At 41.4% G+C, this 57671-nt stretch carries 53 protein-coding genes and 1 pseudogene; 19 read left to right on the forward strand and 35 right to left on the reverse strand.

Annotated elements, in window-relative coordinates; genetic code table 11:
• Positions 1-218: pseudogene (istB, locus tag A9260_RS06905) on the forward strand (IS21-like element ISVch3 family helper ATPase IstB); the annotation flags it as partial.
• Between the two features lie 193 nt (positions 219-411).
• Entirely contained in the window at positions 412-702 is a 291-nt protein-coding gene (locus A9260_RS06910; protein ID WP_068697494.1) for a hypothetical protein, read from the forward strand.
• Between the two features lie 111 nt (positions 703-813).
• Here the strand turns inward: A9260_RS06910 and A9260_RS06915 are convergent, their stop codons facing one another.
• From A9260_RS06915 to A9260_RS06925, 3 genes are all read right to left on the reverse strand, one after another.
• Complete coding sequence (locus tag A9260_RS06915; RefSeq protein WP_082957093.1) at positions 814-3060, reverse strand: EAL domain-containing protein; 2247 nt, start codon at positions 3058-3060, stop codon at positions 814-816.
• A 74-nt stretch (positions 3061-3134) separates the two neighbouring features.
• The gene (locus A9260_RS06920) at positions 3135-4076 is read right to left on the reverse strand and encodes a transporter substrate-binding domain-containing protein (protein ID WP_068697496.1); all 942 of its coding nucleotides are present in this window, start codon (positions 4074-4076) and stop codon (positions 3135-3137) included.
• An 87-nt stretch (positions 4077-4163) separates the two neighbouring features.
• Positions 4164-5573, reverse strand: coding sequence for an aminotransferase class V-fold PLP-dependent enzyme (locus A9260_RS06925; RefSeq protein WP_068697498.1), 1410 nt, complete (start codon positions 5571-5573; stop codon positions 4164-4166).
• Between the two features lie 1211 nt (positions 5574-6784).
• Between A9260_RS06925 and A9260_RS06930 the strand changes: the two genes are divergently transcribed.
• Both A9260_RS06930 and A9260_RS06935 read left to right on the forward strand, forming a co-directional pair.
• Complete coding sequence (locus A9260_RS06930) at positions 6785-9493, forward strand: polysaccharide lyase 6 family protein (protein ID WP_068697500.1); 2709 nt, start codon at positions 6785-6787, stop codon at positions 9491-9493.
• Positions 9494-9766: 273 nt separating this feature from the next.
• Positions 9767-10204: a DUF3859 domain-containing protein gene (locus tag A9260_RS06935; protein ID WP_068697571.1), complete on the forward strand. Its 438-nt coding sequence runs from the start codon at positions 9767-9769 to the stop codon at positions 10202-10204.
• Positions 10205-10409: 205 nt separating this feature from the next.
• Here the strand turns inward: A9260_RS06935 and A9260_RS06940 are convergent, their stop codons facing one another.
• The 3 genes from A9260_RS06940 to A9260_RS06950 all read right to left on the reverse strand — a co-directional run bounded on the left by A9260_RS06940 (position 10410) and on the right by A9260_RS06950 (position 12897).
• Complete coding sequence (locus A9260_RS06940) at positions 10410-11291, reverse strand: NAD(P)-dependent oxidoreductase (RefSeq protein ID WP_068697502.1); 882 nt, start codon at positions 11289-11291, stop codon at positions 10410-10412.
• Positions 11292-11554: 263 nt separating this feature from the next.
• A complete protein-coding gene (locus A9260_RS06945) occupies positions 11555-12493 on the reverse strand; it encodes a LysR family transcriptional regulator (protein WP_068697504.1) in 939 nt (312 codons plus the stop codon).
• Between the two features lie 77 nt (positions 12494-12570).
• Positions 12571-12897 carry a hypothetical protein gene (locus A9260_RS06950; RefSeq protein ID WP_068697574.1) on the reverse strand — a complete coding sequence of 109 codons (327 nt, stop codon included), beginning with the start codon at positions 12895-12897 and terminating at the stop codon, positions 12571-12573.
• Between the two features lie 387 nt (positions 12898-13284).
• Between A9260_RS06950 and A9260_RS06955 the strand changes: the two genes are divergently transcribed.
• On the forward strand, positions 13285-14442 hold the full coding sequence (locus tag A9260_RS06955) for a D-alanyl-D-alanine carboxypeptidase family protein (RefSeq protein ID WP_068697506.1): 1158 nt from the start codon (positions 13285-13287) through the stop codon (positions 14440-14442).
• A gap of 57 nt (positions 14443-14499) precedes the next feature.
• Here the strand turns inward: A9260_RS06955 and A9260_RS06960 are convergent, their stop codons facing one another.
• The 19 genes from A9260_RS06960 to A9260_RS07050 form a co-directional block, all read right to left on the reverse strand.
• On the reverse strand, positions 14500-15024 hold the full coding sequence (locus A9260_RS06960) for a DUF4823 domain-containing protein (protein ID WP_068697508.1): 525 nt from the start codon (positions 15022-15024) through the stop codon (positions 14500-14502).
• 66 nt (positions 15025-15090) lie between these two features.
• On the reverse strand, positions 15091-15636 hold the full coding sequence (locus tag A9260_RS06965) for a porin family protein (protein WP_068697510.1): 546 nt from the start codon (positions 15634-15636) through the stop codon (positions 15091-15093).
• Positions 15637-15699: 63 nt separating this feature from the next.
• Positions 15700-16929: a beta-ketoacyl-ACP synthase gene (locus tag A9260_RS06970; RefSeq protein ID WP_068697512.1), complete on the reverse strand. Its 1230-nt coding sequence runs from the start codon at positions 16927-16929 to the stop codon at positions 15700-15702.
• On the reverse strand, positions 16926-17651 hold the full coding sequence (locus tag A9260_RS06975; protein WP_068697514.1) for a 3-ketoacyl-ACP reductase FabG2: 726 nt from the start codon (positions 17649-17651) through the stop codon (positions 16926-16928). Before A9260_RS06975 ends, A9260_RS06970 begins: the two co-directional genes overlap by 4 nt.
• Positions 17648-18112 carry a hotdog family protein gene (locus tag A9260_RS06980; protein WP_068697516.1) on the reverse strand — a complete coding sequence of 155 codons (465 nt, stop codon included), beginning with the start codon at positions 18110-18112 and terminating at the stop codon, positions 17648-17650. Before A9260_RS06980 ends, A9260_RS06975 begins: the two co-directional genes overlap by 4 nt.
• Complete coding sequence (locus A9260_RS06985) at positions 18105-19286, reverse strand: beta-ketoacyl-[acyl-carrier-protein] synthase family protein (RefSeq protein ID WP_068697518.1); 1182 nt, start codon at positions 19284-19286, stop codon at positions 18105-18107. Before A9260_RS06985 ends, A9260_RS06980 begins: the two co-directional genes overlap by 8 nt.
• Before the next feature lie 43 nt (positions 19287-19329).
• Positions 19330-19980: a DUF3261 domain-containing protein gene (locus A9260_RS06990; protein WP_373604469.1), complete on the reverse strand. Its 651-nt coding sequence runs from the start codon at positions 19978-19980 to the stop codon at positions 19330-19332.
• Positions 19977-22346 carry an MMPL family transporter gene (locus tag A9260_RS06995; protein ID WP_068697578.1) on the reverse strand — a complete coding sequence of 790 codons (2370 nt, stop codon included), beginning with the start codon at positions 22344-22346 and terminating at the stop codon, positions 19977-19979. The genes A9260_RS06990 and A9260_RS06995 overlap by 4 nt, the downstream gene beginning before the upstream one ends.
• A complete protein-coding gene (locus A9260_RS07000; RefSeq protein WP_068697520.1) occupies positions 22312-22941 on the reverse strand; it encodes an outer membrane lipoprotein carrier protein LolA in 630 nt (209 codons plus the stop codon). The genes A9260_RS06995 and A9260_RS07000 overlap by 35 nt, the downstream gene beginning before the upstream one ends.
• A 1-nt stretch (position 22942) precedes the next feature.
• Positions 22943-23386 carry an acyl-CoA thioesterase gene (locus A9260_RS07005; RefSeq protein ID WP_068697521.1) on the reverse strand — a complete coding sequence of 148 codons (444 nt, stop codon included), beginning with the start codon at positions 23384-23386 and terminating at the stop codon, positions 22943-22945.
• Entirely contained in the window at positions 23386-24939 is a 1554-nt protein-coding gene (locus A9260_RS07010) for an HAL/PAL/TAL family ammonia-lyase (RefSeq protein ID WP_068697522.1), read from the reverse strand. Before A9260_RS07010 ends, A9260_RS07005 begins: the two co-directional genes overlap by 1 nt.
• On the reverse strand, positions 24920-26632 hold the full coding sequence (locus A9260_RS07015) for a glycosyltransferase family 2 protein (RefSeq protein ID WP_068697523.1): 1713 nt from the start codon (positions 26630-26632) through the stop codon (positions 24920-24922). The genes A9260_RS07010 and A9260_RS07015 overlap by 20 nt, the downstream gene beginning before the upstream one ends.
• Before the next feature lies 1 nt (position 26633).
• Positions 26634-26993, reverse strand: a complete 360-nt coding sequence (locus tag A9260_RS07020) for an ApeI family dehydratase (protein WP_068697580.1) — start codon at positions 26991-26993, stop codon at positions 26634-26636.
• Positions 26994-27006: 13 nt separating this feature from the next.
• Positions 27007-28419, reverse strand: coding sequence for an AMP-binding protein (locus A9260_RS07025; protein WP_068697524.1), 1413 nt, complete (start codon positions 28417-28419; stop codon positions 27007-27009).
• 4 nt (positions 28420-28423) lie between these two features.
• Positions 28424-28984 carry a hypothetical protein gene (locus tag A9260_RS07030; protein ID WP_068697525.1) on the reverse strand — a complete coding sequence of 187 codons (561 nt, stop codon included), beginning with the start codon at positions 28982-28984 and terminating at the stop codon, positions 28424-28426.
• Positions 28984-29241 (reverse strand): acyl carrier protein, encoded by a 258-nt coding sequence (locus A9260_RS07035; RefSeq protein WP_068697527.1) that lies wholly within the window; start codon positions 29239-29241, stop codon positions 28984-28986. The genes A9260_RS07030 and A9260_RS07035 overlap by 1 nt, the downstream gene beginning before the upstream one ends.
• 19 nt (positions 29242-29260) lie before the next feature.
• Positions 29261-29521, reverse strand: a complete 261-nt coding sequence (locus A9260_RS07040) for a phosphopantetheine-binding protein (protein ID WP_068697528.1) — start codon at positions 29519-29521, stop codon at positions 29261-29263.
• 17 nt (positions 29522-29538) lie between these two features.
• Positions 29539-30303 (reverse strand): lysophospholipid acyltransferase family protein, encoded by a 765-nt coding sequence (locus A9260_RS07045; RefSeq protein WP_068697529.1) that lies wholly within the window; start codon positions 30301-30303, stop codon positions 29539-29541.
• Positions 30300-31031 (reverse strand): beta-ketoacyl synthase chain length factor, encoded by a 732-nt coding sequence (locus A9260_RS07050; protein WP_068697582.1) that lies wholly within the window; start codon positions 31029-31031, stop codon positions 30300-30302. Before A9260_RS07050 ends, A9260_RS07045 begins: the two co-directional genes overlap by 4 nt.
• A 289-nt stretch (positions 31032-31320) precedes the next feature.
• On the opposite strand from A9260_RS07050, the gene A9260_RS07055 reads away from it, so the two are divergent.
• Complete coding sequence (locus A9260_RS07055; protein WP_068697530.1) at positions 31321-32388, forward strand: methyltransferase; 1068 nt, start codon at positions 31321-31323, stop codon at positions 32386-32388.
• A gap of 135 nt (positions 32389-32523) precedes the next feature.
• On the opposite strand, the gene A9260_RS07060 is transcribed toward A9260_RS07055, so the two are convergent.
• From A9260_RS07060 to ugpB, 5 genes are all read right to left on the reverse strand, one after another.
• On the reverse strand, positions 32524-33354 hold the full coding sequence (locus tag A9260_RS07060; protein ID WP_068697531.1) for an HAD-IIB family hydrolase: 831 nt from the start codon (positions 33352-33354) through the stop codon (positions 32524-32526).
• Positions 33347-34543, reverse strand: coding sequence for a sn-glycerol-3-phosphate import ATP-binding protein UgpC (locus A9260_RS07065; RefSeq protein ID WP_082957090.1), 1197 nt, complete (start codon positions 34541-34543; stop codon positions 33347-33349). The genes A9260_RS07060 and A9260_RS07065 overlap by 8 nt, the downstream gene beginning before the upstream one ends.
• A gap of 3 nt (positions 34544-34546) precedes the next feature.
• Positions 34547-35395, reverse strand: a complete 849-nt coding sequence (gene ugpE / locus A9260_RS07070) for a sn-glycerol-3-phosphate ABC transporter permease UgpE (protein ID WP_068697533.1) — start codon at positions 35393-35395, stop codon at positions 34547-34549.
• Positions 35395-36276: a sn-glycerol-3-phosphate ABC transporter permease UgpA gene (gene ugpA / locus A9260_RS07075; protein ID WP_068697534.1), complete on the reverse strand. Its 882-nt coding sequence runs from the start codon at positions 36274-36276 to the stop codon at positions 35395-35397. The genes ugpE and ugpA overlap by 1 nt, the downstream gene beginning before the upstream one ends.
• Positions 36277-36359: 83 nt before the next feature.
• Entirely contained in the window at positions 36360-37667 is a 1308-nt protein-coding gene (gene ugpB, locus A9260_RS07080) for a sn-glycerol-3-phosphate ABC transporter substrate-binding protein UgpB (protein ID WP_068697536.1), read from the reverse strand.
• Between the two features lie 250 nt (positions 37668-37917).
• On the opposite strand from ugpB, the gene A9260_RS07085 reads away from it, so the two are divergent.
• From A9260_RS07085 to A9260_RS07125, 9 genes are all read left to right on the forward strand, one after another.
• A complete protein-coding gene (locus A9260_RS07085; RefSeq protein WP_156684012.1) occupies positions 37918-38646 on the forward strand; it encodes a glycerophosphoryl diester phosphodiesterase in 729 nt (242 codons plus the stop codon).
• Between the two features lie 2 nt (positions 38647-38648).
• Complete coding sequence (locus tag A9260_RS07090) at positions 38649-39410, forward strand: DeoR/GlpR family DNA-binding transcription regulator (protein WP_068697538.1); 762 nt, start codon at positions 38649-38651, stop codon at positions 39408-39410.
• A gap of 273 nt (positions 39411-39683) precedes the next feature.
• Positions 39684-40940 carry an imelysin family protein gene (locus A9260_RS07095; protein WP_156684013.1) on the forward strand — a complete coding sequence of 419 codons (1257 nt, stop codon included), beginning with the start codon at positions 39684-39686 and terminating at the stop codon, positions 40938-40940.
• 143 nt (positions 40941-41083) lie between these two features.
• Positions 41084-42430, forward strand: a complete 1347-nt coding sequence (locus A9260_RS07100) for a di-heme oxidoreductase family protein (protein WP_231892585.1) — start codon at positions 41084-41086, stop codon at positions 42428-42430.
• A gap of 43 nt (positions 42431-42473) precedes the next feature.
• The gene (locus tag A9260_RS07105; protein ID WP_068697542.1) at positions 42474-43580 is read left to right on the forward strand and encodes an imelysin family protein; all 1107 of its coding nucleotides are present in this window, start codon (positions 42474-42476) and stop codon (positions 43578-43580) included.
• Entirely contained in the window at positions 43561-44670 is a 1110-nt protein-coding gene (locus tag A9260_RS07110) for a DUF1513 domain-containing protein (protein ID WP_068697543.1), read from the forward strand. Before A9260_RS07105 ends, A9260_RS07110 begins: the two co-directional genes overlap by 20 nt.
• 231 nt (positions 44671-44901) lie before the next feature.
• A complete protein-coding gene (locus A9260_RS07115; RefSeq protein WP_068697544.1) occupies positions 44902-45468 on the forward strand; it encodes a hypothetical protein in 567 nt (188 codons plus the stop codon).
• Positions 45469-45612: 144 nt separating this feature from the next.
• Positions 45613-46551 carry a glycosyltransferase family 2 protein gene (locus A9260_RS07120; protein ID WP_068697545.1) on the forward strand — a complete coding sequence of 313 codons (939 nt, stop codon included), beginning with the start codon at positions 45613-45615 and terminating at the stop codon, positions 46549-46551.
• On the forward strand, positions 46541-48331 hold the full coding sequence (locus A9260_RS07125; RefSeq protein WP_068697547.1) for a GtrA family protein: 1791 nt from the start codon (positions 46541-46543) through the stop codon (positions 48329-48331). The genes A9260_RS07120 and A9260_RS07125 overlap by 11 nt, the downstream gene beginning before the upstream one ends.
• A gap of 97 nt (positions 48332-48428) precedes the next feature.
• Here the strand turns inward: A9260_RS07125 and traF are convergent, their stop codons facing one another.
• The 3 genes from traF to A9260_RS07140 all read right to left on the reverse strand — a co-directional run bounded on the left by traF (position 48429) and on the right by A9260_RS07140 (position 51294).
• On the reverse strand, positions 48429-49592 hold the full coding sequence (traF, locus tag A9260_RS07130; protein ID WP_068697549.1) for a conjugal transfer protein TraF: 1164 nt from the start codon (positions 49590-49592) through the stop codon (positions 48429-48431).
• A 286-nt stretch (positions 49593-49878) separates the two neighbouring features.
• The gene (locus A9260_RS07135) at positions 49879-50457 is read right to left on the reverse strand and encodes a hypothetical protein (RefSeq protein ID WP_068697550.1); all 579 of its coding nucleotides are present in this window, start codon (positions 50455-50457) and stop codon (positions 49879-49881) included.
• 375 nt (positions 50458-50832) lie between these two features.
• Complete coding sequence (locus A9260_RS07140) at positions 50833-51294, reverse strand: hypothetical protein (RefSeq protein WP_068697551.1); 462 nt, start codon at positions 51292-51294, stop codon at positions 50833-50835.
• Between the two features lie 458 nt (positions 51295-51752).
• Here A9260_RS07140 and A9260_RS07145 point away from each other — a divergent pair, with 458 nt between their 5' ends.
• Together A9260_RS07145 and A9260_RS17255 are read left to right on the forward strand one after the other, a co-directional pair.
• Positions 51753-52415, forward strand: coding sequence for an outer membrane protein (locus tag A9260_RS07145; RefSeq protein WP_068697552.1), 663 nt, complete (start codon positions 51753-51755; stop codon positions 52413-52415).
• 150 nt (positions 52416-52565) lie between these two features.
• Positions 52566-52790 carry a cysteine-rich CWC family protein gene (locus A9260_RS17255; RefSeq protein WP_082957091.1) on the forward strand — a complete coding sequence of 75 codons (225 nt, stop codon included), beginning with the start codon at positions 52566-52568 and terminating at the stop codon, positions 52788-52790.
• A gap of 10 nt (positions 52791-52800) precedes the next feature.
• Here the strand turns inward: A9260_RS17255 and A9260_RS07150 are convergent, their stop codons facing one another.
• Positions 52801-53226 carry a GNAT family N-acetyltransferase gene (locus A9260_RS07150; RefSeq protein ID WP_068697553.1) on the reverse strand — a complete coding sequence of 142 codons (426 nt, stop codon included), beginning with the start codon at positions 53224-53226 and terminating at the stop codon, positions 52801-52803.
• 181 nt (positions 53227-53407) lie between these two features.
• Between A9260_RS07150 and A9260_RS07155 the strand changes: the two genes are divergently transcribed.
• Both A9260_RS07155 and A9260_RS07160 read left to right on the forward strand, forming a co-directional pair.
• Complete coding sequence (locus A9260_RS07155; RefSeq protein ID WP_068697554.1) at positions 53408-54424, forward strand: lipoate--protein ligase; 1017 nt, start codon at positions 53408-53410, stop codon at positions 54422-54424.
• A 196-nt stretch (positions 54425-54620) separates the two neighbouring features.
• The gene (locus A9260_RS07160; RefSeq protein WP_068697555.1) at positions 54621-55025 is read left to right on the forward strand and encodes a hypothetical protein; all 405 of its coding nucleotides are present in this window, start codon (positions 54621-54623) and stop codon (positions 55023-55025) included.
• Positions 55026-55180: 155 nt separating this feature from the next.
• On the opposite strand, the gene A9260_RS07165 is transcribed toward A9260_RS07160, so the two are convergent.
• Positions 55181-57391 carry an alpha/beta fold hydrolase gene (locus A9260_RS07165; protein WP_068697556.1) on the reverse strand — a complete coding sequence of 737 codons (2211 nt, stop codon included), beginning with the start codon at positions 57389-57391 and terminating at the stop codon, positions 55181-55183.
• Positions 57392-57671 lie beyond the last annotated feature (280 nt).

Genomic DNA, 57671 nt, shown 5'->3' on the forward strand with positions numbered 1-57671 from the left:
AAGAGCATGCGGGTCACTTACTAGAAGTGCTTGAAGATCGTTATCAAAACAGCAGCACAATCGTCATCAGCCAATTACCCGTAAAGGAGTGGTACAACATGATCGGTAACGCTACCGTTGCAGACGCGCTAATGGATCGGCTCGTACACAATAGTCATCGAATAGAACTGGGAGGTGAATCAATGAGAAAACTGGCGCAATCCGATCACTTAGAGTAAAAATAAGAAGAGAGAAAAACGGCAGGATCTGGTGATCGGAATAAACCGAAACAGCTGATCGCAATCACCGGAATACGCACCGAATGAAAAGTGGCAATCAAAATTGATTATTTGAGGCTATGTTCATATATGAATAACGAAGGGAATCATTTTTTAAATCAAAGTGTTAACTCTATTTACTGAGGACGTTAAAATGAACTATACAACAGGTTTTATGACCGCGTGTATCGTGGTTTTATCTTCTACAGCTATTGCACAACAAGACCTATCAACGCTTTCTAATGCAACTGCTGAAACTCATGCCATTATTATTGCAGAGAATCGTGCAGGGACAAGTAATGATGAGAGAGACATGAAGAGGCACTCTCATATGAGTGAAGATAAAGGCATGGTTGGCGCTACTACCGATAGCAATGCTAATCAGAAAACGCATAAGATGTTTGATAGTAACGCAGGCGTGAGAATTAATCATAAGCGCGTTTAATCTTATCCCAACGCTATTTATGCCAACGTCTTACAGTGATGGCATATACGTGTTGTGAGGTGAATCTAGATATCGATGACTCATTAATACAGGGCTCTTTCTAGAGCCCTTTTAGATGATAAAATTAACGTATCGAGTATCGTTATACTCATGCAATAAAGCTTCAAACTCTGCTTTAGGCAGTGCTTTACTGTAATAATAACCCTGAGCAAATTCACATTGTTGTGATTGTAAATGGACTTTATCCCATTGTGTTTCAACACCTTCGGCAACAACTTTTAAACCAAGGGCTTTTGCCATAGCAATAATGGCATTCACCAGCTCTTGCGAAGACGGATTTGTTTCCATATCTTGCAGAAATGAACGGTCGATTTTGAGTTTACTAAATGGAAATTTTTGTAGATAACTGAGCGCTGAGTAACCTGTACCAAAATCATCAATAGACAGGTGTACTCCAATTCTTTTGATCTCTTCTAACAGGCGGACAGTTTCAATGTTGTTATTGAACAGTAAGCTCTCAGTAATTTCTATATCCAATAAGTTTGCACTTAATCCAGAATGGTCGAGTGCGGTTAAAATACTGTCAATCAGGGTGTCTTGTTGCCTAAATTGAGCAGCAGAAAAGTTCACCGCAATAGAGAGTGGCTGGATGCTTTGCCATTGTTGAATTTGATGACAAGCTGTATTTAAAGCAATCTCTCCAATCTTATGGATGAGACCATTCTTCTCTGCAATTGGAATAAACTCATCAGGGGAGACAAAACCTAGTTTGTCATCATGCCAGCGCATTAGTGCTTCTGCACCTGCGATTTTATTGGTATAGAGGTCAATAATTGGCTGGTAATACACTTCTAATTTATTATGAGCGATAGCTTGACGTAACCTAGCATCGATATCTAAGTTCCGTTGAACATCAGTATTCATACTAGCTTCATAGAAGCTAAAGCCATTACGACCTTCTTTTTTTACTCGGTACATTGCAATATCTGCATGGGCCATTAGATCTTCGGCTGTCTCTCCATCTCTAGGGTAAATAGACATCCCTATGCTAGTAGAAACGAAAAACTCACTATCATCTAAGTCAAAAGGCATTTCAAATGTACCGAGAAGCTTAGATGCTAATTGTTGAGCTTCTTTTTCTGATTTTAAATTAGGGATAACCAATAAAAACTCATCACCCCCAATACGTGCTACTACGTCAGTTTTACGTACTGAATCACGCAGGCGTTGAGCTGTTTGAGTTAAGATTTTATCTCCAGCTAAATGCCCAAGAGTGTCATTAATTTGCTTGAAGTTATCGAGATCAATAAACATCACAAGGACGCTCATTTCATCCCGTTTAGCTTGTAGTAGAGCGTGTCTGAGTTTTTCATCGCCAGATTTTCGATTAGATAATCGAGTTAAAATATCGTGGCTAGCTTGATAGGCGAGCTCTTTTTCATACATTTTTCGACGGTCAATTTCTGTTTTTAAACGTTCATTTTGTCGTGTTAATGCAGTTTGCTGATTGTTTGTTTCTTTGATTTTAGTCGAAAGTATTAAATTAGTATTATTAATGCGTAAAGAATAATACAGGCCAAGTATTACTGGCACCGCAAGAAAAGAGAGCGCAAAAGTAAACCAAGTCGAGGTGATTATTTGGCTTTCAGATAAAGGCTCAAACCAAGCTTTTAATCTAAATGGCGATTTTTCTACTTTTAGATCAAAGTATAAGGTGTCTAATTGATTACTCTTATGTCCATATTTTATGCTTCTAAACGTATCCCAGATAGGCAGTGAACCTTGGGCGGTTGAGAGTTCAAGTCGACTGTTATTATGTTCATATTCTTGTGAAGTCAGTAGATTAATGATCGTATCTTTTTTGATATAGCCGACAACAACACCAACCAATTCCTCATTTAAGTAGACGTTTTGTAGGGCTCGAATAATGATCGTATTATTTTTAGATATAATATCCATTTTATGGTCGACCTTACGCATTTCATCAAAAGGAATACTATCGACATCAAAGGATTCTGTAGCGTTAGAATCGGCAATAACCTTTGAGTTAAAGCCAACTAATAACATACGGTCAAACTTAGCTTTTTCGTTGATTGAGCTATCGGGCATTGTATGCTGAGCTAAATGTCTACGTAACTGAAGAAGGCTTGAGCCGAGTCCGTAGCGCATAGACATACCAGAGGCTAAGTTAGCAAAAAAGGTATAAGTAGTTTTATGTTGAGCTACATCTCTCATATCTTTATGGATGGTTTCAAAGAGGTAACTAACTGATTCAGAGTAGATTTTTACTTTAAGATTGAGTTCATTAAGTTGCGATTCTTTAAGACGATTTTGCCCAGAGTTGGTCACAATAATCATCAGTAATAGGTAGGCTCCCAAAAGGAACCCTCCCATTAAAATTGCATTTCGGCTATTAACTTTAAGCCTCATTATTATATCTCTTCGGCCTCATGACCTTTGAAGTAGTCACTGTAAAAGTAGAAAACAGAAGGGTAGTATTTTTCAATTAATTGGTTATACGTGCCATCATTTCTTATGTCTTGTAAGTAATGATTAAATGCTTTGCGTAGCTCTGGAGAGTCTTTTCTAAATCCAGCAGCCATGAACTGTTCTTCTGAAACTGGACCAATGACTTTAATTTCACCTGGCCACTTCTCTAGAGCGATTAATGTGTCTGGTACATCAAGCAATGTGTTATCTGCATCATTATTTAATATCGCGGGTACCATTTCATTAAGCTTTCGCTCTTCTTTAGGAAGGATGATATTAGCGCCTGTTTCGTATAGGTTGTACAAATTAGGGTCAAGGCAGGTTTGTTCCATTGCTAATACATTGTGACCTTTTATTAACTGTTTAACCAGATTGATGTCTTTATTGACAGATCCACTTGGTGTGATTGGCTTTAATTTAGAATCTGTACGGGAGATTAACCAAACAGCCGAAGGGAAGTAATCATCTGAAAAATCAACTAGTTGCTCTCTCCAAGGAAGAATGGTTGCACCATTTGAGATTACATCACCAGTAATAGGCACTTCGTTACCATATTGAATTTTATTATCAGTAAAAATAGCTTCTTTACCAGTTAACTGTCCAAAAGCTGTATTCCAGTTACTCGGTACAAATTCATAGTCTACGCCTATGTACTTAGCAAATCCTTGAATCAGTTCAACATCTAGGCCTTGTGCTGAGTACAAACCATCCTTGTTGATATAATTAATGAAATTAGCGTATGGAATACCGATATGCCGAATGACTCCAGCCTCTTTAACTTCTTTTAAATCATATGCATAGCTTGATTTTACGCTAAAGAGAAAGGCGATACACAAGCCGGTCAGAATAGTTGATAGTGTTTTCATATTGGTTATCTTATTCATTAATCTTCATCCTTGAAAATAAATTAGGGCTCGCTCTTATCAAGCGAGCCCTATGTTGCTTATGGCATTGCTTTTAAGAGGAGATGATTAAGCCATCTGCTTGTACAGGTGCGCCATCGCTTCAACAAGTCCGGTTACTTCATCTTCATCGTGGAAAAGGTGAGTAGAGATTCTTAAAGCATAAGTATCAGATGTATCTGTTAACTTCACAGGGAAGTTAGTCGTACGGATAATATAGCCGTACTCTTCACGAAGGCGATCGCGGAACTCTGTAAGTCGAGTGCCATTTAGCAGATCATCTGCAAATGGGTTAAATGAGGTTAATCCGCTTGATAGCTCTCTGTTTGGTGAACAGAATAATACACCTTTAGGCAGTCTTTGCCCTAGCTCTTCTTTACATAGTGCGCTTAGATCTAAGATACGCTCTTCGATTTTATCACGACCAATCTCATCCCAAAGTTTACAGCTATCTGTAAATGCTTGTTTTGCAGGGTAGTTATCATTACCTACGTATTGCATACGTGTTGCAACACTCATTGTTTGATAGCTGTCTTCACCCATAGAAGAATTCACAAGATAGAATGGGCGACGATCGGCTGGCCAAAACTCAGTTAGACGCTCGGCTTCTTGGCGAATGTATAAAATACCAGTAGCACCTGGTCCACATTGCCATTTATGTCCTGAACCTGCATAGAAGTCACAATCTAAATCATGTAGATCAAGGTTCATCATACCGATGGTATGCGCGGCATCAACTAAGGTTGGGATACGGTTATTGCGTGCTAATGCACAGATTTCTTTAGCAGGTAAAAGAGTACCTGTACGGTAAGTAATGTGTGAGAACATGACTAAACGAACTTTACCTTCAGTATTATGTTCATTAATGGCATCAGCAAATACCTTCACATAATCTTTTTTAGTTAAATGACCTTTGCCCGTATAGACAGGGATTTCAACTTTAACTACGTGTGCGCCTACACGCTCTGTTGCAGTAAAAAGAGGAGAAGTACCACCCATATGTTCATGGTGTGTGGTAAGGATGATATCGCCTTTTTTAAGATCGAGTCCACTGATAACAGAAACCATACCGTCAGTGGTGTTTCGGTTTATCACTATCTCATTTTCATCAGCACCAAACCCCGGAGCAATATCCGCTACCATGTTACTCACGTATGGCCAGCTACCGAACTTGTTTTGCATATCCCAAGGGTATTGAGCAACAAGCTCGTTGTTTTCAGTTAACGTTTGTAGAACGCTGGTTGGTATAGAGCCGGTAGTGCCTATATTCATGTAGACGCTATCTTTAGCTAGAGAGAATTGCTTCTTAACCTGTTTCCAGAAGTTTTTGTCTGAAGAGTTGGAATTTCCAGGGTGAAAGCCAGGGTGTTTAGCCGCTGCGCCTGTCGAAAACATAGATGTGCCTAGTCCAGCTACAGCAACACCGGCACTGCCTTTTAAGAAGTCCCTACGGTTAAACTTAGACGTGGTTTTACTCATTTTCCATTTCCTTTAGTTAGTGAGGTATAACATCAAATTAATGTTTATGAAAATAATATTAGCTATGTCTGATATTTCTTTTGATAAGCACTATTAAGTGTCTTTCTTTTTATTACGCCGGTATCAATCGTCATCAGCCTAATATTTGCCCTGATTTATATTATGCTTTTATTACACACGAAATGATTTCAAGCTCAGTCCTGTGCGCTGCTCGACCAGAGTAATTAAGGTTAAATAAACAATTGGCACTGTATTGTCGTAACTTAACTTACATCGAGATACAGCTGTTATAAATAAGAGTATAAATAGTTAATAATTGTGATCTCTATAGCATAACACTGAAAAGGCAATCAATATCAATAACTTGCTTGTAATGCGTGACTCGTTAAGGGTTTTTTCTAGAGGTTTCTTTTGAAGTTTTTATGACTTGGTTAATAAGATTAACTTATGTGAGTTGATGCTTATATTGGATCTTACTATTTACGGTGTAAATAAAGTTAAAATGTTAATTAATGGTGGGCTTCTATGACCTAGGATTTGCTTATACTAATAATTAATAAAAATGTTAATTTTAATAGTTATAATTGTTTTTATCTGAGCGTGGTTAATTAGTGCTATAGCGGGATGATGTCATTAAATAGAACTTTATTTTAACCTGATCTGTTGTTTTGTCATTTATAGGCAGCACCTTATTACCCACTAGAATATCAATGTATGAATACCCTCTTAAATAGCCATAAGCCTATATGTCTTCTTTTATTAATAGGTTCTAAAGCAATCTAGTGAAACAAAGTGTACTAATAGTTACCACTCTAAAACCCTCTTAGTTATAAATATGAAATCTCACCTGAATTATCTGGCAAATAATATCCCTAATAAGTGACTAATATTTCAGGGGTTTAAATTGATAATCTTAAAAATATGACGAAATGTTACTGAGATCACATAGGCTAATTTGTATTACTTGATTATTTAATGTCAAGAATAGTGAGGCTTGTCATGCTTTGAATTATTCATTAAATCAATGTAAATATACATAAATACTTATAAAAGCCATTTAAATCAATGGGTTGCGTGTGGTTTATATATGTAAGAATTGGTTTCATATAATGATAATGTATGACAAGTGAGATCTCGATCTCTTGGCGTTTCTGAAATATCCAATAAAATATACACACAAAATAAAAACCACTTGAAGTGTAAGAGGACAGATGAATAAGAATATTTTAGCCATATTAATAGGCTTTGCGTTGGTAGGTTGTAATGATACTAGTGAAAGTACTACTCCTGCTGATCCAGGTAATTCAGATTCAACGCCAGTAATCCCTATTGATCCATCTAATCCGGTTACTCCTGCAGACCCAGATGATTCAACGCCTGCAGATCCAGATGACTCAACACCTGCAGATCCGGATGATTCAAATCCACAAGAACCAACTGATCCTGAAGTAGTCGAATCAGATGTTCCTGCTGTATCGGATATGCCAGAAGGCGTTAAGACTCTACTTACTACTGATACTTCTGAGTGTGATGAAACTGTTTCAGAAATCGATATCAGCGAAACTGCTCTAGCGGCTGGTACAGTAATTTGTATCGAAGATGGTACGTACTCAGAAGCTAACCTTAAGTTTGGTGGTATTGGTACTGAAGAAGAACCAATCAAAGTGCGCGCTATGACTCCTGGTAGCGTAATCATTACTGGCGAAGCTAAAGTTGTGATGGGCGGTGAGCACGTTCAACTGCACGGCCTTGTTTTTGATGGCCCAGAAAGCTCAAGCAGCAAACTACTAGAAACACGCTTTGGTTCTGACGAAATGTGTAACCATTGTCGTATTACAGAAAACGTATTCCTTAACGTTGATGGTGACAAAAACATCACTAGCGACAGCTCAGACAATGGTGTTTGGATTGCGCTATACGGCCAACATAACTGGCTTGATCACAATATTTTCAGTGGTAAAACAACCGGTAACCCAATGGTTTCCTTACTACGTGAAACTGGTTTGATGGATGAAGGCAACGGCGGCCTTGCTGAGTACACCACAGTTTACGCTAACTACTTTGCAAACCGTCCACCAACAAACGGTAAGCTGTACGCTAGCAGCAGCGACAATGATTACGAAGCGATTCGTACTGGTCTAAGTGAAACGCATCACTATGCAGGTAACTCATTTATCGTTGGTAACTTATTTGAGCGTATTCAGGGTGAAGCTGAAGTTATTTCAAACAAAGCATCAAACAACGTAATCGCACAAAATACAGTACGTAACAGCTACGGTTCAATTACTAACCGTCATGGTAATCACAACCTTATCGCCAACAACTTTGTATTTGGTGATGGTCACCCGTACGCTGGTGGTCTAAGACTGGTTGATGATGGTCACATTGTGACAAACAACTACATTGAAGGTGCTCGTTACGAGTCTTCATCACACCACGGTGGTATCGTTCTACTAGGTAGTGATGGTTCTGGTGATGGTGGTAACGGTTACCAACAACTAGAAAACGTTCACATTGCGTTTAACACAGTTGTTGATAGCGTAAACAGTATCAATATTGATGGTGGTGGCAAGTCTAAGCAACCAGAGCAAATCTATTTTGCTAACAACGTAGTTGATAAAGCGATTGGTTCAGTATTTGTTGATACTGACCGCGGTTGGTCAAGTGATTCTGTTGTTGTTGGTAACATCGTACACGGTGATTCATATTCAGAAACTGATGATATTGCAGAAGATGGTTTCTATAGCGCAGAGCTAGTACAAGATGTTAATGGTCTATACCGTCCAACAGCTGAATCTAATATTGATGCAACTGAATACGACATGGGTGAATTTGCAGCAGTGACTATCGATATGGATGGTTTAACTCGAAACGAAGACACACTTGCTGGTGCTGATGATCTGACTGACGGCGAAGCGGTACTTAGCCCTCTAACTTATGCAGATGTTGGTCCTTCTTACGACTACGAGAAACCTGCGGCAATCATCCAAGAAACAGTCATTGCAAACTACGCATTTGCTGATGGAGCTAAAGATTGGTCTGGTGAGGCTGGCGTTACTAATGAAGATACCTTTAGCTACGGCTCAAGTGCTGTTGCAGGTGTTGATGAGAGTCTATACCAAACAGTTGAACTGACTCCAGGTGCAAACTATGCAGTATCTGCATTTGTTAAAGGTCAATACAACATCAGTGTCGGTACAAATACTTTTGATGGTGAAGTATCTGATACTGATTATGAGCTTGTAATTCATGAGTTCACAGCAGCTGAAGAAACATCAGGCGTACTGTCTCTTGCTCTTGCTAGCGAAGTGACAATCGATACTGTTGAAGATGGTAACTTTGCTGACGGCATTTCAGATGTTTGGACTACTGTAGAAAATGATTCTGAAGGACTTGGTGATGTAGGTTCTTCAAGTGACTCAGCATTCTCTAACAAGTCTGCACGTGTACGCTTTAAAGACAATGTATCAAATGACTACACTGCAACTCCAGGTATCAGTCAAGAAATCGCATCTATTCCAGCGAATACTGCCATGACATTTGGTCTTTACTACAGTGACCAGAAAGGTGATGACTCTGTAACAACACTGCACTATGGTCTGGAAGACAGCGATGGTGTTGTTTTTGCTGAGACACGTGTACATGTAAGTGAGCTTGATGATGCTGCGCAAGGCACCAACAAATCACACTTTAAGCAAGTATCTTTCGACTTCAATACGGGCGATCATACTTCTGCAACCATCTTTGCTTATATCGAAATTGATACAACAGACATGGACGCAGTTGATGCTCAACAATCAGAAGATGAGCTTGAAGTTCGCTTAGATTACTTCACTTTGACTTACAAAGGTGAGCCTGATGCGGAAGGCGCAGCTTACTTCGATGAAGTTCGCCTAGTTAAGCGTGTTGATGCTAAGTAATACGATTAAATAAACAAACTGTTTATCTTAAATTAAGCCCCTCCTATTTATAGGAGGGGCTTTTACTGTGTTAGAACATAGCAAATTTGATGAACTTCTAAATTACTGTTATTGCGATTAGAGACAGTGTTTTTCCTGCGCTATTTCTGAAAGTTTAATTACTGTGATTGGTATAAGTCGTTATCTTCTGTGAATGAGTTAAATAAGGTGATGATATTGCTCAGTTATATAGAGACGGCTATGTATAATATCGTTTTTATTGGAGCGAAGATCTTGGCAAAACGTACCCCCATTATCAAAATAACCTCTTATGGCATCTATTCTCATTGGGATGCAGACTCCAAAGATCTTCCTAAGATTACTCAGTTCACTAATACTGTCGTAGCAGAAGAGGGAGTTGAGTTTGGCTTTATTGTTAATATCAAAAAGGCTAAAGGAACGCTACTTAACTATTGTATCCATCATCCAGGAATCATTAATAAGAAAGGCAAAGTACTGGCGCCTTTTGATGGAGAGATTTATGTGCGAAGCAATGACTGGGATTTCTATCTAGGGGATACCATACAGTTATTACATCCTGTTGATGGCCTTGAGAGCAATCTAGGTGAGTGGAGCATGACGTTAGAGGCGAACGATAAAGTTATTGCGCAGAAGAGCTTTAAGGTTGTGGCTCGTGACGAGGGACAGTTTTGGAAGCAAAGAGGTTATTAGTCAAATTATGGCTGTTAGCGAGTAAAGTTGCGCCAGATAAGGCTGTGAGTCGCAAAGGTGAGAGCTAAAGAAAAGCGGATACCCTTGGCAAAATGGAGTTAAAGGCTGGCATTGGTAGAGATAAAAAGAGACAGACATAAAAAAACCTGACGGTTTCAGAGAAACAGTCAGGTTATATTTTTAAACCGTTAGGTTTATCTTCTAATTACTTCTTCAGGTTAGTGAAGTAGTCGAAGATTACTGGTACGTCGTTGTTACCCATGCCTGCATCAACAGCAGCTTGTAGGCTAGTAGAAGTACCTTGAGCGATTAGAGACTCAGTACCAAGCTCTTCACAAAGAGCAAGGAAGTAACCAAGGTCTTTGTTTGCGTTAGCAACAGAGAAGCCTAGTTTTTCTTCGCCGTCTACAGCGTAGAATTTACAGAACTGCATGAACGGAGAGTTAGAAGGACCAGCTGACATGATGTCAAACAATTGTTGGCCGTCAACACCTGCAAGTTTCGCTACAGCGAACGCTTGAGACATAGTAGCAACAGTAGTCATACCCATGAAGTTGTTAACTAGTTTAGTAACGTGACCTGAACCTAGAGTACCTAGGTGGAATACGTTTTCGCCTTGCTCTTCAAGAAGAGGCTTAACTTTGTTGAACGTATCCATGTCGCCAGCAGCCATGATGTTTAGTAGACCATCTTTAGCGTGTGCAGGAGTACGACCTAGAGGTGCGTCGATCATGCCCGCGCCTTTAGTTGCTAGTTCAGCACCGATTTTCTTAGTAGAAGCAGGGATAGAAGTACCGAAGTCGATAAGAGTCGCGCCTTCTTTAATACCCGCTAGGATACCTTCTTCGCCGTAAACGATTTTTTCAACAACTGCTGAAGTTGTTAGGCAAAGCTCAACAACGTCACTTGCTGCTGCAAGTTCTTTAGCTGAAGTAAATTGTGTAGCGTTACCACGAGCAAGAACAGCATCAACTGCGTCTTGGTTAAGGTCCATTACGTTTACTTGGTAGCCGCGTGTTTGTAGGTTTTCAACCATGTTGCCGCCCATAAGGCCCAGGCCGATGAAACCAATAACAGGTTTAGTCATGTCTAACTCCGAAATATACTATTGTATGATTATATCGACAGAGAGGATATACGCCCAATGGGATTTAATCAATCGTAGATTTGCAAGAAAGGGTGACAAATTTTCATTTTTTTGATCAAGCGCTAAAAATGCCCCTAGAAAGCCTTGATTCTCAATGTAGACGCTAAGTTTATTACTTGATATGCCACTCAAATAACAGTCAGTGCATAGTGACTGCAACTCATTTTATAGCCTTACGGTATTAAGAAAGAGAAGGAGAATGGTTATCCATTGAGTACGTCATGTTTGAGAGTCTTCGTATCGATCATTTGCTGAAGTACAAGTTGCGTTTGTTGCCTAAAGTAGTCACGTAGCAAGCGCACCGTTGGCGTAATTGATTGTCGACTAGGGCAGACTAACCAAAGCTCAGTCGGCGTTGGGTGATAGTCAGGAAGCACATTAATAACTCGTCCGTTCAATAAATCATCAGCCATATCAAGACAAGATTTAATCGCAAAACCGTAACCTGATACGCACCAACGACGCACTAAGTCGCCATCATTTGAAATTCGATTACCAGAGAGCTTAATTTTAACACTCTCTTCTTTATGATTAAAACGCCACTCATTTTGCACAACATTGCCAAGCTGATAAAACAGTCCGTTGTGATCTTTTAAATCGTTAGGGTGCTTAGGCGTTGGGTATTGATCAAGGTAAAGGGGAGAGGCACATAACAGACGTGGCACATTACAGATTTTGAAACCATACATGCTGGCATCTGTCGGACGACCATAACGAAGTGCCATATCAACAGAGTCACGATAAAAATCAATATTACTGTCGCTAATATTACTGCGTAAATTGACTTGCGGATGCTCAACTAGAAAAGCATCAATCCAAGGGGTAATAACGTTACGTCCAAGATCGGATGACAGGGCAATTCTTATCTCACCGCTTAATCTTTCAAGGTCGTCTTGAACATTTAACTTAGCTTGCTCTAATAGTTGTAAAGCCTGCTCACACTGGGGCATATATCGCTCACCCGCAGTCGATAATCTTAACTGGCGAGTAGTGCGAATAAAAAGCTCAATACCTACCGATTTCTCGACACGCTTAATCGCCGCACTCGCGGTGGCAACTTGCATATCCAAACTATGGGCAGCAGCTGTGATACTGCGAAATTCAGCTACTTTTAATACCACTTTTAGATCGTTTAATAACATGCGTTCAACTCAAGTTTGACAATATACTTACTACGATTGGTCTTTATATATTACTTGTAATTGATGCAATAAGCGGACTAATTGTAGCTAATCTCTTTTGTTATGGTGGTTTTCTTACCCTTACCAGTGTGCACGACCCATTTGATAGAACGAGTTAGATAGAACTCATCTTCATGTCTTTGACACCATGTTTTATATAACTTGCGACGATTAAACTCACTACCAATCGCAGCGTGAGTTTGATTGGTGTGACGTCCATAATACAAGGTATCGCAGAGCTGAAGGTTGGTCATTTTCTGCGGGTACACATTGACCGAAGACGTATTCATATCCAGATTCTTAGCTTGGTTATGAGTACAGCCCACTAAAGTGCTCAAAAAGAGAAGAGCCAAGCATCTTTTTATCATTTTAAACGTCATTCGGTCGTCAATAGAGAGAGCGCATTATAGACCTGATTTTCTAGTGTGTTGATCAAATTTTTAATCGTGGAGGTACAGGTAAGTGCTTAACTTTTAACGGATATCTAAAATGCTGTTTTTAGCAAATGAATCAACCTGGTTAAAGTTCGGGAGTCAATTTAGAGACTGAGTTGTAAGTGATTGTTTCTATAGAGCAAGTATGGTTGCGTTAATAGGTATACAACAAGGTATTATTCAATGAGTGCATTTAGTCGATACTTGAGTTTCATATGATATGTGGAACCTATGATTGTGCTAGTGAATAACAATAATTACCTATAAACATCTCAACACAAGGTGTGCCTCTTGAACCCAACTTTTACTTTTGGAACTATGAATAAAAGACTGAATAGTTTAACTCTGACACTTCTTAGCTGTTTGTCATTTTCAACGGTTGCTGCGCCTATGGCAGTGCCAAATCCACCTTCATTGTCTGCTAAGGGCTACGTGCTTTTAGATTATCATTCAGGAGAAGTGATCGCAGAGAATCATTCTCACACACCATTAAAGCCTGCAAGCTTGACCAAATTGATGACCAGTTATACCGCTGGGCAAGAGCTTAATCGGGGCAATATATCGAAAACTGATCAGGTCACAATCAGCCGTGAAGCATGGGCTAAAAACTTCCCGGACTCTTCTAAAATGTTCATCGAAGTTGGCACTAGTGTGCAATTTAGTGATTTATTGCGAGGTTTGATTGTTCAATCTGGTAATGATGCCTCAGTTGCGATTGCAGAGCATGTAGCCGGCTCTCAAGATGCTTTTGTCAACCTAATGAACAGTTGGGCAACACGTTTAAATTTAACCGATACTTATTTTGCTAACGCCCATGGTCTAGACGATCCTAATCAGGTGACGACACCCTACGATATGGCAAGGCTAGGGCAGGCGCTAATTCGAGATGTGCCTACTTTATTCCCTCTATATAGTGAAACATCGTTTAAATACAACAACATCACTCAATACAATCGTAATGCTTTGCTAAGAGATCGAAGCATGAATGTCGATGGTATGAAAACAGGTTATACCAAGGGCGCTGGATACAGCTTAGTGAGTACGGCAACCCAAGGCGATATGCGACTTATCTCTGTCGTAATGGGAACCTCAAGTGCTAATACTCGTACTTCTGAAAGTAAGAGCTTACTTAACTATGGTTTCCGATTTTTTGAAACGATTAAACCGCACGCTGGTAATGCCGAGTTAACAGAGACTAGAATCTGGATGGGTAAACAAAACCAACTGAGTGTCGGGGTACCTGAAGATATTTATATGTCAGTACGTCGCGGCAGTGGCGATCATATTAAAGCGGTCGTAGATTTGCCTAGTAAGTTGCAAGCGCCGATAGCTCAAGGTGATGAAATTGGTCAAGTAAATTACGTCGATTCAGACAATCAAGTACTAAGAAGTTCACCGTTGATCGCATTGCATGATGTCGAATCAGGTAGTTTCTTTAAGCGTTTATTTGACCGCGTTCGTTTGATGTTTGTGTAGTTTTTCAATGAGTGATGATTATTTGCTTAGTGCGAATAATCATCACTCTCTTATTTTCTACTCAATGACGCTATCAAGATAAGTATTTAGTGGCTCACCTAATAGATCTTGAGGTTTATCGCCGCCAAAGGTAAACAATCCACTTTTACCGTTGATAATTCCTGACTTGATAACAGTTTTATTATTCACTTCTACAACTGAAACTTTCACTTCAACAACATCAGGTTTACCGGACCACTCAGTTGCTCTATCTTCCCAGTGCATTATTGTTGGGTAGATTAGATAATTGAATTTATGCTTTTCTGCATACTGCAGTGCATCTGAATAGGGTTGGTACTGTTCTGCAACGACAATATTATCCATCTTGCGTATTAGTGAAGATTGAATCGCTTGGCTTAAAGTTGCGCCTGAGCCAGTATATTGTTTTGTACCATATTGACCGTCTTTTGAGCGAGCCACGTAAACAGCATCACTACTGCTCAATTTCATATTGGACTCAGCGGTAGAAACGTTAATACCATGGGTATCGGCACATCCAAGCATACCAAGAGCAATAAAAGGAACTAAGCGAATTAATTTCATTGGGTATCTATCTCATCAAAGTGGAATTATATGAGGCTATGAATTGTTATATCCCATTATATAGCTCTAAAATTGGTAGCCAAAGGTCAGGGAAGTTTGTCCCATGCTGACATCTTCGGTGCGGTCTTTTAAGAGCATAAAATCTTGTTTGAAATTGGCATAAAACCCGCCTTCAAGTGTGAACCTTACGCCAGCGCCGAGGAGTATTGAGGTATCGTCATTACTCAAATTACGATTATTGATAGTATAGTCTTCTTTATAGGATGCAATTCCGACTGCGGCATAAGGTTTGAGTTGCCACTGGCTAAAATCGAAGGCGTAGCCAATATCGGTATCTAGCTTCCAAGTGGAGCCTGATAGGTTATTGCTGCCGTTGTTTTCTTGGTAGGCTAAGTTAATGCCGACAATATGGTTAAAATCGTATCCAGCTTCAACTTTAAATCCGTCACCGTAATGGCCCGTTTCAATGTGGTCGTCTTGAGCGGTTAGCAGGTGAGTCGTGGAATAACCCCCTCCAATGCGGAAACCGCTAAAATCTGTGTTGTCATGTGCAAACGAAGATGCAGAAAAGGACATGACGCCCACAGTAAGTAGTGCAATGGCTTGTTTCATAAGCTCTCTTTTATCTTGATTATATCGTTGATTAATAGAGAGCTTATGCGTCAGATTATGAATCTACATAGGCTCTTTTTTAAAAATCAAAGACGTATTAATGCCACCAAAGGCAAAATTGTTACTCATCATATATTCTACATTGAGAGTACGACCTTTTTCTGTGATGTAATCTAGATCGCCGCACTGCTCATCAAGATTCTCTAAATTAAGCGTTGGGTTAAACCAATTACAATGCATCATTTCAATGCCTAGCCATGCTTCTATTGCGCCGCACGCGCCAAGAGTATGACCAAAGTAACTCTTGAGTGAGCTAATCGGCACTTTACCCAGTGCATTAGCCGTTGCATTACTTTCGGCAATATCACCACGTTCGGTTGCTGTGCCGTGGGCTGAAACATAATCGATTTTTTCAGGAGCAAGTTTGGCATCACGTAGTGCCATTTCCATACAGATTTGCATGGTTTCTCGTTGCGGCTGAGTCACATGAGTGGCGTCGCAGTTGCTAGCAAAACCAATCACTTCTGCGTAAATTTTTGCGCCGCGAGCTTTAGCGTGCTCATACTCTTCAAGAATAAGTGATCCTGCACCTTCACCAATCACCAGACCATCACGATCTGCATCATAAGGGCTAGGCGTGCTCTTTGGTTCGTCATTTTTTAAACTGGTTGCAAATAAGGTATCAAAGACGGCGGATTCTGTTGGACAAAGCTCTTCAGCACCGCCAGCAACCATCACCGTTTGATAGCCATGTTTAATCGCTTCATAAGCATAACCAATCGCTTGGCTACCAGAAGTACAAGCGCTGCTGGTGGGGATCACGCGTCCTTTCAGTCCAAAGAACAATCCTACGTTAACTGCTGCGGTATGTGGCATCATTTGCACGTAAGTAGTGGCAGTGATGGCTTTAGTTGATTTGTCGTTAAGCATAACGCCAAAAGCGCCAATCGCATCGGTACTACCTGTAGATGAACCATAAGCGATACCCGTTTGACCATTGCTCAGTATATCTGCGCCAATTAAGCCGGCTTGAGTAAGGGCATTTTCTGTTGCCACGGTCGCCAGTTTTGAAACTCGGCCCATGCCGCGAACTTGTTTACGCTTATAATGCTTTGGCAGTTCAAAGTCATTGATAGGCGCGGCAAGCTTGGTATTTAAACCTTCGTATTGCTCAAAAGAGGGCATGTATTGCGTTGCGTTTTCACAAGCGCGTAATTTAGGTTCGATGGTTTGCCAGTCATTACCGAAGGCGGTAACACCAGACATACCAGTAACAACAACTCTGTGTGTCATATTAGACCTCCGTTGACAGAAATAACTTGGCGGGTGACATAGCTTGCAATGTCAGACATAAGGTAACTCACTAACCCTGCAACCTCTTCCGGTTCTCCCATACGGCGCAGAGGCACTTGTGGTAGGGCATGTTCTTTAACATGTTCGTCAATCATGCCGGTATCGATTAAGCCTGGTGCAACGCAGTTGGCAGTGATTTTTCTTTTGGCCAATTCTAGAGCCAGTGATTTTGTCGCGCCGATGATGCCAGCTTTTGCTGCGCTGTAATTCGTTTGTCCTCTGTTGCCCATTAGGCCTGACACAGAGGTAAGGCAGACAATACGACCGCCTTTACGTTTTTGTACCATTGGCATAATGCAAGGGTGCAAAACGTTATAGAAACTATCAAGGTTGGTATGAATTACGCCATCCCACTCTTCTTCGGTCATTGCTGGAAACGCAGTATCACGAGTAATACCGGCGTTATTGACCACCCCATAATAGGCGCCATGAGTGGCAATATCGGCTTCAAGTTCAGTTCGGCATTGTTCGCGATTACTGATATCAAATTGAATGAGACGTCCTGTACCACCATTTTGTTCGATGGTCGCAAGAGTATCTTTCGCGCCATTCATGTCACCCATATAGTGAACTGCAACGGTAAATCCATCATTGGCTAATTGGATGGCGATCGCTTTGCCGATGCCTTTACTAGCACCAGTGACTAAAACTTGACGGGTCATTGTTGACTCCTGATTTTCATTTCTTTTAATTTCTCTTCAGAGGGTACGTACACATTGAGCTGGCAAGTAGCGACTACTTGCGTGTCTAATTCAATGCGCGCGGTAAAGACTGCCATGCCATTATCTTCCATTAACTTCTCTGCATGTATATCTAAAACTTGATTTTGTTGAAATGCATCGTAGTGAGAAACATAACGTCGACTTCCTAGCAGAAAACCAATCGCAGGCGCTTGCCCTTGTTGTATGGCATGATATCCAGACCACGCTGCAATGGACTGCGCCATAAACTCAATCCCTACATAAGCAGGGATACTGTTGGTTTCGGCATTGAAGAAAGGGTTCTTCTGACCAATTTGTACCTGACAGTGAATCGAGTCTTGTTGGATGTCTACTGCTCTATCGATGAGAATCATTGGCTCATCATGAGGTAATAGTTGTTGAATTAAAGGGTAATCACTCATTTACGTAACCAAAAATTAAGCTGATATTATTCCCACCAAAGGCAAAGGAATTGCTTAAAATCGCTTTTCCTTGCAGTTTTATCGGCGCTTCTACAAGAGAAACTTCGATATCGTCAGCCTTATCGTTGCAGTGCTGTTGGGGGAGTTCTAAATTGTATTTTAATATGTGCCAAGCAATGGCCGCTTCCGTAGCGCTGGCCGCGCCAAGGGTGTGCCCGGTTAAGGGTTTTGTTGAGCTCACCGGAACTGATCCAAACAAACGATAGATAGCTTTACTTTCCATACTGTCGTTAAGTGGGGTTGCGGTGCCGTGAGCATTAACATAACCAATATCACTGGCTGCCAGTCCTGCGTCATGTAACGCTTTTTGCATGGCTTGTTCAGCGCCCAAACCTTCAGGTTGCGGCGCTGAAATATGATAGGCATCAGAGCTGTCACCTGCGCCGAGCAAAGCAATCTCTGAGCGCTGGTAACTCAATAGCATGAGCGCGGCAGACTCACCAATATTGATCCCGTTTCGCGAGGCTGAAAACGGCTGGCAAAGCGTTGCAGATAAAGCTTCAAGACTGTTAAATCCGTTCAAAGTGAGCTGACAAACACTGTCCACACCGCCAACAATGACCGCATCGACCATTTTGCTGTGTAGCAGTCTTTGCGCGCTAATAAACACGCGCCCGCTAGAAGAGCAAGCGGTTGAGATTGAATAGCATGGACCGCTAATGCCAAAGTAGGCAGCAATAAAGTCGCTAGTATTGCCTAGCTCTTGTTTTTGATAGTGAAAATCATCGAAAAAATCACCACTATCGAGCTTACTTTTATAGGCCAGTTCACCATCAGCAATACCAGAGGTGCTGGTACCTATAATGACCGCGATACGATCAGAGCCAAATTGCGCAATAGCAGCATTAACCGAGTCTTGTATTTGTAGCATTGCCGATAGCGCGAGACGATTATTACGAGAATTAAACGCCATAAGACGCTCTGGTAATGATGGCAGGCTTTGTTTTACTCGCCCGATAATCGTTGCGGATTGGCTGTTGAGTATATGATTATCCTGCACCATGTTAGACGCTTGCTGGCCTGATAAACATGAGTGTATTTGTTCGTTGTGCATTCCCATTGCTGAGTGAAATGCACAATCTTGGATAAAAATAGGTTGCGATGTGTGTGTCATATTAATGCTTATCTATGGTGCGAGTTGCGTGCCAATTAGGATGTTAGTTATTTTTCTCAAATTGAAGCGTAGTAATGGTAATAGTATAGTCATCAACTAATTGATGAAAAACGATTTTTCCATTGAGTCTATCTTTATCACTGTACTGGATATGGATAATTTCAGTCCCTTGATCGTCGTAGATACTTCTGGAATTATCCTTCTCAACTATTTTCCACTTTACCCCATTTAATGGGTCTTCCCAAGCCGATGCAGGCCACAAAGTAATCATCAGGTTGAATAATACCTGCTGTGGTTTGGGCAGTACGCCATCTAAACCTGTTAATACATCCGTTGTGATCTGATCGCCCTGATATTCCACCGAAAGAATGCGAGTACCCCACGAGGAAAACCCTGCCAATACGAGCTTGTCTTGAGTGACTTGCAGTTGCACCGGCAGTTGCTGGGTTTGATCGGATTTTCCATTATGCCATGTTGCTTCAATAAGCTGACTGGCGTTAAGAGCGTAGCCCAAAGACTGTGGAGTAGGTAAGTGCACTGTATTTTTCGCGGTGATATTCACCGCTGGAGTGTGATGCTGCGGCGTAGAGCTACAAGCGCCTAGCAAAGCACTAAATACTAAAACGCTGAATACTTTGCGGTATCGATTAAAACGGCTCATCAAGCTCATGATTAAGTTAATGACTAATTTCATTGCTTATCCTTTGCATTATAGTTCTTTGCGCTGATGGCGAGAGGAGAGAGCAGCCAAGCCACAAAAATGCCGCATAAAACGGTAATACCAAAGCTATGGATTGCATGAGTTTGGCTTAAAGACAGCAAACCAAAAGAGAGCAAAGTGGTCAGTGCGGATAATGTGATGGCCAGTAAGGTACTTTGACTGCGCGATTTTTCGGCAAAAAACAGCGTGTAGTCAATGCCAATACCAATAATCAGTATCAGTGCTAAGAGATTAAATAGGTTCAATGATGCGCCCGTTGCCGCTGCTGCGCCAAGTCCTGCAAGGCAGGCAATCAGTGACGGTAGTAAAATTTTCATTGAGTGCTTAAAGCCATAGCGTTTTACCAATATCAGAGTAATAACTGCAAGAGCTGCCAATAATAACTCAAGTACTTTTACTCTATATTTGGCAAACAGGGCTGAGATTTCTTGCGCTTTATCAAGGTAGCTAATATCTGAATGAGAGTGAGCGTAGGCTTTTATCTGCTCATCATCCGTCAGGTTTTGCAATACCACGACACTAGCCACTTGCTGCCCAACGGCACCCACATATAAAAATTGCGTGGGATCAGAGACCGAAGAAGCCAGATAATCCTTGAGCGTAGTCGGAGCAAAATCTTGCGACAGTTTAGGCGCATTAGTCAGGGTAAGAGCGCGCTGTAATGCTGGCCCTTGAGTTTGATAAAGCTGACTGATGAGCTGATAACTGTCATGTTGACGCGTCGTTGAACTGATGTATTGCGATAGGGATTGATGACCGCTAATCGCCCCTTGGTTTTGCCAAGTATCCAATTCTAATTCTAGTGACTCAAGGCGTTGCAATAACGCTTCATTATTTGCCGCTGTCACCACTAACATTTGTTGAGACGACTGCAATCCCGTGAGCTTAGCAATAAACTGCTCTTGCTGTTTTAGATTATCAGGCATAGCTTGCAGCTGCCTGATGTCATCATTGTAGTGTAAGCCAGTAAGCGGTATTAATGCTGCGACTAAACAAATAGCAGGTAGAGAAATTTTAACCCAACGTTTTGACCATAAGGTCAGCCAGTATTGCCAAATCTTTTGACCCGGTAAAGGTCGATTAGCGGTCGGCTTAGTCGCCAAAATAGGATACCAAGCCACCACTGTTGCGTAGGCGGCAATCAGGCCAATGGATGAAAACAGTGCCAGTTGTTGCAAGCCGGGGAAAGGGGCAATCAGCATACCTAAATAGCCAATTAAGCTGGTGGCAAGTCCCATCGTGATTGCGGCAAAAATATGCTTCAAACCTTTGTGGCTATCCCAGTTTTCACCTGCGGCAAGGCGCTCAGTTAAGTAATGAAATGCGTAATCAATGGATACGCCAATTAGGCTTGCGCCAAACACTAAACTAAATAAATGAATGCGGCCAAATATTAACGTAGTCAGTGCTAGAGCGGATAACAAGCCCACGCTGATCGACAAAATGGCTAACGACAAAGGCGCGGCGCTACGAAATACCCCAATGACTAATACAATGACGCCAAGTAAAGAAAATAAGCCAATGGTGCTGATTTCTGATTTTGCGCTTTGAGTGCCAAATTCTGCGTAAAACAGGACCCCAGTATGCAAGGTTTGCGCTTGATACTGCTGGGTTAGCGTTTGTTCAATCGCGCGTATCTGACTGACCCCACGCTGAGCATTTAAGCTATAAGGTGAATCTTTTAGGGTCGCAGTGACCAATATGTATTTTTTGCCTTGCAGTTCTTTAGTTAGAAACCCGTTATCTAAGGTGAATGCTGAGTTTGCTTGGGTTAACTGGGCAAGATAATCTCGAAATAGTAAAAACGGGTCATTGCTAAGTTCATTGCCTGTGACACCAGAAAAAGGATTGTAGAGTGACTGAACCACATATTGCACTTGCGCTTGAGGTTCATTTTTAAGGCGCTCACGCTGCTGCGAACTTAACTGCTGAAAGCGGTTATTAAAGTAGTAAGACGCCCACTGTTGCTGCTTTTGTGGATCGACTTTACCAACCACTTCTTTAAATAAAGTGGTATCAGTAAGAGAGCTTTGTAAATGACTCGCCGCGGCAAATGTTTGCTTGTCATCATTGGCGGTCACGACAAAAACCACTTTATTACTTAAGCTACTTGAGAGGGACTCAAAGGCTTGTTCGGCAACTGGATTTTGTTGATTAACCGGCAACAGCTTAAGAATATTGGTTTCTATAGGAGAGTGGCTTGAATCACTCCACTGTTTGGCAAGCATGCCTAAAAATAGCAATACTAGCGCCAGCCATGCCCAAGCGATTTTTTTAGTGGTTGATCCTAGTGGCACTACGCGACTATGGCTTGAAGCTGAATTGTGCTGTTTCAGCATCATTGAGTGTCTCAGGTTGATGGGTTTGATTGGAGAACAGAATCTCGGTTTTATCTCCACGGATCTCTTGCAAGGTTAAGCTATCAATATCTTGGTTACCGGCTAAAACAATTGATTTAAAGACTGCATTTAATGGCGCTTTTTTCGGTGTCAGCGTCAAAGTCCAGTGTTCATTTTTGGCAGCAAAGTCCATAGCAAACTGCTCTTTTAATGCTTCAGTATCCCCATGAAATACCGCTAGAAAAACATGGCTAAAATAGAATGCCATCGGGTTTTCTTTAGCCGTGATGACTTGTGGCTGCTGGCCTGAGAATGTTTGGCGCAGTTTATCTTTGGTCAACACTAAATTGACAGTAAAAGGGGTGGTTTGTTGCCAGAGTAATCCATGCTCTTTGCTCAGCACAAATTGCCCTTTTGAGCTCAGAGGTTGTGCAAACATTTCAATTTTGCGCAGTTGAGTAAAGTCGCCGCGTACAATCGAGTGTTGTGAAAGTTGCGTTTGCAATGAAGTAAGATCGGTTACCTTGGCCCAAGCACTGTTAACCCAAGCATATTGAGCTGCGATGATAAGGGTAAATGCTAACCACTTTTTCATGTTATAGGCTCCCATGTTGATGCCAATGATCCACTTTATCGGTAAACACTTTAGGCGAAACAAAGCTCATTTCTTGCTCTTTAATTGAGACCGCCACTTGCATGGTGTAACCCTTAGACATTCTTTGCCCAGTGCTCGCATCATAAATCACGTAATCGACGCGCAATCGATTTTCCCACTCAGTGAGCTTTGCGGTGACTCGAATTTCATGACTAAAGGGAATCGCCTTAACGTATTTAACCCGAGTATCAATGATCGGCCACATATAGCCAGATTGGCTCATTGCCATATAGCTGTAGCCAATCTTTTCCATCAATATCCGACGTGCTTCCTCAAAAAAGCGGAAGTAGTTACCGTGGTAAATAACGCCCATTGGGTCAGCATCTTGAAATGAGGTGACTAATGTCACCTCAGATTCGAGCGGAAATCGAATTTCTTGCTCCATTAATCCTCCGAGTACAGAGCCCAATGGCGCTGCTGGATACGAGCCATGAAATGGCGAAGATCTTGCTCAAGAGGGCGATCTTCTACAACAAATTCAAACTCTTCAAGAACCGCATCACGAATCGCTTTAAGATTGTCACTTAAATGTTCATCATCCAATTGATTGTGACGACGACGGATTTCAAGTGCTTGAACACTGGCCAGTAATGCCGCAGAAGCGACTTGTTCTGTTAATTCTAGAACACGTATACAGTCTCTTGCTGAGATTGTGCCCATGCTCACTTTGTCTTGGTTATGACATTCTGTTGAGCGAGAGAATACGCTAGCGGGCATGGTGTTTTTAAGTGCTTCTGCAGTCCATGCTGAAATACCAATTTGTACCGCTTTAAAGCCGTGATTAATCGGTTTACGTTCACCTTCCGCGCCGGTTAGGTTAAACGGTAGGCCGTTGTTAAATTTGTAATCCATTAACTGCGCCATTTGGCGATCAAGGAGATCGGCAAGGTTAGCTACGCCTGTTTTTAGTGTATCCATCGCCATAGCGATATGACCGCCATAGAAGTGACCACCGTGCAGTACGCGCTCGTTATCACCATCGATGATTGGGTTATCATTGGCGCTGTTAAGCTCGTTTTCAATCAGTGAACGCAACCACGGTAGAGAATCTTGAACCGTACCAATAACGTGCGGAGCGCAACGTAAAGAGTAACGATCTTGCAAACGATCACTGTTACGAGGTGGAAGCTCGGCGTTAAGATCTTCACGTATCCATGCGGCAATTTTTTGCTGACCTGGGTGAGGTTTAACGGCAAACAACGCTTCATCAAAGTGGAATTGATTACCGTTCATGCCGACAGAAACTAGTGCGGTAATTTTAGCGCAAAGCTGAGCTAGATATTCAGCGCGCTTATAAGCAAGACAAGCCAGTGCAGTCATTACCGCTGTACCGTTCATCAGTGCTAAGCCTTCTTTAGGCTTAAGTTTGATAGGCGTAATACCAAGCTCTGCAAATACTTTTTCTGTTGGCTGAATTTCGCCTTTGTATAGCACTTCACGTTCGCCAATAAGGGCTGCTGCAAGGTATGACAGTGGCGTTAAATCACCACTTGCGCCAACAGATCCTTCTTGAGGGATACGCGGTGCGATGTCGTGATTAATTAGAGTAATGATTTGTTGAAGCAGCTCAGGTGTGACACCTGATACGCCTTGCGCCAGTGAACAAAGGCGAGTCGCTAATACCGCTCTTGATTGCTCATGAGTTAAATCTGCGCCAAGTCCACAACCGTGAAAACGAGTTAGGTTTAAAGGTAGGTCATCAATTAAGTGCGGTGGAATAGCAACAGTACAAGAGTCACCATAACCGGTAGTGACGCCATAAATAATGCCTTCTTCTCGCAGAAGTCGCTCTAAAAAGGCAACGCCACGGTCAATTTTTGCCGTGTATTCTGCTGAGTTATTGAGGTTAGCATCAGCGCCTTGGGCAATGTTAACAACGTCTTCGATAGTCAGCGCCTGTGCGCCAAAGGTAATGGTGTTATTGTTTTTTACTGTCATCTTTCTGATCACTTAATGTCCAAAAATTAAAAAAATTATACCACTGCAAAGGGGCTTGCAAAGTGTAGTGCTGCAGGCGCTTGGCATAATCTTGTACCACCTTTTGTAAGGCTTGTTGACGCTCTTTTCGAGGTAAAGTAATGCAATCACTAAACGGTTCGAAGTAAACATCAAAATGAGGCTCTTTTTTAGAATCGTCTCTTAATCCAAAAAGCAGGTAAACCGGAGCTTTAAGAACAGAGGCCAGTAAAAAAGGACCTTGTGGAAATGGTGCGGGTTTCCCCAGAAAATCAGCCCAAATTGAGCGAGTTTCTTTGCTGGTGGAGGTTCGGTCACCAACGATGACGACCCATTCACCCGCTTCAATTTTTTGCTGTAATAAAATAGCGGTGTCTGGCCCCATGGTATTCACTTGAATGAGGTTTAAATCGGAGTTCGAGTTGACCGCTTTCATTACTGTATTAAATCGCTCGGCATGTTGGGTAAACACCAGAGCATTAATTTTCACATGAGCATATTTGCGTGCTAAAGCGCGGCACAATTCGATATTGCCCAAATGAGATCCGATTAACAGTACGCCACGGCCTTCTTCAGCTAATTTGGCAAAGTGCTGTTGACCATGAATGGTTAAGTTATCGGTATTAAAATCGCCTTTCCACGCCGCCAGTTTATCGAGCATAGTGTGGCCAAAAGAAAGCAAATGATGGTAGCTATCTAAGGGCTGAGGCAGAGCGATATTATGTTGATCTGCGTAGGTCTGTAACTGAGTTAAATAAAGCTGAGAAGCAAGCTTGGCGTCTTTTCCTGTCAGGTAGTAATAACGCATGACTATCTTGAGAATGAGGTTAAACACCTTGCGTCCGAGCAGGCTATAAATAGCCAACATCAGCTTAATACCTAAAATCGTGCCTTGTTCTTGTCTTTTAGACCAGTGAGCCTTTTCGCTAGCAGGCTTTTTGTGCCATTTTCTGGCCAGTAGTTTTGGGATTCTTGGCAACATGCCAAAAAATAGTTTGGTATGCATCCAGCTGATTTTCACGTTATCCCATAGGGCGTCAAAGTGAGAGATGCCTCCTTCAGGGTATATAACACGGGTATCAACAAAATCAATATCCACACCTTCCCAGTACATACGCACCAAGATCTCGATATCAAAATCCATGCGCGTACCAATCGCATACTTGTCGAGTACTGAGACGGTTTTAGCAACAGGGTAGGCACGAAATCCGCACATACTGTCTTTAATCGATAAAGATAAGGTCTCAATCCAAACCCAAATATGGGTGGCGTATCGGCCATATAAGCGAGATTTTGGCACGCTAGCATCATAAACGGGCTGACCTGAAATCAGATGGCTAGGGTTGGTCTGAGAGCGAGCCAGTAAATTGGGTAAGGCTTCAATATCATGTTGGCCGTCGGCATCAATTTGAATGACGTGGCTATAGCCAAGCTCATTAGCCTTGCGAATCCCTGCCATAACAGCGCCACCCTTGCCGGAGTTGTGCGCCAGTGTTTCCAGAGTAATGGTCTGGTCTTGGGCGAGCTTTTGTAATGCTTGCTTAGTGTCTAGGTTGCTTCCGTCATCAACCACAATACAAGGTAGAGAAAAAGGTTTGAGTGATTCAACAACGCTTGCCATGGTACTACCATGGTTATAGCAAGGGATCAAAAAGCAAGGTTGATACGGTTGCAAGTTATACCCCTAACTTCATTTTGCCAGAGGAATGAATAACCAAATTGTCGTCTTTTTGCGAGCTGTATTTAAAGGCAAGTTTGCCCTTAGCTTGATCCCAACTTAGCGATAAGGTCACTTCAGCATCGGGTAAAATAGGCTCTTGAAACTTAATCACTTCCATCCCTTTAAATAGAGGCGGTGTATTAAGATGCTCGACGGCGTAAAACAGCGCCCAGTCAATTTGGCTCACTCCAGGTAACAAAGGAAAGTGAGTGAAATGACCGCGAAAATCCAAGATATCAGCGTCCACTTTCATTGCTAAAGTGGCCTCTGTCTCTGAGACATCAAGTTTGATTATGGTTGGTTTTCTTTTATCCATGGCGTTCACGTCGTTATGCTTGGAAGAGTGTTTTAATGTCATCTACTTGGCGTTTCCCTTGGCTATTGAGAGGGATCTCGCTAACTAGACGATACTTTCTTGGGATTGCCACCGGCTCTAGCCAGTCTCGCAATTGAGTGCGCAAAGCAATCCAAAATTTACCTTTACCTAATCGTTCAACTTCTTCAATGCCCGTTGCCGTTAAAACTAAAACGGCGCAAATGGTTAAACGGTGGCCTTGCTGCATTGCAATAGTGGCACTTTCTTCTATCCAGTTTAATTGTTCGAGACGCTTTTCAACCTCAACTAGAGAGACGCGTTTTTCTTCAATTTTGACCACGCGATCGGTGCGACCTTTGAGATCAAACGAGCTTTTATCATGCAACAAGCACTCATCTGCCGTTTGATACCATTGCTTGCCTGCAATATGAGGCGCGCGTAGGCGAAGGCAGTTCTCACCATTAAGCTCGGCTACTACACCGGGGAAAAGCTGCCAAGGCGTAGTTGGAGTCTGTTGTTGTCTAAAGGCGATACCACCAGTTTCGGTACTGCCGAAGACTTCAATAGGTAATCCACCAAACAGCTGAAAGCTGTCTTTAGCCGCTTTTTCTGGCAATGGACCACCAGATGAGAACACCGCAGCAAAAGGTGTACTGTTGGTCTTTTCAACTAAATGCGTGTGTAAGCGTTTTAGCAGGGCAGGGCTACTAATGAGAGCAGTTTGCTGATTGGCATGGGCTATGACCTGCTCTGGAAACTCAAGATTGTAAGTTGCAAAAGGGCGAGCGGCGCATAAAGGCCATAAAAGACGGAAAAGCAGACCGTAAATATGCATATGAGAAACGGTACTTTGAATACGGCAATCGGCAAGCGTTGCTCCCCAAAGGTGCTCTAAAATAGCTATTTCGCTATCAAGTTGTTGCAGTGTTTTGCTTATCGCTTTGGCTTTACCACTAGAGCCTGAAGTAAAGAGAGTGATATTTACTTGTGCAAGATCTAAAGGTGAAAAATCGGTTGCGCTATTGCTGTGAGGCAATGAAGAGACTTCGAGTGAATCTAAATCGCTAATAGTGGCAATATTAGTAGCAATATCGCTATCGTGCAGTAACAGGTCAAAATGAACACTGAGTTCTTTGAGTGACTGCGTTTGATAGTTGCCCGGTAAAACTAAAGATTTATTAGCGTAGCAAGAGGCAAAAAAGCCTACGGCAAATAGATAGCTATTACTAAAGCACAACGCAACTCGCGTAGCACTACTGTCAGTTAATTGCTTGGCATAGTGGCGGACGTCACTTTGAAAATCAGCCCAAGTCATGCTGCTTTGTTGGTTGCCTAGCGACTGTTCAAACGAAACAAGCGAACTATCTACACGCTTTGAGTTTAGTAGATTAGCAATAGAATCGATGCCAGTTTGCTTAACATTCATTTATTTAACGATCCTTAAGAAGTAACTGGCGAACAATCCACTCACCGGCAAATAAACAACCTGCGAGGATATAACTGATTAAGCCGTTGTACAGCGTCCAAAGCTCTAAAGAGTGGAAGCAAGTGTAAAGTGCAAATAGCCCATTACCAATAAAGAACAGACACCAGATGATGGTGACTTTTCGCGTATAATCCACGCCACTTTGCGGTAATTCAGGGTCTTGTAACCGTGCTAGGCGCTCTACTATCGTTTGTGGTTGTCGCAGGCTTGATGCAAACACCATCAACATACATAAATTGACCACCACCGGATAAAAAGTCAGCCAATTATGTTGCTTAAATAGCGCGCCCAAACAGACCAACGTTATTCCGACAACAGCGCTCACTTGAGCGACGTATTTGAGCTCTTTTAATTGAGTTTTTTGAACACTGAGTAAGCGAACGCCCAACGCGAGGACCAATAATATCCCCACGATGGAAAAGCCAAACTTATCAATGCCAAAATAAACCGCAAAAGGATAAGCAAGCAGCACGATCGCAGACAAAATTGTCAGCAATCGGCGCATTAATCTTCCTTAAGAAGCTCAGCGACTGCATTCACCACGTCATCAACGGTGCGAACGGCGCTAAATTCAGCCGGTTTGATTTTTTTACCAGTAACGTTTTGTAGATGAACAACAAGATCAACAGCATCAATGCTATCTAAATCGAGATCGGTATATAAATGAGCTTCTGGAACAATATCGGCTGCATCAAGCTCAAATAACTCAACTAGTGCGTCTTTAACTTGTTCAAATACCTGATCATTACTTACATTTGTCATGACTGCTTATACCTACAAATTATTCGCTGACTTGTGAAGAAATATAGTTAGCTAAATTGCTTACAGACGCAAAATGCTCACGAGTACTAGAATCATCAGCATCAATGATGATGTTATATTTCTTTTTAATCGCTAAACCTAATTCTAGAGCATCGATTGAATCTAGACCTAATCCATCACCAAAAAGTGGTGCTTGTGTTTCAATGTCATCAATTGTTAAGTCTTCAAGATTAAGCGCATCAATGATTAGTTGTTTAATTTCGTTGTGTAGTTTTTCCACTTGGACCTACTTTATGACTAGTGATTATTAGGAAATAATATCTCAGCTAAGTGCTGCTGCAAACGGCGAGCGGCAATTGTCGGAGATTTAGCTTGTTGTATAAAAGGCGACACTTCAACTTTATCTTTCACTTCAATAAGAAAAAAAGGCTTAGATAACGGTACGTTATACCATTTTTTCTCTTTTGTTAGAAAGCTTGATGAAACTGAAATATGCACCACTCGTAAATCTCGTTGGGTACGTATTGCAATTTGAGCCGCGCCTCTTTGTATTTTTGAACTCACCCCAGGTGTTGTTCGAGTGCCTTCAGGGAAGACAAGTAACACATTACCTTGTTCAAACCGGTCCTTGCATCGTAGCAGAAGATCATCGGCTGTTTCATTTGGAATATAACCTGCCGCTTTTACAACGTGTTTCATAAAAGGGTTTGCCCAAATGGAGGCTTTAACTAAGCAATCACAACGCTTAAGTTGAGATGCGATCAGAACATAATCAATTAAGCTTGGGTGGTTGGCGACAATAAGGCAATCGCTGTCCTGCTTTAAAATATCTGCACCGATGATTTTATAATCAATGGCGCCAGTAAACTTCATGAGCTGACAAAAGCCATGAAAAGAGCGCTGAATCATCCCCTGAACACGGTATTCTTTTGTCTTTTGATTTGTGCTAACCAGATGAATTAACGGGATAATAAAAAAGCTTAGTGTCAGTCCACCAAGCCCAAATATCACAAAACAAAATCCGGTCGCAAAAACACGCCAATATTGGTCAAATGTCTTCATGGTTTTTTATGCCATAGCCATTGTTGTGAAGGCGACGATATTGTCCAGTTAAGACTATCCGATAAAAAATGACGAACAAACGTTAATGCTTGAGGCAGTGGCAACTCTTGTGTGTCGTTAGTCATTTGCTTTGATATCGAAAATTTGTCGCCGCATGATAACACTAGCCCAAGCCCATATCCGCGGTAAACTTGGTTTTCATATTTGGTATATGCATCAGGTAAGGGCTCATCAAAGTCGATAACTAATACTTTATGGTTAGGGTTGCTCTGTAAATAACTCCATGCCTCTATTAAAGCGCTTTGGAAGGTATTATGAGATGCCGCTATTGAGGTGACGGGAATGGGCTTTTTAGCCGCAATAGTCGCAAGCCCTGCCGCAGTATTATGTACAGATTGAGAAAACGCCATTGGTGAGGCTTCTTCGCCTCTAACAATGTCATCAATCAATTTAACGCTGCGATGAAGTTCACCATGGCGACTGCTAAATACCAGGTAATCCACCTCATGCTCTTCCAGTAGCTCAAGGGTTGTTTGAACCGCAAGCTTGCTCAAATTACTCATTCGGCGGCGCATCATAGGGGGAATGGAAGAAGTTTCTATTTTTGCATCTTCAGGCCAAAGATCAGTTTTAGCCCAATCTTGCCATTGTTCAGGAGTAGAAATACCCGCTGAATGGGCATTCCACGCATCAATATTGAATTGGATATTTACGCTTGATTTCTGCATAGTTTCTTGAATTGTAGAGGGTTCCATATATGATCAATCCTATGATGCGATTTAAACACGAGCAATCATATAGAAATTTAAAACGGTTGCTTGAGTATATCTGTTCATTTTTGCAATAAGTATTTTCACTTAGATATATACATTAACGTACTAGAGTGAAAAGCAAAAGATGATAGTATTCATCCTAATTGTAATCGTTGGATAAATAACCTCAACGTTAATATCCATCAAGTTTTCTTTACAACAGAATCGGCTAAATAGCGTCTAATTACTCATTAAAGGTTTATTTGTGTTAAATAAAAATCAAGATCCATATACCGCACTTGAAGCGAAAACCGAAGCGCAAAAGTTATCTTTTGCACCTATCGTATTTCATACGGCAAGAACATTGCGTGATTTAGGTATTTTGGCAGTATTAGATTCAGCCGGAGAAAAAGGCCTAAATGCAGATGAGATTAGTCAGCAATCTGGTGTATCAGAATACGGCGTTAAAGTACTTCTTGATATGGCCGTTAGCGCAAATATCGTCACATGGACCAAACCTAATTATGCGATGGCAAATCTAGGCTTCTTTTTACTGCATGATGGCATGACTAAAGCCAATATGGATTTCACCGCTGATGTTTGTTACGCGGCAATGATGCATTTAACCGAAGCCATCGTGGAAGGAAAACCTGCTGGTCTAAAAGAGTTAGGCGACTGGGATACCATTTATGAAGGTTTGTCTCGCTTGCCAGAACAAGCTAAGCAAAGCTGGTTCAATTTCGATCACTTCTATTCAGATCGTTCATTCCCTAAATTGCTAGAAACGGTGTTTGGCGCTGAGCCAAAAACTCTTGCTGATATCGGTGGTAACACAGGTAAGTGGGCAATGCAGTGCTGTAATTATAACGCTGATGTTAACGTGACGATTGTCGATCTTCCTCAGCAGTTAGAAATGGCAAAACAAAATGCCATCGATAATGGATTTGAATCTCGCATTAATCTTTATCCAGCTAATATGCTTAATAAAGAGCAGACCCTACCCGAGAATATTGACGTATGGTGGATGAGCCAATTCTTAGATTGTTTCTCACCAATGGAAATATTAACCATTCTGAAGAAAGTGAAGAAGCAACTGCGTGAAGGCGATTCTATTTACATTCTTGAGCTATTTTGGGATGCGCAAAAATACGATGCCGCCGCTTATAGCTTAAATGCAACATCACTGTACTTCACCTGTCTTGCGAACGGTAACAGCCGTTTCTATCGCAGTGATGATTTCTTAGAGATTGTTGAAGCCGCGGATTTAGTGGTTGAAGAGCGTATTGATAACATTGGTTTAGGCCATACGTTACTTAAAATTAAAGCGCGATAAGCGATTTAATTGGCGACTTATTAAGTCGCGATAAATACAAAAAGAACCCCAATGTAGGTAACTAGAGATAGTTTCTGGCATTGGGGTTCTTTTTTATTTCCTATTTCCCAAGCAAGCAAGCAAGCAAGCAAGCAGTTAGGTGTTTACTGCTTTCAAATGTTGCTGTTTGGCGGCCACGATCTGCTGCGCTAATTGGGCAAAACCAAAACCGCCGTTTTGCTCAAGTAAGTGACTTGGTTTATGGGTAAGTTGCGCCAGAACTTTGCTGATGTTGTTGACACCAAATGTGGTTGGTAGCCACTTAAACATGGCTTCATCATTAAGCGAATCACCTACATAGCTCACTTGCTCAAGGGGTAATGCGTCAAAATCACAGTTGGCTCTAAGGTAGGCTTCCCCGGTGGAGCGCTTGTTATGATCGCCAATCCACACATTGAGATGGATGGAACTGAGAGTGGCATGAACCGGTTTTCCATCAACGATCAACGCTCGGCATTTGTGCATTAATTCTTGTGCGATTTCATCACTCACCGCTACTCGGTCTTGGCTTAAGTTAATCGCAACATCGCAAAAACGAAAGGTTTGATCAGAAGCAAAACCAATATCTTCATATTGAGCGAGTAACGTTTGTAAATGCTGCTTTAATTGATCTTGCTGGCTTTGCAATATCTTTAGCGGTAATTCAGAGTGAACTTCAAATCCATGACTGTGTTTTTGCATCCAAAATGCGCCATTTTCGCCAATTACGCCGTGAACAGGCCAAAGTTTGGCTATTTGGTCACACCAACCAGCGCAAGCTCCAGTCACAGCAACCACTTTAACTCCGACTTGTTCAAGCTCATACAGTGCTTGTAGCGTCACATAGGGAAGTTTGCCTTCCCATGTGAGCGTGTCATCGACATCGGTAAGTAACCATTCAATATTTTGTAAACAGTCAGGATTAAGCGAGTCGATAGAATTAAGCATTCACAACCTCTGGCACCCTCTGTTCAACACGGTTTTTTTTAATCTTTGTACAATCAATATTTGCAGCTGCAACCTGAATATTTTCAACATCAGTACTTTTAATATCAGTTTCTGCAATGCAATTGAATTCGATGCGAGTCTCTTTTTCAGCATCAAATAGGTGCACAGATTGATTATCAAAAGTCAGTCCTAGAACATCACCAGATTGAATACTTTCATGACCATTGACACGAACAACTAAACGTTGCGCGCTAAAGTCTAAGGTATTGCAGTACAGCAACAGATCAGCCCCTAGAGATTCAACTAATTCTACTTTCACGCTAAATCGAGGATTATGTTTGTCTAGTAGCAAATGCTCGGGTCTTAAACCAATTTTGAACGACTGATGAGAAAAGTCCTGCATAGCAATAGGCACAATGGTTTCACCAAGGTGAATACCGAGCTCACTGACGTTTCCATTAAGGATATTCATCGCCGGTGAACCCATGAAGGTTGCAACAAATAACGAGGCTGGCGCATTGTAAATATCAAGGGGAGAGCCCACTTGTTCGACATTACCTTTATTGAGAACAACCAGTTTATCGGCCAGTGTCATTGCCTCTACTTGGTCATGGGTGACATAAACCGAAGTGGTGTTGAGGTTTCGTTGTAATCGTTTGATCTCCAGTCTCATTTGAACACGCAGTTTTGCGTCAAGGTTAGACAGTGGTTCATCAAACAAAAACACTTTAGGTTCGCGAACAATAGCGCGACCCATGGCGACGCGCTGACGCTGACCACCGGAAAGCTGTTTCGGCTTACGATCGAGCAGTGCGCTAAGTTCCAGCATTTCTGCCGCTTCAGTTACTAGCTTATTGATTTGCTGCTTTGGCGTTTTGCGGTTGCGTAAACCATAAGCCATGTTATCAAACACTGACATGTGCGGATACAGAGCGTAGTTTTGAAAGACCATTGCAATATCACGTTCACCGGGTTCACGATCGTTAACCACCCGATCATCAATTTTTAGTTCGCCATCAGAAATGTCTTCTAGGCCGGCAATCATACGCAGTAATGTTGATTTGCCACAGCCACTTGGCCCGACTAAAACCACCATCTCACCATCGTCGATAGTTAAGTTAAGTTTTTGAATTGCTTGATACCCGTTTGGGTAACACTTAGCGATATTTGAAAGAGTTAGGGTAGACATGATTTATTTCTCCGTATCCACAAGGCCTTTGACGAATGCTTTTTGCATCCCGATAACAACGATGACAGGGGGCAGCATTGCGATAATGGTGGTGGCCATAATTTTGTTCCATTCGATGACGCCATCTACGACACCAAGCATCTGTTTAATGCCCATAACGATGGTGTAGTAGCTAGTGTCAGTGGTGATCAGTAAAGGCCATAGATACTGATTCCAACCATAAATAAAGGTGATAACAAATAGAGCGGCGATATTGGTTCGTGATAACGGAAGCAAGATATCAAAGAAGAATTTCATTGGGCCTGCGCCATCAATTCGAGCAGCTTCAACTAGCTCTTTTGGCACCGTTAAAAAGAACTGTCTGAACAAGAACGTAGCGGTTGCGCTGGCAATCAGCGGTATGGTTAAGCCGTAATATGAGTTCAACATATTCAGGTTAGTGATAACCTCAAATGTTGGCATGATGCGTACTTCAACCGGCAACATTAGGGTAAAAAATATCATCCAAAAAGCCAGCATTCGACCTGGGAAGTCAAAGAACACTACCGCATACGCCGACAAGATGGAGATGGTTAATTTACCGATGGTAATGCACATCGCCATAATGAAGGAGTTCATCAACATATGAGCAATTGGCAACGCGTTATTGTTATGAGTGGCATCACCAAACAGCAATTCTTTAAATACACTAAATCCAAGATCGCCAAACCAAAGTGGGGTGCCGGTGGCAAACGCAGAATTCTCGTGAGTGGTAGCAACCAAGGCTATCCAAACAGGAAGAGCAATAGAGACAATGCCAAAGATTAATATCAGGTGGCACATCAGTTTAAATAGGGGGCGTCTTTCTACCATTAGTAAGCGACCTTCTTTTCTACATACTTAAATTGGATCACAGTGAGCAGCGCCACTAAAACCATTAACACAACGGACTGAGCGGCAGATGAGCCAAGATCAAGACCGATGAAACCATCGTTATAAACTTTGTAAACCAGAGTTGAAGTGCTATTGCTCGGCCCACCTTGGGTCATGGCATGGATCACCGCAAAAGTATCAAAGAAGGCATACACAAAGTTCACGACTAATAAGAAGAAACTGGTTGGTGAGATCAGCGGGAAGCTAATGGTCAAAAAACGTTTAATCGGGCCACTACCATCAATAGCTGCCGCTTCATGCAGAGACTTAGGGACAGATTGCAATGCGGCTAGAAAAAACAAAAAGTTATAACTGATTTGTTTCCACGTAGAGGTAATGACAACCATCCACATTGCGTGAGTACCATTTAATGTTGGGTTCCAGTCTACGCCAAAGAAATTGAGTAACTCAGTGGCCGCGCCAATAGTTGGATCAAAGAGAAATAACCACAGCGAACCCGCCACAACAGGGGCTACCGCGTATGGCCAAATCAAAAAGGTACGATAAAAGGTGGCGCCGCGGATGATTTGTTCTGCGAATGCCGCTAAAACTAAAGCACAAACTAACGCAAGTACCGCAACACTGACGCTGAACTGAATCGTGGTTAAAAAAGAGCTTAGATAGAGCTTATCGACAAATAAATTCAAGAAGTTTTCCAATCCTACGAACTCACGAGAGAGGCCAAAAGCATCTTCTAGTTGAGTCGATTGGAAAACTGCCTGACCTGCGGGCCAGATAAAGAATACAAGGGTGATAATTAATTGCGGCGCAATAAGGGCAATAGGAAGCCACTTGTTTTTAAATACAACTTGTGAAGACATAAATAGTTCCAATGAACGCCATCTGACAGGGTTAGCGGCAAGCTAATTGCAAATGCCAGACAAATGCCAGATGGCGAATTTTGTTATTTTTGCGTGCGTTCAAAGCGACGAAGTTGTTGGTCACCACGCTCAACAGCAGTGTTTAGTGCTGTTTTTGCTGACTTACGACCAGCCCAAACTGCTTCTAGCTCTTCATTGATGATGTCGCGTGTTTGCAGGAAGTTACCAAAACGAATGCCTTTTGAGTTTTCCGTTGGCGCAGTTGCAGTCATCTGCACAACGGCTGTATCAGTTCCTGGGTTAGCTTGGTAGAAGCCTTCTTTCTTAGTCAAGTCGTAGGCATCTTGAGTGATTGGTAGGTAACCCGTCGCTTTGTGCCACTCAGATTGAACTTGTGCACTAGACAGGTAAGTAAAGAACTCTGCTACGCCTTTGTATTCTTCACTTGAGTGTCCACGAAGAACCCATAAAGAAGCACCGCCAATGATGGTGTTTTGTGGCTTAGCAATTAGGCTATCTTCATAAGGAAGTTGAGCAACACCGACATCAATGCCTTTCATGTTCTCTTGAATGCCTGCAAGACCCGCTGAAGAGCCCATTGTCATTGCACATTCGCCTGTGTAGAAAAGAGGCATTCCGTCTGATTGACGACCGCCATATTTAAATACGCCATCTTTAGCCCATTTCGCCATTTGGTCGATGTGCTTTACAAATGGTTCTGAGTTAAAGGTGTACTCAGTGTCAAAACCGCCAAAGCCGTTTTGTTTGGTTGCGACAGGAATGTTGTTACGTGCTGCAAAGTTTTCGATTTGAACCCAAGACTGCCAAGTGGTAGTAAAGCCACACTGAGCACCAGACTTCATTAGTTTAAGAGAAACTTCTTCCATCTCTTTCCAAGTCTTTGGTGCTTCTTTGATGCCCGCTTTTGCGAACATATCTTGGTTGTAGTACAGCACTGGGGTTGAGCTGTTAAATGGCATAGAGACCATTTTGCCATCATTGGTTGTGTAGTAACCGGTTACCGCCGGAAGGTAGTCACTTGAGTTGAATTTCTCTTTAGTGTCTTCCATTAGTTGGTAAACAGGGTAGATAGCTTGCTCTGCACCCATCATGGTAGCAGTGCCGACTTCAAATACTTGCACAATGGCTGGTTGCTCTTTGGCGCGGAAAGCGGCAATAGCACTGGTCATTGTTTCTGCGTAGCTACCCTTGAAAACAGGCTTGATCTCATACTCAGACTGGCTTGCATTGAAGTCAGTGGCAATTTCATTCACTTTCTCACCAAGAGCGCCACCCATTGCGTGCCACCATTCAACTTCCGTTTTTGCATGAGCTTGTGCACTCAGTAGTGCGGTTGCTAGTACAGCGCCAGTAAAGCGTGTCATCGACATAATTGTTCCCTTTTAAACTTGAGTAATCAAAATGGAAAATGAAAGTGAGTCTGAATATCTGTCAGCGTTGTTGTGTATTCAGATTCGTTTCTGTTCAAGTGAAAGTTAGCGGAGATAAATGACGTTTCGATTACAGATAAATGAACTTAATTGAATGTTCATATTTAAAATATGCGCCATAAATTTGTCATAATTGACTGACATGATTCATGTGAATTTTAATCATTAAAGCATGACGGAAATGCCTCTTATGTGTAAAACAATCGCTCATCGTGGCCTTTCAAGCCAAGCCCCAGAAAATACATTATCTGCATTTAAACTTGCTGTAGAGAAGGGCAGTCGTTGGATTGAAATTGATGTGCAGCTTTCGCGTGATGGGGTACCGGTTGTTATCCATGATGAAACGGTTAACCGATGCACAAATGGTCGGGGTTTGATTAGAGAAATGACGTTATCGCAACTAAAAGTGCTTGATGCAGGGCTTTGGTTTGGTGATAAATTTCAAAATGAACCGATACCCACATTATTGGAAACATTACAGTTTATTCAACAAGCCAATGTGAGCTTAAACATTGAGCTTAAAATCTACCCTGATGACGATATTGCGTTGTTATGTAGCCAAGTTGCCAAGATAATTGAGGCATCGGGTATCGCTGAAAATCAGCTGTTATTTTCGAGTTTTGAAACCAGTGCACTGGCATTGATGCAAGCGCGACTACCTGAGATTCGTCGTGGTCAGCTTTGGCATAAAATTCCCCGTAACGCTTTGTCTGTTTTACAGGCGCTGGATGCTTATAGTGTGCACTGTGACTATCGCTTCCTGACGCAGAATCTCGCTCAAGAAGTGAAAAAAGGTCACTATCAACTTTATTGTTATACGCCTAATTTCCCAGAGTTGGTCGAACAGCACTGGCTTTGGGGAGTAGACATGATGATTACGGATATTCCGCAAGCTTATACCGCACTGCAAACAGCCTAGTTATGCGAAATTTAAGCGTGCGACAACAGCAAATTATTGATCTTATTTCTAGGCAGGAATATTGCACAATTGAAGCGCTTTCTGAGTTATTTAGCGTAACTACTCAAACTATCCGCCGAGATATTAATAAGCTGTGTAATCTGCGATTAGCACAGCGTCATCATGGCGGTGTGAGCCTGCCACCTACATTAGTGAATCGAAGTTATGTGTCGAGAAGTCATACTAATCAAGATGATAAACGCGCTATTGCGCAAAGTGTGGTTGAGCAGATCCCTGACGGGTGTACCTTATTTCTGGGGATTGGCACTACTATTGCGTTAATTGCTGAGCTTTTGGTTAATCATACGCAGCTTCGAGTCGTCACTAATAACTTTCAGGCCGCGCATATCTTATCTCAATATGAACAAATAGAGATTTGGATTGCTGGTGGAAAATTAAGAACCAATGATGGTGATATTACTGGTGAGGGTGTCAGTACCTTTTTTAGTAAATTTAGTGCTGATATTGGCATTGTTGGCTGCGCAGCGGTTTCTCAAGTCAGTGAATCTAATCCGTTAGATCTGCTGAGTAACGAGCATCAACATAAGCCAATAATTGAATGTGCAATGGAGCATGAGCTGCAAGAAGCCGAAGTTAGCCAAAATATTTTAATAGGATCGCGGCAAAAATGGCTGGTGGCTAATCCAACGAAGTGGCATAGAAAAGCGAATGCTAAAGTGGCTAACCTTTGTCAGTTTGATCAAGTATTTAGTGGTCAGAACTGACTTTCATTCTGTTATAAGTCATTGATATAACGGTCGAATATGTCGACCGTTTTTTATTTTACCTCTTTCTTTTTATCCTCTTGTTTGTCCTTACTTTATCTATTTTTTCGATAACAATTGCATGCTGTCTTAATGGTCAATTGTGACTTTCCTCACTCGAATATGTTTTTTTTGAAAAAAGAGTGTAACTAAATGTCAGAATCATTTACATTACGTGAATAGGAATGATTATCAGTGGCATTATTAAATACAAGTAAAGGGATTTACATAGATATGAGACAGAACATTGTTTTTTCAGCCGTCGCTTCATTGGTGCTATTTAGCAGCCAATCTTTAGCTAAAGAAGTTACCGAGCAACAAGTGGTATCGCATTATGCTGATATTGCACACTCAGTTTATTTTGATGCACTGACTACAGCGCAAACATTAAATAAAAGTATCGATGCTTTTGTTGCAGCGCCGTCAGAAGCGGGTTTTGCGCAATTAAAGCAGGCTTGGCTGAATGCACGAGTACCCTATCAGCAGTCAGAAGTATTTCGTTTTGGTAACCCAGTTGTTGATGATTGGGAAGGGCAGTTAAATGCATGGCCACTCGATGAAGGCTTAATTGACTATGTTGCCGCTGGATACCAATTTGAAATGGGTAATCAAGGCGCAACAGCCAATATTGTTGCAAACACTGAGCTTGTGATTGGCAATACAACACTAGATACCAACAAAATCACACCTGAGCTTATTGCGAGTTTGAATGAGCTAGGCGGTTCAGAAGCCAATGTTGCATCCGGCTATCATGCTATTGAGTTCTTGTTGTGGGGACAAGATCTCAATGGTACTGACAGCGGTGCGGGTGAGCGTAAATATACCGATTATATTGTGGGTGAAGGCTGTACAAATGGTCACTGTGATCGTCGCGGTGAATATCTACAAGCGACGGCCGATCTATTGGTGAGCGACCTTGAGTGGATGGAGAAGCAATGGTCTGCTGATGTAAAAGATAACTACCGCCAAACCTTGCTTGCGGAACCATCAGATAACGGTTTGCGCAGAATGTTGTTTGGAATGGGTTCGCTATCTTTGGGTGAACTGGCCGGAGAGAGAATGAAGGTCGCACTTGAAGCAGGTTCAACAGAAGATGAGCATGATTGTTTTTCAGATAACACTCATAACTCGCATTTCTACAATGAGCTGGGTATTTACAATGTATATACTGGCACTTATACCCGCACAGATGGCAGCAAGGTAACTGGGCCTAGCATCGCTCATCTTGTTGCACAAAAAGATGAACAATCAGCGAAGCAAATCCAACAACAGTTTGATGCGACTATCGCTCAAGTGGGTCAGCTAGTCGATTCTGCAACGCAAAAAGATCAACACTTTGACCAATTGATTGCGGCTAATAATAAGCAAGGGCAACAGCTAGTCGAAGATACGATTCAATCTTTGGTGAAACAAACTCAAGCCATTGAGAAAAGTGCCAACATTTTAGGCATTACGAGCCTAAACCCTGATACCGCGGATCATCATTTTTAACTTATAAAATTGACGTTCTAAGTTGATGATTTAAAGAGGCGATAAGCGCCTCTTTTGTCAGTTATATAAATTAATGATAATGGACTATCATGCTTACAATTTTTCGTAATATTTCCGCTCTATTTTTTGTTGTTTGCTCTTTGATGAGTAACGCCGTTTTCGCTTATGAAGTGAAATCTGGCGGTGATACCACGGTCAAAAAAGAAGGGCCAAATGCCTTTTCTCTACCAGCGGCTAATCTGCCTATTTCAAAACGATTGGATTTTAGTGTCGGTAATAGCTTTTTTAAAAATCCTTGGGTTCAAGCTCCTGCCACCACCGATGCTCGCGATGGTTTAGGGCCATTATTTAACACTAATGGCTGTCAAAACTGTCATATAAAAGATGGGCGAGGTCATCCACCAGAGGCCAACGATACTCATGCGGTCTCTTTGCTTGTTCGAATGAGCATTCCTGCCGTCACTCAACAGCAAAAGCAGCAGTTGATTAGATCTGGCGTCATACCTGAGCCGAACTACGGCGGTCAACTGCAAGACTTTGCCCTTCCTGATCAAGACGCGGAAGGCAAAATTAATATTCGTTATCAAACGGTACCGGTGACTTTCTCTGATGGCACAGTAGTGAATTTAAGAAAACCAATACTCTCTTTAAGTCATTTGAATTATGGCGATTTAGCACCAAATACGATGCTGTCGGCGCGTGTTGCTCCGCCAATGATTGGCTTGGGTTTACTGGAAAGTATCCCCGAGCAAACGATTCTTGAATGGCAAGATATTGACGACAGCAATGGTGACGGGATCTCGGGCAAAGCCAATCAGGTTTGGAGTGTGGCTGAGAATAAAACAGTGCTCGGTCGTTTTGGTTGGAAAGCGGGGCAACCAACGTTAATGCAGCAAAATGCAGCTGCATTTAACGGTGATCTTGGTCTGACTAGCCGATTATTTGCTAATGAAAACTGCAGCCAATCTCAAGCTCTTTGTACCGAACTACCTAACGGTGGTGAGTTTGAAGTCAGTGATAATATTTTAGATTTTGTCGAGTTTTATTCGCAGCACCTTGCGGTTCCTACGCGTCGAAATACACAAGATAAACAAGTACAGCTTGGCGAGAAAGTCTTTGCTAACGCCGGTTGTGATAGTTGTCATAAGCCAAGTGTTACCACTGCTGTGCGTTCGGAACGCCCTGCATTATCAAAGCAAGTGATTAGTCCATATACCGATATGCTGTTGCATGATATGGGGGAAGGGCTTGCCGACAATAGACCTGAATTTATTGCCAATGGACAAGAATGGCGCACCGCACCTTTGTGGGGGCTGGGCTACACCAAAGAAGTTAATGGACACACGTACTTTTTGCATGATGGTCGCGCAAGAAATGCTTTAGAAGCGGTATTGTGGCACGGCGGGGAAGCCAAATCAGCGCAGCAATATGTATTGAATTTAGACAAAGAAAATCGCGATGCTTTAGTGGCATTTTTGAATTCGTTGTAATGCTAATTACTACGATAGATATCATGCATTTAAAGGGAATAAAATGAAACGATGGTCACGGTGGGGATTGGCTTTTGTATTGCCAGTAGTAAGCGGTTGTCAGGCTATGTCGTCTTCTATAAATCCTGTAATAACGAGCCCTGTAATCGCGTCAAAGAACGCCGTCTATCACATTCAAAAACAGTCTTCAGTGACTTTTTTGCAGCGTACTCAAGTGTTATCTGATGCTATCGCTGATTATTGCGCTTTGCAGGAAAACAACACTTCTGATGTCGCTCAATCAGAAGAAAGGCGATCAGAAGTAGAAAAGCAGTTAAAAATAGATAAACGAGCATCTTTAGAGAAAAAATGGTCTGCAACAATGGCATCATGGATGGCCCTGCAAGGGCAAGAGCGAGGACCGCAGCAAGCGTTAGATCAGAGTTGGAATATTCAGTTTTGGCCAGATAAGAAAAATACTCTAGGGCGAAAAATGCAGGCGTTATTGAGCGAGCCAAAGGCTTGGAGTGCGCAAGATATTTCCGAGCAAAGTGTTACAGTGCAGGGGCTTGGCGCAATAGAGTGGCTTGTTTATGATCAAAGTTCAGACTTTTCGTCTAATCATGATACTTGTCAAACTGCGATCTCGATAGGCGAAAACTTAGTCAACAACGCCTCATCGATTGAGCAAGCTTGGCAAGAAAATCCATGGACAGATTTAAGCGAGCAGGCTTGGGTATCAGAATATGTTTCTCTAATGTCCAATCAGCTCGATTATACAATGAAAAAACTGAGCAGACCGCTGGCTAAGATAGGGCACCCTAAGCCTTATTTTGCAGAGTCTTGGCGAGCAAAACAGTCTTTGAGTAACATTCAATACAATGTGCTTGCGCTACAAGAGATCTATTTTGCTGATGGTACAGGCTTAGATCACTTATTAAGAAGCCAAGGTAAGTATCAGTTAGCGGATAATATGAGTAAGCAATTTACCAATATATTGTCTGCTTGGCCCGAGCAAAGTAGCCTATTTGATGCGCTGCAAAGTCGTGAAGGTTATTCGATGACGCTGGCTCAGTATAATAAGTTAGAGTATTTGAAATACTTATTAGATGAAAACGTCGCGTTAGAGTTGGGTATTGTGATTGGGTTTAATGCAACCGATGGCGATTGATAGTTCACGCCGCACTTTACTTAAAGGTTTAGCCATCTCTATTAGCGCTCCGGCTTTTGTGGGAGGGTGCGCTACTTTAGGTGGCGATAGTCGTCCTACCTTTGCCGGTTGTGCGACTAGAAATAAAAATCAGTATCTTGCAGTTATTGCAAATCAATATGGACAGCCCATTCACCAGATCCCTCTAGCAGATAGAGGGCATGGGGTAGCGGTTAATTCTGCGCTTGAGCATTTGGTGGTGTTCTCTCGCCGTCCGGGGCACTTCTTCCAAGTCTGTGATTATCAAAGTGGTGAGATTGTTCAGGTCAAACTCGCATCCAGTCAGCGCTACTTCTATGGTCATGGCTGCTATTCATTAGATCATCGCTGGCTGTATGTGAGCGAATGTGAGCAAGGCAGTAGCCAAGGTATTATTGGTGTTTATGACAGTGCTTATCAATATCAAAAAGTGGCTGAATTGCGTAATTTTGGCATTGGTCCTCATGAAATTACCGCATTGGATAATGGCGGGTTGGCGGTGGCCGTTGGCGGGATCCATACTGACGGGCGATCTCAACTTAACTTACACACAATGCAGCCTTCTTTGAGTTATCTTAATGAGCAAGGAAGGCTTATTGAGCAGGTTTTCTTAGCCGATCATCAATTGAGTATTCGTCATATTAGTGCTGGTACAGGCAGTGAAACTGATCAAGTATTTTGTGGATTACAAAATAAAGGGGATAAAGATGAATTTCCGCCGCTTGTATTTAAACATACTCAGGGTGATAAAAAAATGCAGCCTCTTGGGGCGAAGCCTGAGCAATGGGCAAGGTTTGATAACTACATTGGCAGTATTGCGGCTACTGATAAATGGGTGATTGCGACATCACCTAGAGGAAATTGTTATGGAATTTGGGCGCAAAATAGTGGTGAGCTATTAGAAATATCGAGCTTAGCCGATGCTTGTGGCGTCACTTCGTTTGATGATGGTTTTGCCATGAGTTCGGGTTCCGGCGCTGTCCTTGTCAGTGACGCAAATCACAGTGATAAAAGTGAATTAAATCATTTCATTACACCAATTATTTGGGATAACCATTGGAGTGTAATTTAAGTATTTACGCTCTGTGACAAGCATTGCTACCACCATGATTTTTTCAGTACTAACACACAACTCTAAAATTAAAGATGAACACCTAGAACCTGTCTGGTCATCTTTATGATAAAAAAACGCCTTAAAATGGATTTTCGCACTTTTATTCTTTTAATTGGAATACTGATTCATTAATGAGTTGGTGTTTAGTGTATTAAGAATAAATATCGAGAACTGAAAATAAGGAATTCTGTGAATATAAATAACACCGTTAAAGTTGCTATTTTAACTGGTTTTGTGACTTGCTCTGTTAATGCAAAAACAATCCATAATGAGAACATGATTCAACTTGGTGTTGGCCTTGGTCAATCCACTTATACCGATAGCTTCGCTATGAATGTTTATGCACAAAGAAGCATCAAGGGTCAGATTGGATGGCGCGGGCAATTTGGCTTTGCTGGTGGCGTAAAAGGCACCCAAAGTGCTAGTGATGTTATGAGCAATCCTAATGGCGCATCTCAGCGTACACCGAGCAATGATATTGACGGTGTTTTTAGCGTCTCCCTTGCCCCCACTTATACATTAAATATTTCTCATCCTATTAGTGTGTGGGTTGGCCCTGAATATGCTTGTGCCAAAGGTTATGAATCGTATCATTCTGATGGTTCAATGGGAGATTACTATATGGAGGGGGATAGCCACTCTATATGGGGTATTGCTGCTGGCATTAATGCAACTACCACCAAAGGTTGGAATTTAGGGTTAGCCTATTCATCAACAACAAAAGGCGTATTTAGTGATATTGGTATGACATTTTAGGGGAATATTCGCGATATCCTGTTCGTCTTTGTTAGAAACTTAAAATATAAGATGCAACAAATAGTACTCATTATTTGTCACTCCTCTTACACAGAACTGCTAAATTTGACTGTAATAGAAGATTAAGTCGCCCCTGGAGATAACATGAAGACAGTTTCTGTAGTGATCCCTTGTTTTAATGAAAGTGAGGTTATAGATGCTACGGTGGATGAACTCATTTCAGTCACTAATGATATTGCAAATTACGCATTTGAATTGATTTTCATCAACGATGGTAGCTCTGATGATACAGAGACCAAGCTATTAGCTCATAGTAAGCACTATTCTAATGTGCGAGTTTTGTCTTTTTCTCGAAATTTTGGGCATCAACAAGCCGTTAGTGCTGGTTTAGACGCCAGCACTGGTGATGCGGTTGTATTAATTGACGCAGACCTACAAGATCCTCCCGCAGTTATTAAAGATATGATTGTGAAGTGGGAGCAGGGTTATGATGTGGTATATGGCACACGCTCTAGCCGAGAAGGTGAGTCATGGTTTAAAAAGGTGACAGCAAAGAGTTTTTATCGCCTGTTAAACTACTTATCGGAAGTGGAAATCCCTCTAGATACGGGTGATTTTCGTTTAATGGATCGCCAAGTTGTTAACCATCTAATTGCAATGCCAGAAAAATCTCGCTTTATTCGCGGCATGGTCAGCTGGATTGGCTTTAACCAAACTGCGATTGAATATGAGCGTTCTGCTCGTTTTGCCGGTGAGTCTAAATACCCTTTAACTAAAATGATTAAATTTGGCTTAGATGGCATTTTATCGTTTTCAGTAAAACCATTAAAACTGTCGATTATGATGGGTTTTGCCTGTTCAGGCGTGGCCATGTTAATGCTGATCTACTCTTTCTATATTCGCTTAATGACGGATCACTGGGAATCAGGTTGGACGTCATTACTGGTGTCTATTCTATTTATTGGTGGTGTGCAGCTTATCTCAATTGGTATTTTGGGCGAATACATCGCTCGAATTTATAACGAATCTAAAGACAGACCGCTATACATTATCAAAGAGAGCCGAAAAACAGATGATGAATAAATCTGTTCAGAAATTAACGAGCTTAATTTCAGCTAACGCCCAACAAAAGGGGCGTTTTGTTTTTGTTGGCATTATAAATACGCTGACTGCTTATTTAGCTTTTGTGGCTATTCATGAATTTACTGGGCGATACATCGTATCGTCAGTGTTGTCTTATTTTGTCGGCATGATGGTGAGCTATGCGCTAAATCGCCGTTTTGTCTTTAAAAGTGAGCAACAAGGTGGGCAGTTAATTCCATTTTGCGTAGTAAATTTAAGCTCGCTGGCATGTTCTACCGGAGCTCTATTTTTATTGGTTCATTTCGGTGGTTTGCACGTTTATATTGCGCAAGTGTTAGCAATATTGGTTTCCATGACCATGAATTATATTGGCTATAAAAAAATCTTCGTCAATGGTGTTTCAATGCAAAAAGTTACGCAATATTTTTATAATGATAAAGGCTCGCTCGATCCTATATTGGTCATTCAATGGCTTTTATTGGTTGTTATAGCGGTTATCACGGTCTTGAATTTACGGCTTTCGATGTCGTCTAATATTGCGCATGACGCTTTGCCCTATATGGCAGGTTATAGCGAAAAATTCACGACAGAAGGGCGCTGGATTAACTTTGCGTTATATTGGCCTCTAAAATCACTTCCTGCTGCGCTGGCAAATAGTTTAAGTAACTTATTTTTATTTGTGTTTGCTTATAAAGTGATTATGGGCGTAAAAAAAGACACATGGCTTGCGTTAGTGTTGGCTTTGGTTGTGCTGAATATTCCTAATTTTACCATGCTACTTAAATGGCCAATGACATTATTGCCAGGCTGTTTTATGTTGGCATTGTTTGCTTGCATTCGTAAGTATCTGCATCCCTATACATTATTAATTGCTGCTGGTGTTTTGCTGTTTGCGACTTATCCGGCATTTTATTTTTTAATCCCTTTGCTGTTTTTATCTACGTTAAGACAAGCAAGTTATCTCGATATTGTTAAGTTTCTCTGCGTGTGGGTTTTAGGGTATGTATTAGGTTACGCCGTCGCAAATGGTTTTGTGTATTTGTATACTGCGCTATGCACTGACCATGCCACCTTTATTCACTTTGTGAGTTGGCGTCATGAAGCACCATCAAACAGTTTGTCCTCTCTTTTGACGAACATCGGTAAAAGTGCCGGTGACTTCACTCGCAATGTAAAATACCTCGCAACATTAAGTGCGTGGTTTTTTATACCTATTGCGGTAACCGCACTATGGGCATTGTTTAAGCATTTTAAATACACGGCAATGTTAATTATTGTTATCACGTCGCTGTACTTTAGCGTTGTACCACTTGGTGTAACGGTGCCCCTTCGCTCGGGAGTCACCTTGCCTATTGGTCTGATATTGCTACTGCCTTTGATTAAAGATAAAGGCTGGCGTCTATTACTTGTGGTGACTTTGCTTGTCCCTCTTGCCTATCAAACTCATGACTATAACTTTAAGTATGCACATAACCGAGATGTGATTGCTCAGCTTTTAGAGCAAAATGATGCGCAGAGCTATTTAAAACAGCCGCAATTGTTTGACAAGGTAGTAGTGAGTGTTGATGAAGAAAAGATGAGTGAATATATGCTCAATAAAACGCATTCACACTCATTTAAAAATGTCTCAAATTTGAAGTATCACTATATCCAACCTTATCTTTATCAATTTGGTTGGAAAGAGTCGGATATTGAAGTGATTAATAAGGCTCAAGACAGCGTTCAAGGTGTTAGTCGCGTTGAGAGAAAAGAGAGGATCTTGTATCTCAACATTGAGTAAAATCCATTAAAATAACAATGAATATAAGCCCCTATTAGTGAGTCTAATAGGGGCTTTGTGTTTTTATTCCTAGCTAAAGAAAAGGCTAAAGAAGGAGCTAAAGTGTTAGAGAAAGGTTCAAACCAATCGCGGCTTGAGTTTCATTAGCGTATGATCCTGCAATATCAAGGTGAACAACACCAAATGGGCTAAATCCAATACCGGCTGTTACGCTATCGTCTAAGTTACCTTCAAGATCATGTTCATAGCCTAAACGAAGCTGCGCCCAATCAAATAAGTTACCCTCGACGCCAGCTCGGACAAACTGTGTATCATCGGTTGATACGCTCGCAAATCGTGTTTGTTTATTGAGGTCAGCATCGGCTGCAAAGGTGAAGTATTGTAATTGATAGGCAATGCCTAAACCAATATGAGGCTCCACTTTATAGGTGTGGGTTTGGCCTAATACTTCGACGGTTTCAATATCCTGACTGATTAGATTTAGCGCGCTGAGCCCGACAGAAAGTTTACGCCATTGATACAAAAGCCCTAGGTCAATATTAAAGGTGTTGTCGGTTGTTGAGACATCATCATAATCACTAATATCGTAGTCGTTTAGTGTACTTTTTGAATAAAAGCTGTGTAATTGCTGGAACTTAGGTGAAACACCAACAGAAATGCTTTGCTCATCAAAAGTGAATTTCTTTGCAAGTGTGACGCCTACATCCACTACGCCGATGCCAACAATAGAAGCTGTAGAATCGTTGTAGGCTTGTTCAATTGAGGCCCAATCACTAGAGTCGATATGTGTCACATCAGCCATCGAGATAAGGTTGACGTAATTTTGACTAAATAACGCGACAGAGACTGCATCAAAAGGCAATGCAATTGCAAGCCCCGCGCTTGCTTCAACCGATACCGGTTTTGCATCAGCCAATGCATTTAAGGTATTAGCAAATTCATCGATATCGTCTTGTGAGCTCTGTTCATTTAGCTTATCAAAGCTATCGTGCAGATCGTTAATGTGTGAAAGAGTCTCATCCGAATCGACCGCTCTAGCTCCAACAGAAGGAAGCAACAGGCCAAAACTATCATCAGGCTGGCTATTTGCAAGAAGAGCAGGGTTGATAAAGCTTGCGGCTAAATAATTGCCAGAGGCAACACCTGTGCCTCCCATTCCTGTTGTACGACCATCGGCATAAAAATTATTGGCATGAGCAATATTAGAGCCAAGTAGCGCAACACTTAAACCAAGGGCAATCTTAGTCGGTAGATTGTTCATTTAAATCCCTTTTAAATAATACAAAGTTAGTAAAATTGTTTTGAAATAAAACTAGCGGTAAATTTTTATTAGGATGCTATATGAGAAACTTTATGTATACGATATCAATCATATACTTAGCGTTATAAATGCGATGAGTTGTAAGCAAGTATTGCAATAAGATGAGGGGGTGTATTTTTTGCAGTAATAATGTTGTCAGTGATACTGATTAAGCTGAATTTCTACGTGATGAAACGATGTAAAAAATTAAGGCTAGAAGCTCTAGCCTTAATCATTATTCTTTTGCTTATTTAAATGCGTAGCGAACGCCTAATGCTGCATCCACACTGAAGTGGAAGTCATCAGGAACGTCAACAGTAGGAGCGAGTGACGCATAACCATCCCATTGTGGTGCAAACTGCCAATCTAGGCCTAGAGGTACACGAATACCGTATTCGTTGAAGTGCTGGTCTTCATCTCTTGCCCAGTATCCATCATTCCAATGATGACAGTTACCATTCGAGTCATAGCTATCACACTGATGATGGTAACCAGTCCAATGTCCTTCGTTACCGTGCCAAGTTTTATTAAAATCATAAAAACCACCAACACCGACATAATAGGTAAACGGCAGTTTAGGACTAAAACGTTGATCTTTAATTACGAGATAATCAGCAGATAAACCGTCATTACCAATGAATGCGTTTACTGTATCGTAGAGTTCAGCTGTCACACCAAAACCTTGATCAAAACCAACACCTACTTTGAAATCAGAATGGTTTGAGTAACTACGAGGTTTCGTGTTTACAGGTGTTCCTGTATCGGCGTGAGCAGCTGTAGCAGATAAAATAATACCTGCAGCTGCCAAAGCTTTAACTTTGTTCATGATATTCCTAATCGTGTACTTGCCCATACTACTATTCAGATCCCGAACAGAGCTTTATAAATGGGGCATAATTTTAAAAAATATGTCGCACTCATCAAAGAGAGTGTGACGAGTATCTCAGTAATCTTCGGGAAAGTTCAATCTTGATTGGTTTTTTTGCATGTAAAGATATATTCCATAAATGCAGGTATTCATTATTTAGACTTAGAAAATAGAGCATTTAGAAGTACGAGTGAGGGAATTAAAGTCGCAAAATTAAGAGGGGGAAATGCTGTAAAAGCTCCGAATAATAGTCGCAATAGTTTACTAAAATCACTATGTGGAAATTAAGGAGCTTCTATCTATTAGTTAAGTATTTATCTTAGATTTCAATACTTACCCTATTTGTTTGGTATAAGTTTTACCTTGCTCAGTTTCAATTACTTTATCAGTTAGCTTGCAACAAAAGGCATGACCGGCTTCATTCTCTTTATCAACATTGAACGTGACAGAAAACGAAGAAATATTATTACGTGACAGACCATTCTTAAGTTCTTGCATTGCTTTTTCAAATACAGATGTTGCGTGACCTTGTTGACGAAATTTTGCATAAGTTGCGATCTCTAAATCAAAACAGAGACTATCAGCTTCAGAATCTTTCACTGTTGCAACGCAAAGTGCTTTAACTCGAGTGCCATTACCCATTAGCGCGTAACTATAACGAGTTTCACCATCCGGTTGATCTAAGTAGACCAATAAATCAGAGAATAACTCACCTTTAGCCGTTACCAGGCTATTAGTATTTAATGCTTTTTGAAACGCACCAAATACAAATTCTGCCGTGTTTTGCTCACTCATGCCATTTCCTTAAAAATAATATTGCTTAATAGCTTTACTCAGCATTATGCCATTGAATGGGAGATTGGAGCACTGTTAAACGGCGTTATAATTGCAACGTTAACTTTCTGTTCTTTTCCCTTTGAAAATTGCAATAGAAAACAAAGTGTAATGACCTCGTTGTCAGGATGGATTTAAAGTCAAACGGTTGTATACACAGGGTGAGATCACGAACGTTATTTGAGCAAAATAATGTGCACTATTGGAACAAGTCATAGTGGCATGGATGCCACTATGAAGCCATCAAGGATGATTTTACGGCGTCTTGTGGAGATGATGCACATGATTGGTCGATAAATATCCACTCATGCGTTCGCCCTAGTTGTATACACGCTTTGTAAACTTATATTCACTCAACATAAAGTTTAATCGATTGTGTTACTTTTTGCGCATTGTTGTCCTATTTTTTGGAATTTATCATGAAAAAACGTAATCTCATCACCCTTTGTGGTTTAGCGGTGCTTTCATCATCTGCATTTGCCAGTTCAAACCCTTCTGGCTTATATGCCTTAGGTGCTGTTGGTGAAACCGGAATGGGTGATAGTGGTTATTGGGATGATTATACGGACTCTAGTGGTCATATGAGTTCAATCGATCATGTTGAGTTTGAAGGTAAAGGTGCAACGCAACTTTACAGTCTAGGGTATCAAATCAACCGCGTTGTAGGTGTTGAAGCCACTTATATGAATTACGGTAACATTGATGCAAAAGTCAATCATAAAGACTCTTATAGTGTTTATGACCCTGAATCTTTTTCTGTGTCTGCTAACCTTGGATATTCATTTCATAATGGTTTACGCCCATTTGCTAAAGTGGGTTTGTCTTATGTCGATTTGGGCACTACTGATGATATTATCAGCCCAATTAAAGGCAGCGATAAACGAGGAGGAATACACATCGGTGCTGGTGTCGAATACGCGTTAGACTTAGGTGAGAACCATGGCAATGTACTATTTAGAACGGGTGTCGAGGGTGATGTAGTCAACATCGATATCAATGAAAAAACAGAGCATGGCGCTGTAGAAGGTGACTACGATTGGGCACTAGTTACTGTATATGCAGGTGTCGGTTACCGCTTCTAAGATTGAATATTATAAAGGGTAGGGCGATATCCCTTACCCTTTATTAATTGTTAACCATTTTAACAAGCTAGAATGACCAGCTATTTAGTACGATTGATATTATAGGTAAGATGGGTCTTACCTTAAACAGTTACCGCATTAAACTTAGTTATGAACGATTCAATCAACGAACAACAGTGCCCGTTTTGTCAGGGTGTTAATTCATGCCAAGCGAAGACCGATCATCAATGCTGGTGTATAAATGTGCAAATACCTGCGCAACTTCTCAACTTAGTACCGAGGCATTTACAGCACAAATCATGTGTTTGTTTGTCTTGTATTGCTTTATTCAAGGATAATCCTGAACTGTTTAAAGCCAAATATATTCACCACTAAACCTATACGGTTATTTCAAATCCAATAGTGAAAAGTGATGGCTGGCAATCTTGAAGTCCTCACGCAAATAGAACTTATGTGCAGAAAAGCGTTGAACCCCTGAGTCCAAGTGAATTTGTTCACAATCATTGTCTAATGCATGGGACTTAAACCATGCAATTAGAAAACTACCCACGCCTTGAGAGCGAAATAGTGGGTTTGTGACCAGATCATCAATATAAATATTCTTACCCCAAGCCAGTTTTTCACCAAACCAAAAACCAGCAACAGCAAGTACACCCTCAGATGATTTAACATAGACAACTTGATACCCATCACGCTGTTGTTTAGCGATTTGAATGGATAACGAGTCCAAGCTGTAGCTAGGACGAAGCTGCAACAATACGTCTAAAACTTGCGTGTAGTCGGCGTTATTCTCTAAAAATTTCACTTCCATGTTGTTCTATTACTTCTTAGTAAATTAAAAGGCGTATATCGTAGCTTATCATTTTTATGCTCATGATCTGCTCGGTGATTCAGGTACTTGCCTCATTAGTTCTCCGGCATATATTGATCAATAAAAGGGATAGGAGTAAAATTTTTTGAACGATTGTTCATTATCTTATTAGGGCTAGAACATGCCAAAAACCCGCATTTTATTTTCTACTTCATTTGACCCATGGTTCAACTTGGCAGTAGAGGATTGTATCTTTCGTTCCATGCCTGCTGATCATCGAGTGCTGTTTCTATGGCGCAATGCCGATACGATAGTGATTGGACAAGCTCAAAACCCTTGGAAAGAGTGCAATACATTAAAGATGGAGCAAGATGGTATTAAACTGGCGCGACGTCAAAGTGGAGGCGGTGCGGTCTTCCATGATTTAGGCAATACCAACTTTACTTTTATGGCGGGTAAACCGGAATATAATAAAACGGCATCCACTCAGATTGTGTTGGATGCACTTAAAAGTTTAGGTATTGATGCCCAAGCCACTGGCCGAAATGATCTTGTGGTTAATGATGCCGATGGCGTGCGCAAATTCTCTGGTTCAGCTTATCGTGAAACCACCGAGCGCGGCTTTCATCACGGAACGCTTTTACTAAATGCAGACTTAAGCCGCTTAGCAGATTACCTTAACCCCGATCTTAAAAAGCTACAGGCAAAAGGCATCAACTCAGTTCGTTCTCGGGTGACAAACTTAAATGAAATTAACCCTGATATTGATCATCAATCGGTCTGTGATGCCATCTCTAAAGCCTTCTGTGCGCACTTTGATGAAGTACCAGAGATAGAGCATATATCACCAGACTCATTACCGGATTTGCCTAATTTCGCAGAGAAGTTTGCTAAGCAAAAAAGTTGGGATTGGAATTACGGTAAGACACCACAGTTTAGCTATTCTCTTGATGAACGCTTTGTATGGGGTGGGGTAGAGCTCTATTTTAATGTGGAAAAGGCTCATATTACAGAAGCTAAAATCTTTACCGATAGCTTAGATCCAGAGTGTTTGATTTATCTCTCTCAACAGTTGCAAGGCACACCTTATCAAGCGGACCCGATAATGGCATGTATTGATTTGGTTATTGCTAAATTTCCTGCAAATCAAGATGAGCTGGAGCAAGTTAAAGAATGGTTGTCACAGGCGACAGTTTGATTTTCATTGCTTGAATCGTATCGAAGCCCCCGCCAATAATAGGTAATGCTGGCGCGGGGTGAGCGTTAACGCATTTACTTACATTTGGCTTTTCTGCCAGTGAAATAAAAAAAACAAGCCTAAGGTCTCATTGAGTGAATATCGCAACACTCACTCTAGCTCTTTATATTATTGAGCGAACTAAACAGGTATCTCAATGGACCAAAAATTGCAAAACAAGCTATCTATTAGCTTATTATCATTACGAATTACCGTCTTTATTGTCTTTTTCTTTTGGGGGTTAGATAAGATAATAGTGCCCGAACATGCTGTTAAGGTAATGTCGGGTTTTTATGGCCTAAATATGTCTACAAATGTAATGGTCGCACTAGGTGTTGGTCAGATGTTATTCCTAGCGGCATTTTTATTGGGTATGTGGAAAAAAGTCACATATGGCGCCGTTTTAGTGTTACACGGCGCTTCTACTTTATCCTCATTTGCAAAATACTTTGACCCATTCAATAACTTGCTATTCTTCGCCGCTTGGCCAATGTTGGCTGCTTGTTTAGTGCTTTTCTTATTGCGTGATTATGATGTGTACACGATAGGGAAAAGTAGGTAGAAAGTAGGTGAAAAGAGGGATTGCACATTAGCTGCGTGCTTATTGTGAGCCATCTCCCTTATTAATAAGCATAAAGCTCACCGGATGTGGTGAGCTTTATGTTTTATTAGTTGAAAAACAAGTCTCCCTTAGTGCATAGACTATAAATCTATAGACTAGACATCTCCAAAGCTAAACGTATCTACGCTCTCACCATTTTCCTGTGTATTCGGGATATCAACCGTAGGGGGCACATACACATCTTGTTGTTGAACCTGATAATTTTCAGGGTCAAGTAGGAACGATGTGATTTCAGCATCGGCATCTTCAAAAACATGTTGTAAGCCTAATGCGTGCGCTATGACTTGATGCGTCACAATGCGCTGAACATGTTTTTCGTCTGCAGAGCTTTTGCTTGCACCAAAGGCATTTGCCATATCATCAGCCCAAACATGGGGGGTATTAGTGTCTAACTCGTTTGAGACAATCAAGATATTGGCTGAAGTCAGGTACTGATTGGCTTTGCTTACATCAATTAGCGGATCTGAGTCATTATTACCATCGCCGTAGGCGTGCAGTTGTGGACACTCATTTAGATTATCTTCATGAATCATGGCGATCCATGGATTATCTGTCACACTGGGTTCCGCCTTATCAAGATCTGGAATTGGGGATAACTCGCGACGGATTGGTTTTTGCTCATCAACACAATCTACGACCAATCCAACAAATGCTGTGTTATTAACAAGGGCGTTGTCAACAGTCGATGATGATGAATCCGGATGTACGACATCAATAATCGCTTTAAGTGTTTGGCCACTTGGGTTTTCAAGATAGTTGTTGTACAAATTGACAAGCTGGCGATTATATACGTTATCTTTAACCCGAGTTAACGCCGAAAGAAGTACTTGTATGTCTTCTTTAGTAAAACGTTCTCCATCAAGAGTGATTTCACCCTGACTAACCAATTCTTGGTAATGATTATTAATTAATGACTCAAGTTGATTTGGGCTAGCTAGTGAACGACTATCTAAAATAGCCAGCTCTTCCGCCATAGAATCTTTAATACCTGAGGCGTAATTAGGGTAGCTTGCTCTTACTGGTGAATCTAATACTGCACCTTTAAAATGATTTGGATAGGCAGCAGCATAGGCGGCCGCAACACGTGTACCGTATGAATAGCCATACAGTGTAATTTGCTCGTAGCCTAAGTGTTTACGCACGCTATCGATATCATGGATAAATCTATTCGTACTGATATGGGGGGCTAAATCAAGATAAAGATCTTTATTGCACTCATCGCCTTTGCCTTGGCACTCCATTAAGCCATTGATTACATTTAGAGCATAGGCTGAATTTCCAGTGCCTCTAGGATCGATAGTAAATACATCAAAGTGATCGCGAATCTCTTGTGGTAAATCTTCATAGTTAGCGACCAACTCATCAACACCCACCTCGCCAGGACCGCCATAATTAAAGAATAGGGCCCCTTTATCGGCTTGCTGTTGCGCTTTCATCRCTATGTAGTGGATATTGACTTTACTCGAATCAGTATCGCTTTCTGGAACACACACATCCGCAATACTTTGCTTGGTACTAGGTTCAACTCGAATAACGTCGTTACAGATGTGATTTTGTATTTTGAGGCCTAACTCCGTATAAGCTTTAACAACATCACGTGCGCTATGTTCGTTCGTAGTAGGTAAGCCCTTAGTATCTATCTTTTGGTTCAGTTCCTGCCAATTATTGTACGGGGAATAAACCAACTCACCTGCATCATCAATAGCCTCGTTATCCTTAAAGGATAGCCCATAGCGAGTGGGACTAAATACCTCAGCGGTGTAAGCACTAGAAAAGTACTCACTGGTCGAGCCATCATCTAAGGCCTCTTTTATTTGCTGGTTGTAGGTAAGTTTGAACTCATGATTATTAGGAGTGTAACTCCATCTAAAATTAGGAATAGTGCTTGATGATATACCCACTTGTTGAAATGCATGAAGATTATAAAACAGACCATCAACAGTATTCTGGCGCTGAACTTCAAGGGTGTCTCCCTTAACTTGCCAACGATCAAATGCCTCTGTACAAACAGTAAGCGGTAACTCAGCAGCGACTGTCGTTGATTCATCAGGGTAAGTGGATTTTGCAGTGATAAGATCAGCAAACCGTTGTAGCTGTGTATTGTCAGTCGATGCTACTTCTGTATGTAGCACAAGTTTAGTGTCAGGTTCAGAGCCTACCGATGTAGGGTTATAGGTGTTTTGTGCGATATAGCAAAGCTTGTTTGAATCCTTGTTGGTATCAATAGATTTAGAATTGCTGCCATCGTCCTGACAACCACTTAAGATGACTAGTCCTATCAAAGATAAGATTAGAGGCTTGTTCATTATAACGCCTTAGTGATAAATATTTGCATGAAATGATTTGTTACAACATAACATGTCGTTTGCGGCGTTAGATATGTCCAAATGTTGAAAGTTATTTTGCAGTAAAATTTTGTTTGGCAAAGTTAACAAGCTCTTACGAAGCTAGTGTCGTATTATGGTAAATATTACATCCAATACAGTGATAAAATTTTAGTGTTATTGTTTGGAGCAGTATATGAATCGTCAAATATATCTACTTTCTTCTGTTTCTTCTGGTATCAAATATCAATTTTATTTGATC

The sequence above is a fragment of the Vibrio sp. UCD-FRSSP16_30 genome (genome assembly GCF_001676025.1).
Taxonomy (GTDB): Bacteria; Pseudomonadota; Gammaproteobacteria; order Enterobacterales; family Vibrionaceae; genus Vibrio.

Coding starts and splice junctions, on each gene's coding strand:
- A9260_RS06910 (WP_068697494.1), top strand. CDS start 412: ATGAACTATACAACAGGTTTTATGACCGCGTGTATCGTGGTTTTATCT.
- A9260_RS06915 (WP_082957093.1), bottom strand. CDS start 3,060: ATGATTATTGTGACCAACTCTGGGCAAAATCGTCTTAAAGAATCGCAA.
- A9260_RS06920 (WP_068697496.1), bottom strand. CDS start 4,076: ATGAATAAGATAACCAATATGAAAACACTATCAACTATTCTGACCGGC.
- A9260_RS06925 (WP_068697498.1), bottom strand. CDS start 5,573: ATGAGTAAAACCACGTCTAAGTTTAACCGTAGGGACTTCTTAAAAGGC.
- A9260_RS06930 (WP_068697500.1), top strand. CDS start 6,785: ATGAATAAGAATATTTTAGCCATATTAATAGGCTTTGCGTTGGTAGGT.
- A9260_RS06940 (WP_068697502.1), bottom strand. CDS start 11,291: ATGACTAAACCTGTTATTGGTTTCATCGGCCTGGGCCTTATGGGCGGC.
- A9260_RS06945 (WP_068697504.1), bottom strand. CDS start 12,493: ATGTTATTAAACGATCTAAAAGTGGTATTAAAAGTAGCTGAATTTCGC.
- A9260_RS06955 (WP_068697506.1), top strand. CDS start 13,285: ATGAATAAAAGACTGAATAGTTTAACTCTGACACTTCTTAGCTGTTTG.
- A9260_RS06960 (WP_068697508.1), bottom strand. CDS start 15,024: ATGAAATTAATTCGCTTAGTTCCTTTTATTGCTCTTGGTATGCTTGGA.
- A9260_RS06965 (WP_068697510.1), bottom strand. CDS start 15,636: ATGAAACAAGCCATTGCACTACTTACTGTGGGCGTCATGTCCTTTTCT.
- A9260_RS06970 (WP_068697512.1), bottom strand. CDS start 16,929: ATGACACACAGAGTTGTTGTTACTGGTATGTCTGGTGTTACCGCCTTC.
- A9260_RS06975 (WP_068697514.1), bottom strand. CDS start 17,651: ATGACCCGTCAAGTTTTAGTCACTGGTGCTAGTAAAGGCATCGGCAAA.
- A9260_RS06980 (WP_068697516.1), bottom strand. CDS start 18,112: ATGAGTGATTACCCTTTAATTCAACAACTATTACCTCATGATGAGCCA.
- A9260_RS06985 (WP_068697518.1), bottom strand. CDS start 19,286: ATGACACACACATCGCAACCTATTTTTATCCAAGATTGTGCATTTCAC.
- A9260_RS06990 (WP_373604469.1), bottom strand. CDS start 19,980: ATGAAATTAGTCATTAACTTAATCATGAGCTTGATGAGCCGTTTTAAT.
- A9260_RS06995 (WP_068697578.1), bottom strand. CDS start 22,346: ATGCTGAAACAGCACAATTCAGCTTCAAGCCATAGTCGCGTAGTGCCA.
- A9260_RS07000 (WP_068697520.1), bottom strand. CDS start 22,941: ATGAAAAAGTGGTTAGCATTTACCCTTATCATCGCAGCTCAATATGCT.
- A9260_RS07005 (WP_068697521.1), bottom strand. CDS start 23,386: ATGGAGCAAGAAATTCGATTTCCGCTCGAATCTGAGGTGACATTAGTC.
- A9260_RS07010 (WP_068697522.1), bottom strand. CDS start 24,939: ATGACAGTAAAAAACAATAACACCATTACCTTTGGCGCACAGGCGCTG.
- A9260_RS07020 (WP_068697580.1), bottom strand. CDS start 26,993: ATGGATAAAAGAAAACCAACCATAATCAAACTTGATGTCTCAGAGACA.
- A9260_RS07025 (WP_068697524.1), bottom strand. CDS start 28,419: ATGAATGTTAAGCAAACTGGCATCGATTCTATTGCTAATCTACTAAAC.
- A9260_RS07030 (WP_068697525.1), bottom strand. CDS start 28,984: ATGCGCCGATTGCTGACAATTTTGTCTGCGATCGTGCTGCTTGCTTAT.
- A9260_RS07035 (WP_068697527.1), bottom strand. CDS start 29,241: ATGACAAATGTAAGTAATGATCAGGTATTTGAACAAGTTAAAGACGCA.
- A9260_RS07045 (WP_068697529.1), bottom strand. CDS start 30,303: ATGAAGACATTTGACCAATATTGGCGTGTTTTTGCGACCGGATTTTGT.
- A9260_RS07050 (WP_068697582.1), bottom strand. CDS start 31,031: ATGCAGAAATCAAGCGTAAATATCCAATTCAATATTGATGCGTGGAAT.
- A9260_RS07060 (WP_068697531.1), bottom strand. CDS start 33,354: ATGCTTAATTCTATCGACTCGCTTAATCCTGACTGTTTACAAAATATT.
- A9260_RS07065 (WP_082957090.1), bottom strand. CDS start 34,543: ATGTCTACCCTAACTCTTTCAAATATCGCTAAGTGTTACCCAAACGGG.
- ugpE (WP_068697533.1), bottom strand. CDS start 35,395: ATGGTAGAAAGACGCCCCCTATTTAAACTGATGTGCCACCTGATATTA.
- ugpA (WP_068697534.1), bottom strand. CDS start 36,276: ATGTCTTCACAAGTTGTATTTAAAAACAAGTGGCTTCCTATTGCCCTT.
- ugpB (WP_068697536.1), bottom strand. CDS start 37,667: ATGTCGATGACACGCTTTACTGGCGCTGTACTAGCAACCGCACTACTG.
- A9260_RS07085 (WP_156684012.1), top strand. CDS start 37,918: ATGTGTAAAACAATCGCTCATCGTGGCCTTTCAAGCCAAGCCCCAGAA.
- A9260_RS07090 (WP_068697538.1), top strand. CDS start 38,649: ATGCGAAATTTAAGCGTGCGACAACAGCAAATTATTGATCTTATTTCT.
- A9260_RS07095 (WP_156684013.1), top strand. CDS start 39,684: ATGAGACAGAACATTGTTTTTTCAGCCGTCGCTTCATTGGTGCTATTT.
- A9260_RS07100 (WP_231892585.1), top strand. CDS start 41,084: ATGAGTAACGCCGTTTTCGCTTATGAAGTGAAATCTGGCGGTGATACC.
- A9260_RS07105 (WP_068697542.1), top strand. CDS start 42,474: ATGAAACGATGGTCACGGTGGGGATTGGCTTTTGTATTGCCAGTAGTA.
- A9260_RS07110 (WP_068697543.1), top strand. CDS start 43,561: ATGCAACCGATGGCGATTGATAGTTCACGCCGCACTTTACTTAAAGGT.
- A9260_RS07120 (WP_068697545.1), top strand. CDS start 45,613: ATGAAGACAGTTTCTGTAGTGATCCCTTGTTTTAATGAAAGTGAGGTT.
- A9260_RS07125 (WP_068697547.1), top strand. CDS start 46,541: ATGATGAATAAATCTGTTCAGAAATTAACGAGCTTAATTTCAGCTAAC.
- traF (WP_068697549.1), bottom strand. CDS start 49,592: ATGAACAATCTACCGACTAAGATTGCCCTTGGTTTAAGTGTTGCGCTA.
- A9260_RS07135 (WP_068697550.1), bottom strand. CDS start 50,457: ATGAACAAAGTTAAAGCTTTGGCAGCTGCAGGTATTATTTTATCTGCT.
- A9260_RS07140 (WP_068697551.1), bottom strand. CDS start 51,294: ATGAGTGAGCAAAACACGGCAGAATTTGTATTTGGTGCGTTTCAAAAA.
- A9260_RS07145 (WP_068697552.1), top strand. CDS start 51,753: ATGAAAAAACGTAATCTCATCACCCTTTGTGGTTTAGCGGTGCTTTCA.
- A9260_RS17255 (WP_082957091.1), top strand. CDS start 52,566: ATGAACGATTCAATCAACGAACAACAGTGCCCGTTTTGTCAGGGTGTT.
- A9260_RS07150 (WP_068697553.1), bottom strand. CDS start 53,226: ATGGAAGTGAAATTTTTAGAGAATAACGCCGACTACACGCAAGTTTTA.
- A9260_RS07155 (WP_068697554.1), top strand. CDS start 53,408: ATGCCAAAAACCCGCATTTTATTTTCTACTTCATTTGACCCATGGTTC.
- A9260_RS07160 (WP_068697555.1), top strand. CDS start 54,621: ATGGACCAAAAATTGCAAAACAAGCTATCTATTAGCTTATTATCATTA.